Raw genomic sequence first — 57,671 nt, 5'->3', positions numbered from 1 at the left:
AGGAACCGAGATTTGATCCCAATCCATCGAGAATCCGTTCTTGTTTATTTTGTAAACCAGAGTTTCCTGTTTTGCAGGCAGTGTTTTTGTTTTTACCTCTATATTTAAAGCATTTACCTGTTCGTATTTGAGACGCCCCATTGTTTTGGCTCTTTGTTGAAGATGGCAGTCCATGTTCCGCTTTCTTTAGGAATTAAGAAAAAGCTGTATTTTCCGGCAGGAAGTTGTTTACCCTGAACGGTAATTTCTTTATCCAGCGTATTTTTCACAAAATACAGGAAAATATAATGAAAGGCTGAAGATTTCTTCCTACTTTTATTAAGCTAATCTTCCCTTATATCGGCTTTCCTTCTGCCATCCTGCTTCGCTATAAGTGTCTACAAAGCATATTTTAACTTGTGCCATTCCTACAGAAACGAAAGAAATAACACAAGTAGCATCCTGTTTGTTACGCGTAATATACCAAAGTGCATCACCATGAGCCAAACCCCACGAGGAAACCCTATTAACCAATAAATCTGCATCTCCCCTGCTTACAATCGCAACTCTTATATGTGCTTCTCCCATAGATGCGACCTGATATATTCTTGCCATTTTTAAATGATTTTTTATGCTTTTATTAAACAGATAAAATTATGATTGAAAATAAATCACAAATATACTATGTGAGTAAACAAAATGAAAAAATAATTTCAGAAAATTTTTTATCGGTTACAGCTAAAAAGACCAATTTAAGCTCATCTAACATAAATCTCACAGTCTTTCACCCATTAAATTTTAAATAAATTTCGTATATTTATATGGCCACTAAAACTAAAAACTATGACTTCTTTTCAACTGAAAAAAGGTTTGTTCTTATGTATTGTATTTTTTACAGTCAATATAAAAGCCCAAACTTCTGACTCTGCAGACTCAAAAAAAAATCAGGACGATGTAAAATATCCTGTATTACAGGTTAAAGGTCTGTTTCAGGCTAGATATCTTGTGGGTACAACTAAAAATGTCGATGTTAACGGTCTTCATCATGAGGATGGAAGCGGAACAGACAACTCTTTTATAGTAAAATACATGAGGGTACAGATGCGCGCTCAGATCAGTAAAAGAACAGAGGTTGTTGCACTTGCCAACCTTGCCGATTTCAAAAATGATCCAAAATCCAGAGTGTTGGAAAATGCATACTTAAAATATACTTTCAATCCAAAATTAGCATTTACCGTCGGGCAATTTCGTCCTTTGTTCGGGATCGAGGAAACCTACCCTATCGACATTATAAAATCTCTATCCCAGACATTCCACGAAAAGCAGATACCGCTTATCAAAAGCAGATAAAACGCAAAAAATTTAGAACAAGAGCAGCAATAGAGCCTGTAAGCGGACATCTAAAAACCGATTTTAGGCTGGCTCAGAATTACTTCTTGGGAGAATCGGGACTACAAATCAATGCATTACTATCTGCAACCGCTTGGAATATGAAGAAAATGATGGAAATATTGAAACAGAAAATTGTTTTCTATTTTTATCAAATACACATCATCCTGTTTTTTAATCCTTTTTTAAAAAATAAATTAGAAAGAAGGTGTTGCTAAGGAGCAACTAATTAATGAAATTATTTTAAAAAAAGACATACTACTGAAAAATAGTTGGTATAATTCCATCAACTATTTTTCAGTAGTATGCCTTAAAGTTTATCTTCATCAAACAGCATTGGCTACGCCGAACCACTTCGTTAGGTTTCTATTCGGTTTTTAGAAAACAAGCAACAGGTACGAATTGTTTAAAACGATATTCAAATATCTTCAAGTTCTCTGTATGATTCCTGTTGCTTTTCCCATGTATTTTCTACAAAATTATTTTAACTTTTAGTATTTTGAAATTATAGTAAGTAAACTTATCACAAGTTCTTGGACTTGAAAATATTTTAGAATAGTAAATTCGCATGTAAGTTTTAAGTTAATTCTTATAAATGTAACATTTTGAGTTGCTTCATATTTAAAACACTTTTTTTTGGTAAAACAACAGACCATGCATGCCCGTCCGATATCCATGATATGGATTGATATTGAGGAAAATTGTGAAAATTACAAATAATAGCTCCTTCATTATGTTCGATATTTTCAATTTCATACAAATGAAAAGGAGTCATAAGTCCTGTTTTCAGGACTTTGGATAATGCCTCTTTGATCGTCCATAAAATTGTAAGACACTTATTCTCATCAGTATCAATCAATGAAAGTTTATTTTTCTCTCTATAGGTAATAATTCCTTTAATCGTTTCAGCCTGTTCTGCACTGATCACTTCTACATCTACTCCCATTGGATGTTCTTCCGAAAATACCACAGCAATCGCCCTTTCAGTCGTATGAGAGATACTTAGCTGAATATTTCCTGCTTCCTTGAGGTAAAGAATAGGCTGCTGAAATACTCCTGATCCTATTCTTGTTTCTGTTAAAATCACATCCTCCTTAAATACATTCAATGCCATTTTGGCGGCATATCTTCCCAACAAATAACTAGATTGTATTTTAGAGAATTTTAGTGTATCAAAAAAAGCCAATTCTGCTATATGAAGAAATGAATATCTTATTTCTTTTAGAAATTCAAATGAATCATCAACAATAGAAATTACAATGGGAAGCGTATCATCTGATCTTTGTATACATAATTTTTCAACCAGCATTATTTTATTTCTTTAGACATTAGATTGTGTAGAAAATATTTAATCTAAATAATCATTGGATAATAACCTGATATAAAATCCATACCAACTACCATTTCAAATATATTTTAATTAATTATTCTACGAAAAGCTAAAATTTGAATTAATTTTATTATTACAATACGAGAGGTACTAATATCAATCCACTATAAATTTTCTTAAATAAATTCATACTGTTCTTTTGTTCGCCATATTGTGGGGAATTCCAAGTCACATATTCACCTGTTATTTCTTTTATTACAACAAAACGGCCTCCATTTATGTGCAAAAATGTAATTGCAGGCAAAGGACAATTGATTAAGTCGTCAAAATTGATTTTTCCAACTTCATTTTCTATTTCAAAAGTTGATGATAAAATAGAGTGCAGCGTTATGAAATCTAAATTTTCACAATCAATTTCTACTATAGTCTTCTTCGGCTCATGATATTGAAAGAATATCTTAAAAATTTCGTATGCTCTCTTCTTATTGTAATCTGTAGGTAACATTATATTATATTCTATTTATTTAGTAAGTACATTGTTCCTTTTTCTGTGAATTTGAGATCTTCTATCTCAATTTTATAAGCTTTTTCATCATCTTTTAAATAGTGAAACTTAGCAAAATATTGGATGTTATCGATCTTATTCCAACAGAAGTAATGATTTTCCTTTATTTGATAAAGAAAAATTTCATTGTATAAATAATTGTTTATATTACCAGTTGAAGTAAGCATTACAACACTTCTATCTGATTTTTTGTAGAAGAAAACTTCTTGATTAGCAGACTTATAGGGGGAGTCTTCAACAAAGGGAAAAGAATAAGATTTTCCGAATGTAATAGCTTTGACCTTTGTTATTATAGTTCTAATTTTCCGTTGATAAGGATTAATAAATAATTGAAAATTAAATTGTTGTTTTAAACTCTTTCCTATAAAATTAGGCGAGATATAAAACACTTCTTTTTTATTATGTCCTGCTTTAGTATATTTTTCTATATGAAAACTTGGCAAACCCTTAATATTAATAAAATGAATTAACAGATAGGGTTTTTCTGTAATAAAATCGTATATGTTTCCATCTCTCCATATATGGGTATTTCTGCTGTGCAAAAATTCCTGAGCCATGTCCATATGGAAATATCTGATCTTATTAGTGATTTCCAGTTTTCTTAATATCAGAGCCATACTTTCAACTTCAGAATCAATATATTGTATATCCTGTGACTGAACAGTAGTAAACTCAAAATTACATTCATCAAAACAGAAATGCCTATCGCTTTGTACAATCTTCCTGAAATCCTTACTTAAACGAAATATTTTATTAATAAAAGGTATATTTCTATATAAGGTAAAGAAACCGGCAGGATATTTATCAACAGGAGAAATAACATCATACTTATCTAACATTTCATTGGTAATAAACTCACGAATATTCCCAAACATTAAATCAACATCACAATATCCCCAAAAGTCATACTTAGAAATATATTCTTGTAGGATGACCCCATACAAAGGCTTGAAATCACATAGTTTATAGGCATCCTTTACACTGACCGAAACTTTTAGTTTTTCGGTTGCCATTTCATTAAATTTTTGTAAATCAAACTTAATGAAATGAACATTTTTTATTTTATACTTAGGAGCAATATTAGTAAAAATATAAAAATCTATGGTTGGATTATATTCACAGCCTTTCAGGAAATAATCAAAATAGTCAGGCCAGGTTTTCCCGAAAAAACAATTTATAAATGCTATTTTTTTCATAATAATTAGTGGCTAAAAATGATATTAACTAAAGAACCCCCAGTAATAGAAATAGGAAAGGATTAATACAAATGAAAACAGTACTGAAATGACAATGATCTTATATGTAAGTTGTCTGTAGTTTACCAAAAATAGTATGAATGATAAACCGGATAGGATCATATGTACTTTTAACAAATAAAATAAATTGATAAACTTTTCGGGAATACCAAAAGCACATATAAAAAAATTCGTATTATTAGAATAAACGATCGCATAGATAAGCCCCGCCATAAGTACTGTTCCTATTATACAATTAATGATTAGTATCGCGTAGAAAGTTTTCATGATCAACTTGTCTACATATCGTTTTCTCCATATACTTACAGAAAAGAAAATAATAGCAACTAATAAAATTCCATAAGCCAGAATCAATGGAGCGACTTTCAAAATATCAAAACCATCAAACAATAGCATTGCCAGTTTTGCAACTCCTGAATTGATATGAATGTCTGTCATAAAATTCAGTTCCGGCGATGTAATAATCTGTGTACTGCTTAGGTTTCCAGATTTTTTGTCATTGATGAAGTTATTAATAAGATCACTTCCTTCTTTGCCAAATAAGAGGGCATGACCTTCATTTTTAAATATAATCAATTTGGCATTCAATAATCCGGCTAATGATTGGGCATTTGAAACAGGAGTAATAGGATCAAATTCTCCTCCTATGATCATCGTTGGAATTTTAGACATTTTTATATAATCTAATGTATTTTGCGCGACCGGTTTATTATTCCACTGATTGTTGACGAGAAAATCAGCTCTGTAAAATGACAATCCTCCCTTTAAACCAGGATAATTTGCCGCATCCTCATCATAATATTTTAATGAATTATAAGGTAGCGCATCGTTAAGTACCATACTATAATAAGTTCCAAAATCCAATGCTTTAAAAACGCCGGAAAATACTCCTACAATTGAGCTTAGCGTTTTTGCATCTCTTTCATGAAATAAAGTAATGATAACGGGCAATACTTCTATTAATCCCTTAGCATATAAAGCCTGATGCACTACAATCTTAAAATCTTCGCTATTAAAAGTAAAACTGCCTTTTTCCAAAAAATCTTTGGGAACACTTACGGTTAGCGGATTTTTAGTCAGATCTTCTATTACTTTATAATAAGTCTTTTCAAGATTCGGAAATTTTTTATTTACAGCTGGGTTCTGCTTACATTTCGCAAAAAATAGATTTAGTTCTTTCACATAATGATCATTGATTTTGTTGTAATATTCAGAAATATTGTCAACTGTCGAATCTAGAATCATTTTATTAAAATCTTCAGGAAATGAGTTCGCATACACCTGTGATATATAGGTGCCATATGAAACTCCAAGTACATTCCATGTATCATAGTGCAATGCCGTTTTAAGGGCATGAAGGTCATTGGCTATATTTATGCTGCTATAATTTGCAGGGTCAATGCCTTTTCTTATTAGCTCATTTTTACAGCTCATTGTAGCAAATAGCCTGTTTTTCTCATCTGCAGCAGCAGATTCATTGGATGCCAAAATTTTAAATATTTCTGTTCCAAGTTCGGGGCATAAGCGGGGTAAGGAATTTCCAACTCCTCTTGCATCTACCAATATAATATCTGAATAGTCTCTTAAGGGATGATCCCGAAAATATTTAAATGCTCCTATTCCCGACTGTCCTGGTCCGCCTTCTATATATAATAACGGTTTTTGGGTTGATTGTTTTTTCTTCTTTAATACAACAAATGCAATTTTTATTTTGCTTGACGGAGCGATCCAGTTTTCAGGAACTGAAAGATATCCCCATTCCAATGATTGGTCATCTTTTAGACTTTCAAAATCAAAAAAAGGTTTTGTTTTTGTAATAGTGTATTCTCCCTTCTGAGCAAACAGAAATGAGGATACCATAATGAGCAGTAAAAAAATTACTTTTGAGGTCTTCATATAGAATAATTAATTTTATTTTTTTTTATTTATAATTTACAGAATCTCTTTATAGATCGATTTTTCGTAATGGCCGTGAAATTTTAAAAGTCAAAATCAATATCCACAGGATTGTTACTATAGAAAAAGTCTTTGTATCTCAATTCTACATCAGATTTCAATGTTGAAAGATATTTAAGAAAATCTGCATAAGATTGCGAAAAATCTGTAATGATGTGATGGTTGTATAAGCTTTTGTTATAGCTTATTTCAAGATGCATTCCTTGCAATTCATGAATGACATTTATGATAAGGGGGAATTTATTATACGTTGTTTCCTGTGAAATATTTTCCAAAGAAAAATCAGTAAAATCACTTATTACATCATAATTGAATTCAGGGCTTTGTGATACAAAAAGAATATCAATATTATTTTTCACGAAAGAATAATCTGAAACTTCTTCATACTTTGTTACTTCTAAAAATTCCCCGGTTACTTTACGAAGCATCTCACTAAGTTTTTCTTCTCCAAATTCTACCCGTAACAGTATACTCTTAATAAAAACGCCTAAAAGTGATTGCACCTGAGGAACAGATCTTCCTGAATCCACTGTTGCAATACAAATATCTGTCTTACCGGATATATTGCGCAAAAACACCAATAGAGAGGTTAGCATAAGCAGATATGGAGTTGTTTTCATTTCTTTTGCTAAATCAGATAATCCTTCAGTTAGTTTCTGATCCAGAGGAATTTTAAATATATTTCCTTCAAAAGAATCCACAGTTAGCGTTTCTTTTTTCAGGAAAGATTCATATTGATATCCTTTCGTGTAATTTTTCCAGAAAATATCATTCTTTTCGAGATCCATATTCTGATAATACCAGTACGAGTAATCCTTGAACTGAATTTCCGGCATTAATTGTAATGTCTGAATTGAATCGTTATTATAAAGGGCTACTACCTGCTTTATAAATAATCCTGTTGATATTCCGTCAAAGATAATATGATGAGTAAGGAAAAGGATTTTGTATTTCTCTCCTACTTTCAGAATCATCATTTTAAGCAACAATTCTTTTCCAAGATCAAAGTAATAGCCTTTATAACCATCTACTACTTTTCTGTATTCGAATTCGTTTGCAATCTCATTAATTTCTAATGCAAAATGAATATCTTCAGAAGAATGGATTTTCTGAATTACTGCCTCATCTTTCAGTATAAAATTTGTTCTTAATATTTCAGTAACAGATATTATTTGTTTGACTGCTTTCTCCAGTATTACAACATTCATCGTTCCATCAATATCGAACTCCATCAACATATTATACGACGGAGAAACACCTTTTCTCTGGCAGGCCAACCAGATATTTCTTTGTGTAGGTGTTACGACAGATAAATTCTGATCTGGTGCTTTTAGTATCAACCTATTTGTGTTATTTTCCTTTAAAATAGTCTGACATAAAGCAGATAAATTAGGATTTTCAAACACATCCTTCATAGTCAAATGGACGGAAAATTTCTTGTTTACGACATTGACTAATTTGGAAATCAATATAGAATGGCCACCAAGTTCAAAAAAATTGTCATTATCGTAAATATCTTTTTTACAATTTAGAATTCCCTGCAATATATTTTTTAATTCCTGCATCAATTGTACATTTTCAATGACTTGAGTTGTGACAGGCTCATCAGAAGGGAGATCTTTCAATGAAAGAAACTTCCTGTCTATTTTCTGATTGGGGGTAAGAGGAAATTCCTTTACCTGAAAAATAAATTGAGGGACCATATAATAAGGAAGCTTTACCTGCAATTTGTCATAGACGGAGGAAATCTCAATTTGCATGTTAGTTTTCAGATAAGCTACCAAATGATTTTCCCCTTCCAATTCTTTAACCACCACTACAGAATCTTCAACATTTTCTATCGTATTAATATGATTTTCAATATCTCCTAATTCTATTCTATATCCTTTTATCTTAACCTGATGATCACTTCTTCCAAAGAAAATGATTTCTCCCTTTTCATTCCATTGCCCTACATCACCCGTTTTGTACATTAATTCTCCTTCTATAAAAGGATTTTCTACAAACCTTTCCGAGGACAACTGTTCATTATGATAATACCCTTTAGCTAATCCTTTACCACCAATATAAATATCTCCAGGAGTATTTAGAGGTAAGAGATTTAAATTTCCATCTAAAATAAAAAAAGATGTTTCTTTAATCGGTTGTCCAATATTCTGAGGCGAAGTTCCTTGTTCAATTTTTTTGGTTGAGGACCATATTGTGGTTTCTGTGGGACCATACATATTCCAAAGTTCCATACAAGATGCTAAAAGGTCTTTTATTAGATCATTATTAATCAAATCTCCACCGCAAAGTATTTTTAATTGGGAATCGGGTTTCCAACCTAAGTTAAGCAGTCTTTTGAAAAAGCTAGGGGTTGCCTGAATAACTGAAGGTTTTACTTTCTGAATTTCCTGTATTGTGATCAGAGGATCTCTTAATGTCTTTTCACCAGAAATGTACAATTGAGCACCGATAATCAAAGGGGTAAAAAACTCCAGAATAGAAATATCAAAAGAATAAGTTGTTACTGAATACAGTACATCCTCAACATTTATTCCAGGTTTCTCACTGATACTTTGTAACAAGTTTAGTAATGAAGCATGTCCTATTTCAACTCCTTTAGGATTCCCTGTAGATCCTGAGGTATAAATGATATAGGCAGTCTCCTCTGGTCTAACCTTTATTTCTTTACTTTCCTGAGTTTCCCTTAAAATACCTGTCAGAAAAATTCTTTGAATATCAGTAAGATTAAGAGAAATATTTTCTTCAGATATTAAAAGCTGCGCTTTACTATCCTGTAAAATATACTGCAATCTGCTTACAGGAAATTCGGGATCAAGAGGTATATAAGCTTTCCCTGCTTTCATTATTCCCATTAGGGTACAAATCATATAAGCCGATCGGTTGAGCAAAACTGCTACCACCTTTTTATCGTTATGATGGTGTAAAAGATAATCAGCTATCCGGGAAGAAATCATGTTAGCCTCGGCATAGGATAAAGAAAACTTTTCATCAGCAATTGCTACTTTATCGGGAAATTCTAAAGCTTTTTCAGTGAATAGGTCAATAAATGTTTTATTGAAGTCTTTATCTTCTGTTTTAAAAGAAAACTTTTCATTAAAAGAGAAAAGATTTTCTTTTTCTTCTTCAGATAAAAATGAGATTTTATTCAGAGGTTCAGCCGCAAATGTTTCGATGTTAACGATCAGATAATTGATATGTCGTACACACTGTTCGATAGATAAGTCATCAAAATAATCGATATTGTAATCAAAATCTATTTTAATATCATCATTATCATCAAATTCCCTTACATATATAGCTAATGCTGACCTTTCAGATTTATTAGTGAGAGGAATTACTGTTGTTTCAGTTCCTTCAAAGTGGTCTGCATAATTATGTTTTTCGTAAGATAATGTAATATTAAAAAGCTTACTTTTTTCATTAAATAATTTCAGGTCACTTATAATTTTTCCGAGAGGATATCTTTGATGTCTGTAATCTGACATCAACTGTTTTTTGGTATTATTTATGAGTTCCAGTAGAGTATCCTGATCATTCAACTTCATCCTTAAGGGTGAAACTCCCATGAACAATCCAACTGTTTTCTTGAAGGCTTTGGTGTTTCTATTCAGAACAGGTATTCCAATAGCCAAATCATTACTCTGATTAATTCTTCCTAAATAAAAGAAAAACAATCCTAAAAAACCATGAAAAGTAGAAAAATTATGTTTCTTTCCCAGTTCTATAAATTTGTTGTAATCTTCTCTTTGAACTATTAATTCTTTTCTTTCGCTTTGATGAAAAGAGTGGTTTTTATTGTCTTTTCTATTAAAAATTACCTGTGGTAAGCTGGAATATCTTTCAGCCCAGTATTGTTTATCTTTATGCCACTCATCAGATTCCTCATAAGTGTGATCATTAATTACAAACGTACTATATTCATAAGGATACTGATTCTGTACAGCATCAAATTTCAGAATGTCGTTGTAATTTCTAATTAATCTTTGAAACATAAGAGATGTTCCCCACCCATCAGTGATAATGTGGTGATATACTGAAAACAGGTAATAGTGGTCCACATTGCATTGAATAAGGACGAAACGGTACAGATGATCATCTTCCAATACATTAAAAGGCACCAAAAATTCGCTCTGCATGTATTTTTCAGCAATGCCAACAGCATCAGTCTCTTTTGAAAAATCAACAAATTCTAAAAGTCTTGGGTCACCTTCTTTTATATATTTTTTTACTTCATCTTCATTTTGTCTGAAAAAGCTTCGATAGGCATCATGTTGATTGATCATTTCATGATAAGCCATCTTAAAACTTTCAATCTGAATTTCACCTTTAATTTCTATTTTTGCCCCTATATTATAGATTGGAGTTCCTGGATATAGCAATTGTTCAAAAAAAACATCCAGTTGGGGAAGTGTCAATTTCATAAGCTTATCGTATTAAAAGTAAGCATTTTGAAAATTTGCCGGAATATCTTCTTTGACTATTTTACCATAATCAAATTTTAAAAGCTTATCACAGTAATGAAAATATCTGTCGTCGTGAGTCACAGCAATGATTGTTTTGCCTTCTGCTTTCAATTTTGGAATCAATTCTTCATAAAAATATTTTCTGAAATACGGATCCTGATCTGCAGCCCATTCATCAAGCAAAACAATCGGTTTATCTTCCAATAATGCAAATATCAATGCCATTCTTTTGCTTTGCCCTTTTGAGAAACTTCTTCTTGCAGATTCTTCGGAATCGTCTTTTACTATATTTTCAAGTTTGAAAGTTTCAAGTAACATTTTATATTTCGGGTTATTTTCCAATATATAATCATCATAATTTTGCGAAAAGAGATGATTGCTGGTAAACACAGCCGAAATAAGATTCTGGATATCCTTCTCAGAATTTATCCTTTCCCCATCCAAAAGAACATCCCCTTGATCGGGAACATACAAACCTGAAAGAATATTGATAAAGGTACTTTTACCACTTCCGTTTCCGCCTACAATAAATATAACTTCTCCTTTGTCAATTTCAAGGTTGATAGTCCCCAATTCAAAATTGGCATCTGCATTATCATTTTTATAGTTAAAATGGATATCCCTGAAGCTTAATTTTGAAAAATCAACAGCTAGTTTTTTATCATGCTTAGCTACAATTCTTTCATTTTTAAAGTCCTCGTAAAATGCTTTAAGACGTTTGTTGGCTACAAATAGTCTGGTTACCATATCCTGAAGATTGATCAGTACATTAATGGGACCTGCAATAAATAATAAGACAAGTACATATGGAATTACAAATTCTTTTTTCAACCATCCTAATTCGGGTAAAATAAAAAGAATTAGACCTATGATAATATACATCCCGTACTGACTGATAAGTCCTACCGATAAAAAAGAAAAACTAATTTTAAAATCCAGCGCATACGATGCGGTCCTGTTTTCATATACATAATTTTCAAGTAGCTTCTTTTTTCTTTTATCACTGATCATTAATTCTTTAAAACCACTGATAACATCCTGCACATAGCCAAAATAATGTTCGTTATATTTCTTTACTTTTTCTATCGATTTTGACAAGGAATTTATTACTAAATAATAAATTCCAGCAATTACCAAAATTGCGACAAGAATAATTATGGCTGAGAGCGGAGATAATTTGATAAGATAAAAAAGACATAATATAACCATCAATAAGGAGGAAAATGCTGCCGTTACCACACCTGGTAGCGAATAGAACGTTCTTGTATCCTCGACTGCTGTGTAAAACCTTTGAGTACCTAATTTTTCAATTTTAATTAATGGAGTATCCAGTATTTTCTGGAATAATTTTTTTTCCAATTGGGAAAGTAATTCAAAGGTTATTTTATTGAGTTCTCTCTGAAAAAATATACTCAATAAATAGGCATAAACAACAAAGGCAAAAAATGTTATATAAATGTAACTATTGATTGATAGTTGATTAGATAGTGTATTGTTAATTATATAAATAATAGCAAAACTCAATAAACTGCTTATGAGGGCATATACAGCTATTAAGATAATGTGCTTAGTTTTTATTTTTAACATAATTTGATTCTTTTATTTTAAAACAATAATTGATGATTTTTCCTATTTCATTACTATGATGATGAATAAAAAAGTGATTCCCCGGTAATATTAAATGATAGAATTGGGAATCTGTAAATCTTCTCCAATTTTCAATTTTTGTATTGAGTGACTCTGCACTTCCCATCATTGCATATATAGGGGCTTTAATCACAATATCATTTTCAATACCCTGTTCTTTTTCAATACATTCAAAATCGGCTCTCATAATTTTAGCAAAAAATGCAAATGCATCTTGATTTTCAAGAATTTCAACTGGAATACCACCCATCTCTGATATCTTTTCTTTAAAACTATTGTCGTCTAAATTATATCTTATAGGAATTTTATGATCTTCCATAGGCCCGGGATTCCCGGAGACAATCAAAAACTCAGGAATATCATTACCTTCTTCAAGTAATCGAGTGACAGAAAGGCCAAGTAAAGCTCCCATGCTATGCCCTAATATGATAAAAGGAGAACCATTTCTCTTGCTTTTTATTTGTAGAAAAAGATCATTAATTGCTTCTTTTTTATCAGTTATTAAACTTTCATTAAATCTTTCTCCTCTCCCTGGTAATTCGATGGGGATAAATTCGATGTCTGATGCTATTGTTTTTTGTAAGAAATTGTAAGAATATTTATTTCCACCCGCAAAGTGTAGCAAAAAAAGCTGTTTATTCATTATTTCGTCGTTAGTGTTTGGGAATTAAATTTTGTCCATGCATCACTTTCCGATGCCTTTTCAAAACTGGATTTCATTTTAAATAAGTTATTCTTTATTTCGGTATTATTCTGAAGCCTATTAATAATAGAAGTAATTTCGATATCATTTAAGGCATAAGCATCTATTTTTACTCCCAACTGATGAGCTGCTATCCGATCTGCATTTTCAAACTGGTCAAGACCTAATGGAATAACAATCATAGGAATTTCATTCATGATGCATTCTTTGACACCACCCATTCCCCCATGTATAATAGCCATGTCTGAGTGTTTGAGCATTGCCATTTGAGGAAGCCATTGATGAATTCTTATGGTATCCGAAGCATGAGACTGATAATCTTCAAATAAATTTCCAACAGATATATTAAGTATATAATCTTTCATAGATTCCTGTCGAAAACTATTGATAAGAGTTTGCGTAATTTGTTGCGCTTTTTCTTTATCGATTTGATCGGCCCAGGAACCTAAGGAACAATAAATTATCATTTTTCCTGATTTCTTCTGTTCAGAAAGTTCGGAATCAAGCTTGTCCATATCATAATGTAAGTGAAATATATTATACTCAGGTATACAAGATCCAACATACATATCATTTTCACTTATGATCGCATTTTCAGTTAAAAAGTCTTTTGAAGCGGGTATTATATTATTGAAGTTTTCAAAAATAGCCATAATATCATTCAAAGAATTTATTGCGTACCCTTGATCGATAAGGAAATTAATCAGAATATTAGTAGATTCCAGATTGGCGTCGTCCATCAACATATTAATACTCCATTCTTTAATTTTTTCTGTAAATGATATTTTACTGAAATCATTATCTATCGGAAAGTGACAATATAGAAGGAATGTCTTTAGCTTATATTTCAAATAGAAAGCAGCCGCTTCTATCGGATTATAGGCTGTAAAAATAATAGCTGTTGGATTGAGCTCATAGATCAATTCATCAAGCCCCCCATTGATAATAGAACGAATAATATTCGCATTAATTTTGCCTGCGATATATTGGCTGCCTTTCGGATAATAATCTCCAAAAATAGTGGTAGATGGAAATGATGTATCTGATATTATTTCTGTTACATCAGGTATGCCCATATAGTGAACATGAACACCCATCTGATGAAGTTTTTCACTGATTCCGAGAGTCGGAATTATATTTCCTCTAAATGCATCAGTATAAATTAATATCTTTTTCATAAGGTTTTATTGATTGTTATCATGATTATCTGCTTCTTTCTCTTTCACTTTCGTTTCCAACCGCTCTTTCTTCTTTGGAAATCTTATCATTTCCAAAACTATAATTGATTGAAAATCTAAAAAATCGGTTATTCGGGTAAGCTTTGTAAGTTTGTAGTATCCCATTAATTTCTGATAACATTGTTCGTGGACTAGAATTAAAAATATCATACCCGGCAATACTTAAGTTCAATCCTTTATAGGGAGTTTTGTAAGAAAGAGCTATATCCAATGAATTGGCATTAGAATAATGAAATAAATTTTGATTGAAAGCCGATCCATACCAGTAATTGATATCCAGGGTCAATGTTTTTGATTGATTAAGAATTAGTGAATTATTAAGAGATCCAAAAAATTCAAACCCATCCCTTAAAACTAAATTGAAATCCTGAGTTTTCTTTGACTGCGAATAGTTCAAAAATAGGGTTACATAGCTTTTCCACCATGATAGAGCATTAAATTCATACGTTTCCGATAAAGAATAACCATAGCTTTTAAAATAATTATCAAAAGTTACAATCTGCTCTTTAGTCTCATCATTCATTTTAAAGAATACATTATATGCATTCGAGTTTATATTAAAAGAAAGTTTTGATGTTAGATTCTTGTAAGTGTGTGAAAGTTCTACATTATCTACATAAGAAGGTTTAAGATACGGGTTCCCCATAGAGGAGATTTGGCTGTTTATATAATATCTCGCTGGATTTAGTTGTCCATACGAAGGTCTTTGTATCCTTCTCGAATAGTTAAGTAATAAGCTATTATTTTCATTAATCCTATTTTTGATAAATAACGATGGGAATAATTTAAGATACTTATTATAGTCTACCTGATCTAAAATAACAGAGTATCCCTTTGTTTGTGTATATTCTGTTCTTAATCCTATTTGCCCCTCCCATTTATCAGAAAATTTCTTTGTCCCGTTAACGTAAAGAGCCTGAATTGCCTCATTATACTTAAAATGATCTGACTGAGTTAAAGTATTACCAGAAGAAAGATCATAATTATTGAGTACATAATCTGTCCCTGTAAATCCTAATTTCCCTCCGTAACTAAGATTGATCCATTTTCCCGGATGCTCAATATCAAATTTTAAACTGTAATTATTGATGTCCTGATTGGAAATTCCTTTATTAAAAAAGTTTATTCCTTCAAAATTATTATCAACATCATATTGGTTAGAAAGGATGGTATTATTCTTATCCGTAACATAGCTTAAATAATCAAGGTCTATATTTAATTTTTTCCCTAAGGTATCTAATTTCTGTTCCAGATGGAGATTCAATGAATGATTATTATTTTTATCATGAATGTTTCCATTTCCTCTGAGAAAATAAAGAGGATTATTTGTACTATTAACTACGGATGTATTTATATTATCATCAATATAGTTGTTGTATACCCCTCCTAAATACTGAAGTCCTATTTTTGTTTTTGGAGTTATTTCATAATCTATTAAAAATCTCCCTGAGAACTGATTATAATTCCATTTTTGTTCTGTTGTTAAAAAATAAGGTTCTGAAAAGAAAATATTTGACATCTGTTTTGTAAAGGTATCCCCATAGGTATATCCTGTATTGAGTAAAAAACTAAGTTTATTTTTTTGATACGTAAAACTGTTGTTTACCGTTTGCAAGATATATTTCGCTTTTGCCACATCATTGGTAAAGCTGGTATTATTATTCCACGAATTCTTTTTGCTCTTTTTAAGAACAAGATTAATAATTCCACTGTTTCCTTCTGCTTCATACCTGGCAGACGGATTACTGATGACTTCCACAGATTTAATGTTCTCGCTGGGTATAGATTTTAAAAAGTTTTTTAAATCATCCCCACTCAAGTTAATCATTCTTCCATCAACCATTACTTTAACAGCATCTCTTCCAAGCATTGATATCTGATCATTTTTTAGAACGAGTCCTGGCACAACTTTTAATGTCTCGAAAATATTACCTCTATTCGCCAGTGCATTGTTTTCGACATTGAACACCGTTCTATCCAGTTTATGAACAATCATCTTAGGTGAAGAGGTCAATTTGACTTCTTCTATTAATTTAGATACCGCTGTCAACTCCATATCAGCCAATTTAGTATCCGCGTTTATTATGATTTCCTTTTCAAAAGGAACATATTCAGAATTCTTAATTGTCAGTATATAATTCCCTTTTGTAAGTTCCAGACTAAAGTTTCCATTATCATTAGTAATAACTTTTTTATTATTGTTCGAAGACGTATTTTTAAAGAGAAGTTCTGCATTTTTTACCGCTTCTTTTTCCTTATTTAATACCCTTCCTTCTATTTTATATTGAGAATAAAACAGAACAGGGAATATTAAAATTAAAAAATGTAGTAACTTAAAGTTTTTCATATAAATAGTTTAATTATTGCGTTTTTACAAAATTCATAAGTTCTTTAATGTATTCTGAAAGGTTTATTTTAGAAGTAGATACTGGTTGTGATAATTGAATTAAAACTCCATTAGAATATTCAAATGCTTTCAGATTAATACCATTAAATTCGGTTATTTCTTCTATAGATTCATTGAAAGAAGCATGCTCTTTCTCCGTGTTTTGGCTTAAATGACTATAGAATCCAAAAATATTTTTTTCGATATCTCTACCGGTTATTTCTTCAATATCTTTTCTAATCATTTCATATGGAATTTTTTGCTCTGTCCTGCATTGTATCATATTCCCATAATTCTTCATTATTTCCTGAACTGAATAATCTTTAAAATCAGGATATGTAACCATAATCAAATTAGTTAATACTCCAATCATATCTTCATATTCTGAATTTTCCCTGTTACTACTCAACATACCAAATAAACCTTTGTTTGGATTATTATAATCAGTAATAATTCTTAAGAAAATTGATAAACAGAATGCATTTAAAGGAAGTGAAACTTTCTGAGATACTTTCTGTAGAATTAAGAAGTCTTCATTTTTTACAAAAACTTCCTGCACTATAAACTTTTGAAAGTATACAAGCTCCTTATCTGAGTTTTTATCATATAATGGGAGCTCAAGTAAGCTTTTAATTTGTTTTTCCTTTATCCTTATTCCTTCATCAGATTTTAAAAATTTTTCTTGGGAATCAATAAAATTAAAATAGTGAGGTTTAACTGTAATCTTTTCATTTGAATTAAAATAAGTTTCCAGTTCATTTTTCAGAATATTAGCTGAATAGTCATCCAATAAAGAGTGATGAATTCCAAAAAACACGTTAGCCTGTGAAATGCCCGAAGTTTTCGTTTTAACTACAAATACTCTTATCAATTCTCCATTGAACAAGTCATAAGGTTGGAATATAAATTCTTTCCCGATAGTCTTGATCTCATCTTCTGATCTGAATTGCAGGTTTTCGGTCTGTATTTTTATTACAATTTCTTCTGGGGATAGATAACACTGTATAACCTGGGAATCCTTTTTCTCAAACTTTGTCATCAAAGAAGGAAATTTAGAAATACATTTTCTAAGTTTCTCTTCAAAACTATTTCCATCAAATTCTTGTAAAGCAATATTAAAATTTACTGATGAGTATTTGTTTCTAATGTGATGATACTGATTAGGAGATATTGCCATCGTATTTCCGTAATTCCATTCATTTTCATCTTCGTTTTCATTTAAAGTCTTAATCAAATTTTTCTGATACAATTGAGATAATTTTTCAATAGTAGATTCATGAAATACATTCTTTGAATAACGGATAATAACATGAAGTTCTCCAGAAACTATGATACCAGAAATATTTAATAAAACTGCTGTTTTCAAATTTTCTTCGGCAATCGATGATCCTATATCCTCAGAAGAGAATTCAAACATTGCCTTTTTATTATCAGCTCCACCTACATCATCGAAACTTCCCATATAACTATACACTACCAGGGGTTCTGAAGAAGAATTTATTTTTTCTCGTAAATAGTGAAGAATACCATACCCTATCCCTTTTTGAGGAATATTTCTTAATGCTTCTTTTACAGTTACTATGGCAGGACAGCTGTCATCACTTATGTCTAATGAAAACGGATATAGACTTGTAAACCAACCTACTGTTCGGCTTACATCCATGTCAGATGAAATGTCTTCTCTACCATGTCCTTCCATTAACACCTTACTTTTATTTATCCCAAAATGTTCCTGCAGTGAAATAGCTATAGCCGTTAATAAAAGATCATTAGCCTCAGCATTATACTTTTTACCCGCATAAGTTTGTAATAAATGAGTAGAATCCTTATCAAGAGAGAATCCCATACTGCTATCAGTAGCATATCTTTCAACTACAGGATAATCTGTAGGAATCATCGGATATTCTTCCAATTCTATATTCTCCCAATATGAACGTTCCTTATTCAGAGAGATATTAGTACTGTAATTTTCCAGAGCCTTACTCCAGCTTTGGAATGAATTTGTTTTTGCCGGAAGCATATATGCATTGCCTAATACAGCTGAATCATATAAATTATTCAGATCTTCCAACAGGATACGCCACGAAACCCCATCTACTACAAGGTGGTGAAGAATTAACAATATCCTATCACCATCACTCATAGATACATGACCTATATGGAATAAAATCCCCGAAGTAATATCAATTGAGCTTTGAAGCAACGTGCCAATATTTTGTAATTGTTCTAGTTCCTCCTCTTCACTTAAGCCTAGCATAACATCAAAATATTCATACTTGTAATGTTTTTCAGATATATCAGCATTGAATTGTGTCCACTCATCCCCATTATTACTATAAATCATACGCAAAGCATCATGATGAATGATCAATTGCTCAATACAATCTTCCAGAATAGAAGCAGAAATTCTTTCAGTACTTTTTAGTACAACTGATTGATTATTATAGTTTTTATTAATAAATTCCTCATTCTCAAAAAAGTAGCGCTGGATAGGTGTGAGATTTATATTTCCGCTCACGACGGACTGCTCTATAGTGGAAACTTCACTAATGATATGATTACTCATCTCATCAAGAATCGGATATTGTAGAATATGTTCTACCTTAAGAGTATAACCCTGTTGTCTTAATTTTGATACGATCTGAATGGATTTGATAGAATCTCCTCCAAGGTTATAATAGTTATCCTTGATACTTATAGGACTATGTTTTAGAATTTGCTCACAAACTTCTACCAAAATACGTTGCATTGGAGTAACAGGAGCAACATACTCGTTCTTTATCATATCCCCAGTAGAAACCTCTGGCAGCAATTTACGGTTGATTTTTCCGTTACTAGTTAAAGGAATACCTTCTAACTCTACATAAAAACTAGGCAACATATGCTGGGGTAACTTATTTTCTAAGTACTTTGTTAAATCATCTTTATCAATACCTCCTTCTGCTACATAATACACCACAAGGTTCTTGTCCCCTTCATGTTCTTTAACTTCTGTAACTACATTCTTAATTCGATCACTATAGTTAATCACATGACTGTCGATCTCACCTAGTTCTATCCTGTGCCCCCTAATTTTAACCTGTTGATCAATTCTGCCTAAATACTCGATATTACCATCAGGTAACCAACGTCCAAGATCTCCGGTTCGATAGACCTTGCTACCTTTAACAAATGGATTATCTATAAACTTCTCCTCTGTCAGGTCGGGTCTGTTTAAATACCCTCTGCTTAATCCAGACCCAGATATATATAATTCTCCTACTACCCCTGCCGGAACTAAATATTTTTGATCATCCAGAATATAGCAATTAAGTGTTGGAATAGGTTTTCCGATATTTGATAGTACAGAGTTTGTATCCTTTGTAGTAAGTTCTTTATAAGTAACATGCACGGTGGTTTCAGTAATTCCGTACATATTAATCATTTTTACATCGGGATACTTATTCTGCCAGTCCTTAAGCATAAAAGGATTCAATGCTTCTCCTCCAAATATTATGTAACGTAATGCTAATTCTCTGTGATTAAATAATTTATCATATTCTGCCAAGTTGTAAAATGCTGCAGGAGTCTGATTCAATATTGTGATCTTATTAGTAATCAGATAATCTAAAAAAGCTCCGACATCCTGTGCAACTCTCTTAGAAATTACATGTAGGGTACCACCAAAAAGAAGTGCTCCATAGGATTCCCATACCGAAAAGTCAAAGTTATAGGAATGAAATAATGTCCATGAATCGCTACTATTAAAATCATAAAGAACATTATCGTTGAAAAATAATCTCACCACATTTTTATGTTCAATCATTACACCTTTAGGGTTACCTGTAGTTCCTGAGGTATAGATTATGTAAGCCAGATTTGTAGGCTGAATGTGAGTATCCGGATTCTCCCCTGAATAATGATCCTTTAAAAGGTCAAACTCTAACCAAAATTTTTCATCTATAATTATTTTTGACTTTGTATCCTCTTTTATATAATCAATCCTATCCTGAGGATAATCATTATCTATAGGCACGTAAGCGCCTCCGGATTTCAAAATCCCAAGAATTGATTTTATCATCTTCTCGCTGCGTGGCAATTGAATACAGATCAGATCATCTCCCTTTATATTATATTCCTCGCGAAGATAATGAGCCAATTGATTGGATTGTTTATTTAACTCCCTATAACTAAGGTTTGTATCTTCAAAAATAACAGCTATATTATCAGGATTAGTTGCTACCTGAGATTCAAATAGGCTTACAATAGTTTCTTCTGAAGGATAATCTACTTCTTTATTATTAAATTCTTCTAAGTGTTTTTTCTCTGTAAGACTTAAATAGTCCATTTCGAATATTTTCTTATCGGCATCAACGAAAATATTTTTCAGCAAATTGGAAAAATGCAATTCAATATTATCCATTAACGATGTATCAAATGCTGAAGCATCATATTTAATATCAAGTACAACTGCATCCTCTGATGGGAATACTGTTATTAAGAAATAGTAATTGGTTTCATCTACTACTTCAACATTCTTTATTTCCTCAATGGACGAGTTATCTCCATTTTCAATATAGCTCTCCACAATAGAATCCTGAACAGGATAGTTCTCAAAAACAATAATATTGTTAATCATATTACTTCCTAATCCGGAAATCGTTTGAATATCTGAAAGATTAGAATAATGATGCGGATTGCTTTGAATAGACTGCGTATGCAGTTCATGAAAAAACTCTTTAACCGTATTCTCTTTGTTATATTTTACTCTGACCGGAACTGTATTGATAAATAGTCCTACCATATTTTCCACATCTTCCAGCTCTGGAGGACGACCTGATACAACCGCTCCAAAAACGGCATCATCTGTTCCGTTATATCTGGAAAGTAAATACCCCCAAACTCCCTGAATATATGTATTGATCGTAATTCCTATATTTTTGCACTGACTTTCGATTCTTTTGAATGAATCTCCTTCAATTTTAATCTTATTATTGACAAGCACTTTAGCGCCAGTGGATGAAGCATGCTCTTTTTTAAACGGAATTATGGTTGGTGATTCTACTCCTTCAAGATAGTTTTTCCAATATGAAAGTGTTGCTTCCTTATTAACTTCCCCTAACCATTTGATATAAGAAGAATACTTCTTGGGTTCCGGTAAATTGACTTCCTTCTCATGTTCCAGTGAATTTAAGATTGTAGAGAAATCATTGATCAAAATACTTAGACACCAACCGTCCATAATAATATGATGATGACTCCAAATAAACTCATAATAACCATTAGGTAACTCTACAATAAGCAAACGCATCTGAGTAGGGTTCCCCAAATTAAAGCCACGATTAATGTCACCCTGCCTGATGTTATCCAATTCAAGTTCTGATTCTAAAATCAAATGTTTGAAATCTACTCTAGCTTTCTTATGTACAATCTGTAAAGGAGTCCCTCCGTAACGGTTTTCAAAAGAAGTCCGAAGAATAGTATGGCGGTTCAATAATATTCCAAAAGCCTTTTCTACAAGAGATAATTCAAGTTCTGAAGACTTAACAAGATAAGAAGTCTGCATAAAATAAACTGAGCCATGCGGATCTACCAGCCAATGATAATATAGGCCCTGCTGCATTGGGGAAAGCTCATAAATATCTTCTATCTCATATCCTTTGCTAATCTGTTCAATAGTATTGAATGATAAGCCTTTATAGGATAAATCAGATGGAGTTAGAATTACAGATGAATCTTCGCTTTCTGTAACCATAGTTTCCAAGTGAGTCTGATAAGATGATAAAAGCTTCTTTATAGTACTTTCGTTAAATACTTTAGTTGAATAACGAATACTAATATTCATCACTCCGTTTACCGTCATACCCGACACATCCAATAAAAGATCTGTAAACAAATTGACAGAAGCTACTGAAGAACCTATATTTTCGGAACTGTAATCAAATAATGAGCGCTTACCTTCCATTTTTGAATCCCCAATTTCGTTAAAATCTCCTAGGTAGTTAAATTGAACAGAAGCCAAACCTGATGATTCAAATGGCTGATCCAGATAATTCAAAATACCATAACCAATACCTTTGTTAGGAATGTTTCGTAAGCCTTCTTTTACACTTACAACTGCTGGTTGTTTTGTGTTGCTAATATCTAATGAAAAAGGATACACACTGGTAAACCAACCTACTGTACGGCTAATATCCAACCCTGTCTTCATGACTTCTCTACCATGCCCCTCCATTAAAACTTTAGTCTTGCTTACACCAAACTGTTCTTGTAGAGATAATGCTAAGCCTGTTAATAAGACATCATTGATCTCTGTACTGTATTTCTTACCTGCACGAGTTTGTAATAATTTCGTACACTCTGCACTCAAGCTAAAACCAAGGGTAGTTTCTAAAATGTTTTTACCTTCTACAGCATAATCCGTAACAAGAGTTTCATAATCTTCAGACTCTACCCCTTCCCAATACAAACGCTCTTTGGATAGCTCAGAACTTCTGCTGTATTCATCCAAAGCTTTACCCCAATTCTGGAAGGAATCAGTTTTGGAAGGAAGTGTTGAAGATAACCCCTGAACACCGGACTCATATAGCTTCCCTAAATCTTCAAGTAATATTCTCCATGAAACACCATCAACGACCAAGTGGTGAACCACTAAAATAATACGGTCTCCATCATTCATTGATACATGGGCGATATGGAATAAAATACCTGATCCAAGATCTATATTATTTTGAAGATCCTCGCCTATTTGCTGTAATTGGGATAACTCTTCAGATTCATTGGCGGTATTTCTGATATCAAAATATTCAAAATGATAATGAACACCATCAATTCCTGCATTATACTGACTCCATGCCTCGTCCTTTTGGCTATATACCATTCTCAGAGCATCATGATGTGACACTAAAGTCTTTATAGAGGATTCCAGTATCTTTCCGGAAAGCCTTTCCTCACTTTTTAAGATAACAGACTGGTTATAGTGATTTTTTTTAGTAATCCCTTTATTCTCAAAAAAATATCTTTGGATTGGCGTAAGAATACTTTCTCCCGAAACCGCTGACTGATCGATTTTGGCAACATCTGTTGTCATATAATGAGCCAACTCCTCTAATACAGGATACTGTAAGATATGTTCCACCTTTAAGCTGTAACCCTGCTGACGAAGCCTTGAAACAATCTGAATGGATTTAATAGAGTCACCTCCCAGGTTATAATAATTATCCCGGATACTGATCGGGCTATGTTTTAAAACCTGCTCACAGACAGAGACCAATACCTGTTCTTCTTCACTCGTTGCAGCTACATATTCATTCTTGATTAAGTCTGAGCTACTCACTTCTGGCAAACTCTTTCTATCGACCTTTCCGTTACTTGTTAAAGGAATTTGATTAAGTTCCACGTAAAAACTTGGAAGCATATATTGTGGAAGCTTACTCTCAAGGTATCTTGATAAATCCTGCTTGTCGATTAATGTATCACTTACATAGTATACTACTAAGCTCTTGTTACCTTCATGCTCTTTTACCTCAGCAACTACTGCTTGAATAGATGGATTGAAAGAAAGCACCTGGCTATCAATCTCACCAAGTTCAATACGATGTCCACGGATCTTAACCTGATGATCGATTCTTCCCATATACTCAATGGATCCATCTGGTAGCCATTTCCCTAAATCTCCGGTACGGTACATTTTAGTGCCAGAAATAAAAGGATTAGCAATAAACTTTTCCTCCGTTAAATCTTCACGGTTCAGATAACCTCGAGCCAAACCTGCTCCAGAAATATACATCTCTCCGCTTACCCCCACAGGAACTAAATGTCCATGAGAATCAAGAATATAAATCTGAGTATTGGCAATTGGCTTACCAATTGATATGGTAGCCGAATCTAAGTCACTTCCTTTTTCCAGTTTATATACAGTAGCACAGATACTGGTCTCAGTTGGGCCATAGGCATTGTAAAAGGTCCCATAATTAAGATATTCTTTAGTTTTTCCTATAATTGCTGATTCACCCGCTGTTATTAATCCTTTTAAATTTTGAAGCTTATTAACATTTAATAACCCGAAAAATGCAGGTGGTAAAGTTACCAGATCAATAAAATGGTTATTTACATACTCTTCAAAAGCGTACGCGTCTTTTCTTACCAAATCACTGAGAATATGCAGAGATTTACCACATAGTAAAGTCATAAAAATCTCGGAGATTGATGCATCAAATGAAAAAGAAGCAAACTGAGCTACATTTTCATAGGCTGAAACCTCAAAGAATTCTTTCTGGAAAAGCATTGTATTCAAAATACCTCCATGAGTATTTAATACTCCTTTGGGTTCTCCCGTAGAGCCTGATGTATAAATAATATAAGCAATATCATCTTTTTTTAAAATTTCTGACTTAAAATCTGAAATACTGTCCCCGGCCATCTCTAAATCAATAGCAATAGATTCACCAGAATAAAAATCCATATCAAAGAAATAGTATGACTCAGTAATTAATAAAGATAAATCTGAAGTCATTACCGTTTTTCTGGATTCAGGAAGATTAGCATCTATAGGAACATATACTGCTCCTAGTTTTAATATTCCAAGGATAGAAATAATCTGATTCTCTCCACGGTTAAGCATTACACCTACCTGATCTCCTTTTTTTATGCCATAATCTTTCTGGAGACGATGCGCTACAGCATTCGCCTGATCATTAAGCTCCTTGTAGCTCAATTTCAAATCTTCGTAAACAACCGCAGTATTATCAGGGGTAAGATTTGCTTGATCTTCAAATAAACTAATAATCGTTGCATCGGTAGGGTAAGTAACTTCACTGGTATTAAAATCGTTTACTAACAATTTCTGATCAGCAGAGCTAAGATAATCTAATTCAGCAAGAGGAATATTTGGAGAATCAACAAATTTTACTAATAATTCTTTGTAGTGTTTCATAAAACTCTGAATCGTATCAGAATGATATAAATCCTTATTATAATTTACCTGTATGTACAGCTGGTTATTCATCATTCCAAAATGAAACTCGATATCATTTTTACAAGTACCATTTTTAATTTCTTTAATGGTATTAGGACCTATCTCATGTACAGAATAGGGATCTTGTTTGGCATCATGAAATGTAAGTGAAATATCAAAAATTGAGTTGTTTGCCTGGTTCTTTTTAAAATCAATATCATTCAGAATCTCACTCAGCGGATATATAGAATGTTCATAAGCTAAGATCAGATTTTCTTTGACTTTATCAAATAAAGTATTAAAACTGTCCATAGAACTTACTTTATTTCTTAATACTAGTGTTCTTAAAAAATAACCAATCTGTTGAGAAAACTCCTCTCTTTCTCTTGCTGCCATCGGAGATCCGATGACGATATCTTCATGTTGAGTGTATTTGTATAAAAGTGATTTTAATACAACAAGAACCCCCATAAAAAGACTGCCATGACGTTTCTGAACCAGGCTGTTTAAAGATTGGGTGTTCTCTTCTGATAAAAACATTTGAAAGGCAAAACTATCATATGTTTTAAAAGACGGTTTTATTTTATTCGTAGGAAACTGAATAGGCTCCGGTAATGGCAAGAGAGTATCTTTCCAATACTTTTTATGGTCTTCAGAAGATAATAATCGTTCATAAGACCAATCTACATAATCTCTATATTGATATTTTACCTCTTTCTCGGGTTCTGTTCCAGTTAAATATTTTTTATATACTAAAAACAGTTCATTTTCAAATATTTTAACAGACCATTCATCTGCAATAATATGATGTATATTATAATAAAAAATACTATTTTCTTCAGGAAGATAAATTAAATAACATCTTAAAAGCGGATCGTTTTCTAAATCAAAATTTACAAGATTATTTTTATTAATAAATTCTACTCCATCCCCGTCATTACTATGGGTAAAATCTACTTCAGCTATATCTGCTACTACATTATTATGGATTACTTGTTCTAAATCACCAGAAGCATTTAGTTTAAAATTAGTCCGTAAAATTTCATATTTATTAATAACAAAATTCAATGCTTTTTTTAACAATTCAATGTGTAAAGTTTCTTGAATATAAAAATGTGCAGGTAAATGATAAGCTATAGACGCCGCAGGATCCTGGCAGGTTACCCATATTTCTCGTTGAACATGAGATGTTCTGTAATGGATATTGCCTTTTTCATCTACAGAAGTATTTGAGAGTAGATTATTTTTAAAAAATTGAACTAAAGAATCTTTATTTATCTTTATTTCCTTCAAAAGCTCATTTGGAATATTTTCTTTTGTAGAAATGATTTCTAAATTATCATTCTTTAATGCAATTTCTATATTATTTTCTTTTAATTTTTCAATGAAATTTTTCATAAATTTTGGTATAATTGATACTTCTATTAAGAATTATCCTTAGTTAATGTAGCTTATAATCCTTGATTACATTTTAATATATAAAAACAATATCAATCTGTTAAGGGTACATAATCCTGAGTTTATATTGAGACTCAAGCAAATCATTTAAAATCTATTTTTAAATTACGATTCAGTAATTCCGTTACACATATTCTATTGTCTTTTCTCCAAATAATCTTTCTGCTCCAATTCCTCTTGATATACATTCTTCCAGTAGTTTATTGGATTCTACAATAGCTTTGGATTCATCTGTATATTTAATAGAACTGATAAAGACAAGCCAAGGCTCCATCCCCATCGCATATACAAATACATCTTTAGGATTAAAAATATCAATAAAAGCCATTCCCTGATTGTAATCAGATCCAGCCAGACGTCGTGAAAGATCTTTGTCTCTTTCTAACTTTTTATACATTAATGGTCCATACAACCAAGATAAAGGAGCTCCTTCACATTCCATTCCCAGGAATAATACATCTACTTCTCCAACGATTCCTTTTACTTTTTCATAAATCTTAGGCTCAATGTTACAGGAGTCTGCTGCAAATAAAAGTCTAATCCCATTATGTAATGAAAAATGATAGCATAACTTACTTCTTACATCAAGATCGGCATGTTCTCCTAAAAATGGAAGTCCTGTAATTACACAATTCTCCATTTCAATACTTTCAAGTTCATTTAATTCAATAACCTGCTTAAAACCTATTTTTTTAAACATAAGCTTCAGATCCGGATCCTGTAAATTTCCTTTACTGCTGCTTGGCACAATAATCGTTTTTATTCTGTGTCGCAATTGCAATAAGGTTTCCAAAAGAATATGATCCTGATGATTGTGGGTGATTAAAACATAATCAATTTCTTCGGGAAGATCATTGATGGTATATCTGTTAACATCGGTTTCATATCCATCATAACTTATAACAGGATCTACCACAATTGATACTTCTTTTGTTTCAACCAAAACACAGGCATGCCCAAAATATCTGGTTCTAACTCCAGGCCCATCATATTTGCGGAATTCTGCAGGTTTTTCCTTCGTGAAAAAGGTTTTAAAAAGTTCTTCTTTTTCAGATGGAATATTTAATAATTCTTTAATTTTATCAAAATCTCCCGGAACCTTTTTCATTCTAAACAGTTCATCTATCACTTCAGATTTGAAGGGGATATCAAGATGAATAACATTTTCATCTGGTAATCTAGGGGTGCTTAGTACAAAAGATCTTGAGTCATCGGAATCAATTAATTGTAAGCTTATAGACTGGGCTGATTCATCATAATATTTACTTGCATATAACAAAGGCTCTATTAATCTATAGTTGACATTATTATTTAAATCGTAATACAGCTCAACATATCCTTTTAGAATTTCAGGAATTTTTTCATACATACTATTCAGAGAAAACCCCTGAACTTCTGTTTGTAAAATATCATTTAACGTTTTTAAGGCATTATCTAATTCTAATAAATGTGCTCTCTTTTCAATAGTCTCGTCATGTAATTTTGTAACTTCATTTACTCTTTCTGTCTGATAATCTATGAAAGGGCCACCCAACATTTTAGGATTTTTAACCGCTAAACTATGTGTCTTTGCATTTTTAATGTAAGAAGACATAATTCTAAGGTGTCTATGCTTTATATTCATCGCCGCAGTGACAGGAGATATAAGGTGTGACCATGCATACCATAGATCCATCAGTGGCTCGATTACAACATTAAGCTTTAAATAATACATATCATTTTTCAAATTTTCCATATTCTTTATAATAAATTTTATAGTGTTTACCGATTAAATAATTGTTCTAAATGTATTTTCTTCCTTATTTTCAACTTCTTTCATTACTTCTGCTAACTCCTTAATGGTTGGCTTTTCAAGGAAAACATTAATTGTCACTGACTTTTTCATTCTCTTTTGTATTTCTCCAATGATTCTGATTGCATTCATACTGTTTCCACCCAACTCAAAGAAGTTATCCATAACTCCTATGTTTTCAATTCTTAATATTTCCTGCCAAATTTCTTTAAGCTGTTCTTCCGATTCATTAGCAGGCGCTACATATTCATTCTTTATCAAATCTGAAGTGCTCACTTCAGGTAAATTCTTTCTGTCGATCTTTCCATTGCTGGTTAAAGGGATATTATCCAGTTCAACATAAAAACTAGGAAGCATATACTGTGGTAATTTTCTCTCAAGATATCTGGACAGATCCTGCTTGTCGATCGGAGTATTACTTACATAATATACCACCAAACTCTTATCTTCCTCATGTTCTTTTACCTCGGTAACTACTCCTTTAATAGAATCACTGAAAGAAAGTACCTGACTGTCGATCTCCCCTAGCTCAATTCGATGCCCACGGATCTTTACCTGATGGTCAATTCTTCCTAAATACTCAATGTTACCATCCATTAGCCATCTTCCTAAATCTCCCGTACGGTACATTTTAGTCCCTGGTAAAAATGGATTATCTACAAACTTCTCTTCCGTTAAATCTTCACGGTTTAAATAACCTTCAGCTAAACCAGCCCCGGAGATATACATCTCGCCACTTACTCCTACTGGAACCAAATGTCCATATTCATCTAAAATATAAATCTGGGTATTAGCGATAGGCTGACCGATAGGGATCGTTGTAAATTCTAAAGCACTCCCTTTTTCAAGTTTATATACCGTTGCACAGATACTACTCTCAGTGGGACCGTAAGCATTATAAAAAGTTCCATACTTCAAATATTCTTTCGTCTTACCCATTACTGCGGATTCTCCTGCCGTAATTAATCCTTTTAAATTTTGAAGCTTATCGATATTTAATAAACTGAAAAAAGCAGGGGGTAAAGTCACCAGATCAATGGAATGACTATTGACATATTCTTCAAAAGCATAAGCATCTTTTCTAGTAGAATCACTCAAAATATGAAGACTCTTACCACTAAGCAAAGTCATAAATATCTCAGAAATAGAAGCATCAAAAGAAAAAGAAGCAAACTGAGCTACATTTTCATACAATGAAACTTCAAAGAATTCCTTCTGGTATAACATCGTATTCAAAATACCTCCATGGGTATTCAAAACACCTTTGGGCTCTCCTGTAGAACCGGAAGTATAAATGATATAGGCAATATCATCTTTTTCTAAAACTACGGACTGAAAGCCAGAAGCATCTTCTTCTGTGAATTCTAAATCGATCGAAAAAGATTCACCGGAGTAGAAATCAAGATCAAAGAAATAATAAGATTCCGTGATCAGTAAAGATAGACCGGAGGTCATCACCGCTTTCCTGGATTCAGGAAGGTTAGCATCTACAGGTACATAAACCGCTCCTAATTTTAATATCCCTAAAATGGAAATAATCTGATTTTCTCCTCGGTTTAGCATGACACCTACCTGATCTCCTTTCTTGATTCCATAAGCACTCTGTAACTGAACAGCTAGGCTTGATGCTTTTTCATTCAATTCGGCATAGCTTAACCCCAAATCCTCATAAACAACAGCAATATCCTCCGGAGTAAGACCCACCTGATCTTCAAACAAGCTGACAACACTTTGATTATCCGGATATTGAACAAAAGTATTATTAAAATCTTTTAACAATAATTCCTCTTCAGCAGAACTTAAATAATTAAATTCTGAAAGAGGCTCATCCGGAGAATCAATAAGATGCTCTATCATGTTTTTTAAATGAGCAACAAACTTCTCAACAGCCTCTCTATCATATAAATCAGTATTATAAGTTGCAATTCCTAATAATTCATGATCACCTTCAGAGAAGTTAAATTCAATATCATTCTTAGAAATATCATAGGCAAGCGGATGGCTTTCAATGACCAGATCATCCATTTCTTTTGGCCCATCAAATAAAACCATATTATTATGATTGTTCAATACTACAGATACATCATAAAGAGCTGACTTGCTGATATCTTTTTGATAGTTTATATCATTGAGCATTTGATCAAAAGGATAGTTTCCATTAGAAAATGCATCTATAATATTCTTTTTTTCCTTTGCTAAGAATGTACTGAAGGAGTCATTATTATCAATGTTTGACCTTAAAGGAATTGTATTAAGGAAAAGCCCAAGCTGATTTTCTAAGTCCGAATGATCTCTGCCAGAGAATGTTGTTCCGATGATCACATCATTTTGATGGGTATATTTATTTAGCAATACTTTGGTACAAGCTACCAAATAGGTAAATAAAGAGATGTTATTTCCTTGTAAAAAGCGTTTCACTTTTTTTACATTTTCATCATGAATTACAAACTTACATTTATCTCCATTGAAAGTCTGATACTTCTTTCTTTTTCCTGAAAAAGGCAGTTCAACCCTTTTTATATCATCGGAAAGAGCATTGATCCAAAAATCTCTGTTCTCCTCAACATTTTTCTTGTTCACCCAATTTGCGTAATCTTTATACTGGATTTTAAGATCTGGTAAATTGGGAGATTCATTTCGTACTAGGTAATTATACGTTTTTATAATTTCTGAAGCAAAAAGATTACTTGACCATCCATCACAAATAATATGATGAGTGTTAAACCACAGAATATATTCATCGTTATCAACTTTAATCAGATATATTTTGAATAAAGGAAACTCATCTAATTTAAAGTTGATTTTTTTGGTATTCAGAAGCTCCGTTAGCTCCTGATCCTTATTTGGTGAGGAAGATAAATCAATACTCTCAATTTTAAAATCAATCTTGTCAAAAGGTAAAACCTGTTGAAAAACGGTTCCATTTATATTAATGAAAATGGTTCTTAAGATTTCATACCGATCAACAAGAAATTTAAATGAGTCTTCAAGCTTTGAAGCTTCCAAAGCTCCCTTTAATTTATAGGCTTCACTAACATTATAGGTAGCCGAAGCTTCATGATTTTGCTGGATCACCCAAAATCTGTATTGAGCTGCAGTGATTGGGTAATATTTAGCTTCTTCAACTTTCTCAATAGGTTCAAAGTTTTCAAAATTGGCATCTCCTAATATTTTTTGGACTACCAAATCAATTCTTGGGTTTTCCATAAAATCTTTTATGGAAATGGTTTTATTAAAAGTAGTTTTAATCTTGTTGATAATTCTTATAAGAATCAGACTGTGTCCCCCCAATTCAAAGAAATTATCTGTAACTCCTATATTTTCTACTCCCAATATCTCTTCCCAGATCTCTTTTAATTGTCTTTCAGCTTCATTTCTCGGAGCTATATATTCGTTCCTGATTAGATCTTTTGAACTTACCTCTGGTAAATTCTTTCTATCAATCTTTCCGTTGCTTGTTAATGGAATATTTTCTAACACTACGTAAAAGCTTGGTAGCATATATTGAGGTAACTTGGTCTCTAAATAATGAGATAAATCCTGCTTGTCAATGACAGAATCGCATACATAGTATACTATCAAACTCTTATCTCCTTCATGTTCTTTCACTTCAGTAACAACAGCTTTGATTGATTCACTGTACGAAAGTACCTGGTTATCAATCTCGCTTAGCTCGATACGATGACCACGAATCTTTACCTGATGGTCGGTTCTTCCTAAATATTCTATATTACCATCTGGTAACCATCTGCCCAAATCTCCAGTGCGGTACATCTTAGTACCTTCCACAAAAGGATTGTCTATAAACCTTTCCTTGGTTAAGTCTTCACGTTTTAGGTAACCGCGAGCCAAACCGTCTCCCGAGATATACAATTCTCCGGTTATTCCTATTGGTACTATTTGATGTGAGCCATCTAAAACATACATCTGTGTATTTGATATAGGCTTACCGATTGGTATAACAGCATTTTTTATATTTTTTATACAATCATAATACGTCACATCTATACATGCTTCTGTAGGACCGTATAGATTGACCAACGAAACGTTCTCTGGAAATAATCTGTAAAATAGCTCCTTATGGTAAACAGATAAAGCCTCACCACTGGTAAAAACTGTTTTCAGGCTCATCAGTTTTTGTTTTTCTTCATGTGTGGTATCTATATGATTCAAGAAAGCAGTAAACATCGATGGAACAAAATGAATAACACTCACATTGTCCTTTTCTATTGCATCGGAGATCAGGGATGGATCTTTTTCATCTCCCTGTTTAGGAAAAGATAATGCTGCTCCATATATACAACCCCAAAGAAGTTCCCAAACAGATACATCAAAGGTATAAGATGTCTTTTGAATAAGCACATCTCCATCTGTTATAGGATAGCGGGATTGCATCCAGATCAATCGGTTAATAAGAGAGCTATGCTCGATCATGACTCCTTTTGGATTTCCTGTTGTTCCTGACGTATAGATAATATAAGCAAGGTGATCTGGTCTTATATTGCTATTTACATTCTCCGTTGAATATGTTTCTTTTAAGGATTCAAACTCCAAAAGAAAAGATTCGTCAATATTGGCTTTGGCTTGAGTATCATTTAAAATGAAATCTATTCTTTCTTGTGGGTAATCAATAGCTATAGGAACATAAGCCCCTCCCGATTTCAAAATTCCTAAAATTGCAACCAGCATACTCTCACTGCGAGGCACTTGAATACTGATCAGATCATCTCCCTGAATAGAATATTTTTCACGTAAATAATGTGCCAACTGATTCGATCTTGCATTCAGTTCTGAATAACTCAAGGAAATATCTTCATAAATAACAGCTGTCTGATCGGGTGTTCTTAATACCTGCTTTTCAAATAAACTTATAATGGTTTCACCTGAAGGATAAGTAACTTCTGTACAATTGAATGAATCCAAAATTGCCATTTCATGAGCATCTATATAATCCAGAGATTTTAAAGGGGTATCGGAAGTGCTTACAAACTGATGGAGAACTTGTTTGAAATGATTTATAAATGAAATAATTGTTTCTTTATCATAAATGTCTACATTAAGTGTAGTAACCATTTCTAAAAATGAACCTTTATTTATAAACTCAAAATTGATATCAAAAGCTCTTTGAGTAAATCCTATTTCTTCTATTTCATCACTTTGTGCTATATTCGACTCATTATCCACAAAATCCTGAAAAACGACAGTGATATCAAATAAAGGATTTCTGGAAGTATCTTGGGGTAATTGTAAATTTTCAATCAACAAATCAAAAGGATAATCCTGATGCGTAAATGCTTTTGTAAAAGATTCTTTTACCTTTCTGAAAATATCTACTAGTGTATCTTTCTCAGAATCTAACACACTATTTAATACAATTGTATTTACAAAAAGTCCGGGCATTTCATTAAGGCTTGGATGATTTCTACCAGAGGTAAAAGTTCCTAATGTAATGTCGTTTTCTGAAGTATATTTATTCAATAAAACATTAATGGCACTCAGTAGAATCACGTTCAAAGTTCCCATATTCTGTTTTGCAAAAGCATCTAATTTTTGGGTAAGATCTGATGAAATAACAGTTTTTAATGAGTAGCTGTTGAATGTTTTAATAGAGGGTCTTTTGGTATATGAAGGCAAATCGATTGCAGGAATTTTCTTTGACAAAAGATCAACCCAGTAACGTTGCGAAGCAATATAATTTCCGTTTTTAATCCCTGCAATTTTCCAATAGGTATAATCCAGATATTGCAATTTCGGACTGTTTATGTCTTCCGAATGAGATAATGCTTGATAATAGTTTAAAATATTTTGCTTTACAAGGTTTAGAGATACTCCATCAATAATAATATGGTGGAAGATAAAATATACCACTGTCTTATCTTTGAGCTCATAAATTTTAGCTCTAAGCAAAGGTCCTTTACTCAGATCAAACGCTAATGAATTCAAGTTTTGAACAGTCATTTCTATTACTTTTATACCGTCTGATTCACCTTTAAGATCAATAATTTCAACATCAAATCCGATGTTATTTTCTTCTAAAACGATCTGTCTTATTTCCCCTTGATCATTGAGATTAAATACTGTTCTGAAAATCTCAAAATTTTTGATCAGTTGTAAAACAGCAAGCCTGATTACTTCAGGATTATATGTTAAAGGAAATTCAATAGGATGATTAATATGATAAGCCTTCGATCCTTCTTCTGTAAGACTTTGCAGCCATAATCTTTTTTGGGCATCTGATACCGGGTGATCTTCTTTGGTAGAAGTATGTTTGGTAATACTATTAGAATTATATTTTAGAATATAAGAAATAATCTCTTCTTTGTGAATTCTAATTCTTTTAATAAGACTCTCTTCAATATCCTCTGTGGTATCAATAACAAGGTTATTATCCTTTACAGATAGTTGGATATTTTTAACTTTTAATTCTTCTAATAAATTTAACATATCGTTGTAAAAAGTATAATTTATATTATAATAGTTTTTTGATTGGCAGCATTGCCTATTTCCGTTTTTGATACATATGATATCATTTCTATATGCAAGGCAAGTCCTTTTATTGTGGGAGAAGTATAAAGATCCTGTGGTGTTAATTCAAGGTTGAATTCCTTATTTATACTTTTCAAAATAGTCATTGCTTTTAATGAATCTCCACCCAATTCGAAGAAATTGTCTGTTATTCCCACTTTTTTAGGGGAAAAAAAGTCATTAAATACTTTACAAAGCTTCATTTCCGTAATGGAAACAGGTTCTACATAATCACTGCTATAGATATTGCTTGCAGAAGTATTTTCTGTTTGGTTATTATCTAATTTATAATCATATGTCAGGTAATCATTAGGATTTTTCACTGAAGCAATTATCTGATGATTTTGGGCATGAGAAAGTACAGTAGCTTTAAAGATTTCAATTAATTTAATTTCATTGATGGCGTTCTCACTAAATCCATCCAGATTAATATTTATCCAGTTATTAGGTTTAGACTTCCCAATAAAATAATCCATATAAGAATTCGCTACAGAATAAGCTCCAAAAGTCTGTCCCCCAAGGATTGTTGATAAACTTGAACTTATCCATACAAAATCAGGGTTCCTATCGTAAAAAATATTATATAAATTAATAATTCCCTGTATTTTGGAAGAGAATTGATCCTGAATTACCTCTATATTAATATGTTCTACAAGTTTTAGAGAATCAGCCGAAGTGTTTCCCGCTAAGTTCAACACCCCATCTATTTTTCTATATTTTTGTTCTATAAGAGCTATTGTAGATTTTAACGATTGAAAGTTTGAAATATCAGCATTGTAATAGGCTATTTCAATTCCTATTCTGTTTCTAAACCCTTCATCAAGATCATCAATTGGCTTTCTACCAATTACAACAATTTTAGCATTGTTTTTTAACAGATAATTGATCAACACCTTTCCTATTTTACCCGAACCTCCTATGACAACAATAACTTTGGAATCTATCACAGTATCTTTACTTTTTTCCGTACTCCATCTTTCATAAAATGGAATATATCTTTGATCCTCTTTATAGGTAACAACTGGATCGGAAAAGTTGTATTCTATTTCATCAATAATTTTATCATAAGCAATATTATTTCCTGACGGAATATCTAAAAGGAAACTGAAAATATTTTTATTTTCCTGGGCACAAACATACAGCTGGCTAAATGAAGATAGCAATGTGATATTACTATTTTCATTAAGTTCCATATTATTTAAATCTCCTAATAATGTGATCTTAGAGTTTGATATGGAATCATTATAAATTAAAAATTTTCCAATGATATTAAACAACCTAAAAACAGAGATCATAGAATTTGATTGGTCATCTTGTATGTTCCAGTTAAAAATAATCTGATATCTTGTGATACCTGTCTCCTTGATTTTATCTAAATAATCTTTAACAGCATCAAGGTCTATTTTCTGATTTTCTTTCAAAAATTCATTCTTTCTGACCTCTACAAAGTCAATTCTCCTACGCTCCAATTCCTGAATGATATTTTGTGATAAAATATGGTTTTCAGAAAAAATAATGTAAGTTGTTTTTTCCTCTTGTACGCCTTTACGTAACTCACTTTTTTTCCATCTTTTCTGATAAAAAAGATCTGAGGACGAAGGATTATTATCCATTGTAAACCTTTTAAAAGTGTTTACGTGGAAATCCAATTTATTTTTTTCAAATGCATAGGTTGGCAATGAGGTCTTTTTTGTATTTTTATTGTGATAATATTTTTTCCAATCTATTTCAACGCCTAACTGCCACAATTCTCCTAAAGCCCTGTTAAGAAGTTGCTGTTCTTCATTTTCACCAGACTTTCGCAATACCTGAATAATGGTATTGTCTTTATAGAATTGATTTTGCCTAATCGCATTGGCTAATGTAGAAGGTCCTAACTCGATGAATATATAATCATTTGGATCCTTCAGAATGTTTTGAATACCTTTTTCAAAAAGAACCGTATTCAACATTTGCTCTTTCCAATATTGAGGCGATTTTGTTTCATCCCTTAAAATAATACCTGCGGTAAGATTTGATATATACGGAATCTCAGGTGTCGACAAGGTAATGTCAGTAAATAAGTTTTCAAAGTCCGCAGAAATCTCATCCATCATACGGGAATGAAATGCATGCGAGGTTTTTAAAACAGTCGTAGTTATATTTTTTTCATTGAATATAGTGCTGAACTCCAAAATATCTTCTTCTGTTCCTGATAAGACTGTCGTCTGCTCTGAATTGATCGCTGCTACTGACACTTTATCCGAAATTTCATTTTTTATTTGATTAAAAGGGGCATTTACTGCTATCATTTTTCCGGCTGGTACTTTGCTCATCAATAAAGCTCTTTCCGCAACCAGTACCAGACCATCTTCAAAAGAAAGTACTCCAGAAATACTCGCTGCAACATATTCTCCTAAACTATGACCTATCATTAATGAAGGTTTTATTCCCAGTTCAATAAGAAATTTCGCTAATGCATATTCAATAAGGAATAATAAGGGCTGGGTGTATTGTGTTTCATTAATTTTCGCTGGATCAAAAGTGCCTGTACGATCATATCCCAGAATCTGAGAATAATCTGTATTGAATTTATTATTCAATATCAAAAGCCCTTGATCTATATATTGTTTAAAACCTTCTTCCTGATGATACAGCTGCTCCCCCATTTTAAAATACTGTGCACCTTGTCCTGGAAAAACAAAAACAATCTGATGTGAAGTTTTTACTTTTTGGTAAATATTTTTCTTAGTTTCTAATTCATTTAATAGATCTTCTCTGTTCCTAAAAACAATTGTATTTCTATAGTCAAACTGAGCTCTCCCCGTGTTTAATGAGTAAGAAAGATCGGACAAATTAATTTCTTGATTTTCTGTAATGAATTTTTTTAGTTTTGTAAAATATTGTTTTAAAGCTTCTGATTTTTTGGCAGAATATGCTATGATATTGCTTTCTGCTCTATTTTCATTGTTGGTATTAGCAGGTATAAAATTTTCCAATATGGTATGAGCGTTAGTTCCCCCAATCCCAAAACTGCTTACCCCTGCAATCAATGGACGGTTATCTTTTTCTTCCCATGGTTTCACTTCCGTATTAACATAAAAAGGACCTTTGCCAAAACTTATTTCTGCGTTAGCGTTTACATAATGTAATGATGGCGGTATTATTTTATTCTTTAAGGATAGTGCTGTTTTAATGATTCCCGCAACTCCTGCTGCATTACCAGTATGTCCTAAGTTTGACTTCACAGCTCCTATGGCACATTTCAAAGATTGGTCATAGTTAAATGACTTATTAAGCGCTTCTATTTCAATAGGGTCTCCCAATTTTGTTCCGGTACCATGAGTCTCTATATAAGAAATCTCATCAATGGAAATCTTAGCAAAATTATGAGCCAGCTTTATACAATCAGATTGTCCTGAAACGCTGGGTGCTGTATAACCTACTTTTCTTTTTCCATCGTTATTAACAGCTGTCGCTCTTATGATGGCATAGATTTGATCATTATCATTAATGGCATCTTCTAATCTCTTCAATACAACAATACCACCGCCTTCTGTACCTACAGTTCCTGTTGAATTTTCATCAAATGCCCTGCAATGTCCATCTTTAGAGGAGATCATTCCCTCTTCATACATATATCCCTTTTCATCTTTGGTATTTAAAGCGATTCCTCCTGCGATCGCCATAGAACACTCTCTTAATAACAAAGCCCTACATGCCGTATGAATAGCAACCATAGAGCTTGAGCATGCAGTATCCATGAAAATACTAGGTCCCTTTAAATTCAGATTATATGAAATTAAAGAACTACAATAATTTTTATTATTGATTTGTGATAAATAAAAAGGATCTACTGTATCTTTTTTATTTATAGTTGTATGGGCAATCCAATTGAAATTGTCAGGAGCAGTAAGATATAATCCTACTTTATCCTGAACTTTTAATGGATCATAGCAAGAATCTTCAAATGCCTCCCAAACCAGTTGGTGTAAAATTCTGGTTTGCGGATCCATACTATTAGCCTCGTCTTTCGTATAGCCAAAAAATGAATAATCAAAAGCATCAGAATTTTCAATGAATGTTTTCACTTTCACATAATCAGGATTTTGTATTGTCTTCGCTTCTATTCCACTTTCTAACAATTCCTGATCTGTATAAAACTGAATCAGTTCATTTCCATTGACAAGCTTCTCCCAAAATGTATGGGGATTGTCACAGTCAGAAAACATACACGAAATGCCTATTATTGCGATGTCTCTTTTTAAGGATTCTCTTTTCATAGTAATATTAGTTAAAGTCGTCAATAAAGCTATCTATATGGTCCGATAGGTCTTTATCTTCAGCAGTATTCGTCTCAGCAGTAGGAATGTTCATATTTTGTATGAATTTTGATAACTCCGATATTGTTGGATAAGAAAAGAATTTGGCTATCTCTATTTCCAAACCAGCATTTTTACGAAGTAACTGGGAAAACCTTACTAAAGATAGAGAATTCAGCCCCATATCAAAGAAGTTGTCATGAATACTCACTTTTTTAACATCATTGTTTAATAACTGAGATAAGCTATCCATTAATAAATGGTCCATTTCCGTCTTTGCTGCTACATACTCGTTCCTGATCATATCTTCTGAACTGACCTCAGGCAGGCTCTTTCTATCAATCTTTCCATTACTGGTCAATGGAATGCTATCCAACTCCACATAAAAGCTCGGAAGCATATACTGAGGTAATTTATTTTTTAAATATCCTGATAAGCTTTGCTTATCTATGATCTCATCTGTTGTATAGTATACTACCAGAATCTTGTCTCCATTATATTCTTTTACATCAGCTACCGTATTCCTGATAGTCTTATGATAAGATAAAACCTGGCTATCAATTTCACCAAGCTCTATCCTGTGTCCATGGATCTTGACCTGATCATCAATTCTTCCCAGATATTCGATAGTACCATCCGGTAACCATCTGCCTAAATCTCCTGTGCGGTACATTTTGGCATCTTTCACAAAAGGATTGTCCACAAACTTTTCAGCTGTAAGATCTTTGTTGTTTAGATATCCCTGAGCCAAACCTGATCCGGTGATATACAGTTCGCCGCTTACTCCTACCGGCACCACATTCCCGTATTCCTCCAAAATATAAATCCCAGTATTAGAAATAGGTCTTCCGATAGATGCAGCAAATAGATCCACTTTTTGGGCAATACATCCTACTGTTGCCTCTGTTGGACCATATTCATCATAAATCTGAATATTTTTATTAATGGAGTGAATGATTTGAATATGCTCATGATAAAGCTTTTCCCCTCCTAAAATTATCTTGCGAATACCTGTATGATGAATTTCTACATTCTTTAATAATGAGATGTGGGAAGGTGTTAGTTTTAAGATATCTATATCCCTATTTTTAAAAGCTTTAATAAGAGTCGTTAAAATATCTTCTTCACCTTCACCCAGCCATAATGAACCGCCTCTGGTTAAAGAACAGAATAATGCTGTAACAGAAAGGTCGAAAGAAATCGAGGTAAACAGCCCCCAATTGCCACGATCTTCATTATTAAAATAGTACTGATTACTCCAGCAAACATAATTCATCAGGTTAGAATGACTGATACATACTCCCTTAGGATTCCCTGTAGTACCGGAAGTATAAATTACATATGCCAGGTTTGAAGGATCCAGCTTCACTATAGGATCTTCTGTCGAATAATTATCCCTGTGAACGCTAAATTCTTTCCAGAATTTTTCATCTATAAAGACTTTAGATTGAGTATCCTCTAAGATATACTCGGTTCTTTCCTGAGGATGATTCATATCAATCGGAACATAAGCTCCTCTTGATTTTAATACTCCAAGAATGGATATTATCATCTTCTCATTACGCGGAAGCTGAATGGCAATCAAATCATTCGCCGTAATCGCATATTTTTCCTGCAAATAATGAACCAGCTGGTTAGATTCTGAATTTAGTTCATTATATGTTAGCTTTACATAATCAGATATTAACGCAGTATGGTTCGGAATATGATTTACCTGTTTGGCGAATAAGCTCAGTATGGTTTCTGAAGGATAAAATGCCTCCGTTGTATTAAAACCTTTCAGGACTAAATTTCTCTCTTCTGCTCCTAAATAAGCTATTTCTGAGACCTGCAGATCAAGAGAATCCCTAAAGCTGTTCATTATATTTTGGAAATGCAGTAATATGGAGGTTACAGCAGAAGTATCATAGACTGATGAATTATACCTGAACTCAATATGTAAAGAGTCTGTATTGGGAATTACAACAATATTCAGGTTATAGTTTGTATGTTCAAAAGCTTCTGTATTTTCATAAACGATACCTGTAAGCATTTCCTGATCTTCCTTTCTTACATAATTCTCAAAAATTATGATATTATTAATCAGATCTTTGCCTAATGAAGATAAAGATTGTATCTCTGCTAGACTGCTAAAGTGATTTCCTGTACTTTGGATAGAATCCTGATGAAGCTTATTCAACAGACTTCTTGGAGTTTCATCTTTATCAAAACTTATCCGTACAGGAATCGTATTGATAAACAAGCCTATCATATTTTCAACACCTTCCAGATCAGCAGGTCGTCCCGATACCACAGATCCGAATACTACATCTTTCGATCTGTTATATGAACTTAATAAATAAGACCATACTCCCTGTACATATGTATTAAGCGTAATCCCTAAATACTGACAGAATCTATCAACTTCCTGAAAATCGTTGTTTTCAATCACAAGAGTTTCTGCAAGATAATGAGATACTTCTCCCTGATCCTGCTTCTCAAAAGGTATTAATGTCGGACTACTGATTCCTTTTAAGTAATTCTCCCAATACACCATCGCCTGTTCTTTATCGACCTCTTCTAACCATTTGATATAAGAAGAGTATTTTTCAGGCTCAGACAAACTCAAGGATAAACCTTGCTGAAGGGAATTTAAAATAGCAGAAAAATCATTGATCAGAATACTTAAACACCAGCCATCCATGATAATATGATGATGGCTCCAGATAAATTCATATGAGTTATCCGGTAATTCTACAACAAGTAATCTCATCTGCGTAGGCTCATTCAAATCGAATCCACGAGCAATGTCTCCCTTTTTGATATTATCTAATTCTAAATCTGATTCTAGTATGAGATGTTTAAAATCTACTTTGGCTTGCTTATTTACGATTTGAAGAGGAACATCACCATAATGGTTGTCAAAGGAAGTTCGGAGAATCGTATAACGGTTTAGCAGCTTTCCAAAGGCTTTCTCTACTTTTGACAGATCAAGGTTTTCGGATTTTAACCTATAGGAAGTCTGCATAAAATAAGCAGAGCCTTTAGGGTCTACCAACCAGTGATAATACAAGCCTTGTTGCATCGGGGAAAGCTCATAAATATCTTCTACTTCGTTATCCTTACTGATCTCCTGAATGCTACGGAACGGTAACCTTTTGTAAGTAAGATCGGAGGGAGTTAGAATCACTTTTTGTTCTTCATCTTCAATAATCATTTGTTCTAAATGAATCTGATAGCTGTCCACCAGTTTCTGAACCGTAGATTGATGAAATACTTTATCCGAATATCGAATATTGATACTCATCTCTCCATTTACCGTCATCCCGGAAACATCTAATAAAATATCGCTCTTCTGGTTGTCTTTCGATACTGGATATCCTATATCTTCAGTGGTGTAATGGAACAAAGAGCCCGTAGTATCATCAAAATCTCCAAGATAATTGAACTGAACAGAAGGATGCTCTGCTGAGGAAAGTCCTTGACCCAGATACTTCAAAATACCATAACCAATTCCTTTATGTGGAATACCCCTTAAACCTTCTTTTATACTGACCAGGGAAGGCTGATTCTCAGAACTGATGTCTAATGAAAAAGGATATACATTGGTAAACCATCCCAAAGTTCGGCTGATATCCAAACCTTTATGCAGGACTTCTCTTCCGTGTCCTTCCATCAAAACTTTGGTCTTATTTATCCCAAAGTTTTCATGTAAGGACAGCGCTAAACCAGTTAGTAATATATCATTGATCTCAGCACTGTATTTCCTTCCGGCACGGGTCTGTAATAATTTAGTTGACTCAGCACTCAAACTAAAGCCTATACTTTTATCTAAAATATGTTTACCTTCTGTAGGATAATCTGTAGCTATAGCAACATAGTTTGCAGACTCTATACCCTCCCAATACAAATGCTCTTTGGACAATTTTGCACTTCTGCTGTATTCTTCCAGAGCTTTGCCCCAACTCTGGAAAGAATCCGTTTTGGATGGAAGATCTGAGGATAAGCCCTGAACTCCTGATTCATACAGTTTTCCTAAGTCTTCCAGCAAAATTCTCCAGGAAACACCATCCATTACCAAATGATGAACCACTAAAATAATGCGGTCGCCATCACTCATCGAGACATGACCTACATGGAATAAAATACCAGACGCTATATCGATGCTGCTTTGAAGACTCTCGCCTATTTCTTGTAAGCAAGATAATTCTTCTGATTCACTGATACTCTTTCTGATATCAAAATATTCCAAACGATAATGAACACCATCAACTCCTGCATTATATTGATTCCACTCTCCATCTTTCTGGCTATAAACCATTCTCAGAGCATCATGATGCGACACTAAAGCCTTTATAGACGATTCAAGTATCGTTCCCGAAAGCCTTTCTGAGCTTCTTAAAACAACAGACTGGTTATAATGATTCTTATTAACAATATCGTCGCTTTCGAAGAAATATCTTTGGATAGGTGTAAGAATACTCGCTCCCGTAACTGCCGACTGGTCAATATTCACAACATCTGTTGTTATATAGCGTGCCAGCTCTTCTAATATAGGATACTGTAGGATATGCTCTACCTTTAGACTGTAACCTTGCTGACGCAATCTCGAAACAATCTGAATCGATTTTATGGAATCTCCACCTAAGTTATAATAGTTATCAAGGATACTGATAGGACTGTGCTTCAATACCTGCTCGCAAACAGATATCAATGCCCTTCCTTCTTCATTAGCAGGCGCTACATATTCATTCTTTATCAAATCTGAAGTGCTCACTTCAGGTAAATTCTTTCTGTCGATCTTTCCATTGCTGGTTAAAGGGATATTATCCAGTTCAACATAAAAACTAGGAAGCATATACTGTGGTAATTTTCTCTCAAGATATCTGGACAGATCCTGCTTGTCGATCGGAGTATTACTTACATAATATACCACCAAACTCTTATCTTCCTCATGTTCTTTTACCTCGGTAACTACTCCTTTAATAGAATCACTGAAAGAAAGTACCTGACTGTCGATCTCCCCTAGCTCAATTCGATGCCCACGGATCTTTACCTGATGGTCAATTCTTCCTAAATACTCAATGTTACCATCCATTAGCCATCTTCCTAAATCTCCCGTACGGTACATTTTAGTCCCTGGTAAAAATGGATTATCTACAAACTTCTCTTCCGTTAAATCTTCACGGTTTAAATAACCTTCAGCTAAACCAGCCCCGGAGATATACATCTCGCCACTTACTCCTACTGGAACCAAATGTCCATATTCATCTAAAATATAAATCTGGGTATTAGCGATAGGCTGACCGATAGGGATCGTTGTAAATTCTAAAGCACTCCCTTTTTCAAGTTTATATACCGTTGCACAGATACTACTCTCAGTGGGACCGTAAGCATTATAAAAAGTTCCATACTTCAAATATTCTTTCGTCTTACCCATTACTGCGGATTCTCCTGCCGTAATTAATCCTTTTAAATTTTGAAGCTTATCGATATTTAATAAACTGAAAAAAGCAGGGGGTAAAGTCACCAGATCAATGGAATGACTATTGACATATTCTTCAAAAGCATAAGCATCTTTTCTAGTAGAATCACTCAAAATATGAAGACTCTTACCACTAAGCAAAGTCATAAATATCTCAGAAATAGAAGCATCAAAAGAAAAAGAAGCAAACTGAGCTACATTTTCATACAATGAAACTTCAAAGAATTCCTTCTGGTATAACATCGTATTCAAAATACCTCCATGGGTATTCAAAACACCTTTGGGCTCTCCTGTAGAACCGGAAGTATAAATGATATAGGCAATATCATCTTTTTCTAAAACTACGGACTGAAAGCCAGAAGCATCTTCTTCTGTGAATTCTAAATCGATCGAAAAAGATTCACCGGAGTAGAAATCAAGATCAAAGAAATAATAAGATTCCGTGATCAGTAAAGATAGACCGGAGGTCATCACCGCTTTCCTGGATTCAGGAAGGTTAGCATCTACAGGTACATAAACCGCTCCTAATTTTAATATCCCTAAAATGGAAATAATCTGATTTTCTCCTCGGTTTAGCATGACACCTACCTGATCTCCTTTCTTGATTCCATAAGCACTCTGTAACTGAACAGCTAGGCTTGATGCTTTTTCATTCAATTCGGCATAGCTTAACCCCAAATCCTCATAAACAACAGCAATATCCTCCGGAGTAAGACCCACCTGATCTTCAAACAAGCTGACAACACTTTGATTATCCGGATATTGAACAAAAGTATTATTAAAATCTTTTAACAATAATTCCTCTTCAGCAGAACTTAAATAATTAAATTCTGAAAGAGGCTCATCAATAAAAGTTTTAAAATGACTAAGTGTATTTTTTAAATGAGAAGCCAAAGTTATAATAGTAGAACAATATACCGATGTATTATATTCAAAGTCTATATTCAGGCAATTTTCATTTGGTTCTATTGCCAATGTAAAGTCATAATTAGACTGGTCAAAAACCTTTACATTTTCAAAGTTTTCTTTTTCGCTCTTTACATAATTTTCAAAGATGACAATATTGCTAATCAAATCTTTACCTAAAGGAGATAAAGACTGGATTTCTGCCAGACTATTGAAATGATATCCTGTATTTTGTATAGAATCCTGATGCAGCTTTTTCAAAAGACTACGCGGAGTCTCATCTTTATTGACCTTAATTCTTACAGGAATGGTATTGATAAAAAGACCTACCATACTTTCAATTCCTTCTATATCAGGTGGTCTTCCTGATACCACAGATCCGAATACAATCTCTTCAGAGGCATTATATGAACTCAAAAGATAACACCATGCCGCCTGTACATAAGTATTCAGGGTAATACCTAACTGCTGGCATAGTTGACCAATCTCTTTAAGCTCTTCTTCTCCGATGCTGAACTTTTCTGTAGCAAAATGAGGTTTCTCTCCTTTTATATTTTTTTCGAAAGGTATTAATGTAGGAGCACTGATGCCTTTTAGATAATTCTCCCAATATTGCAATGAAGAATCTTGATCAACATTCCTTAGCCATTTAAGATAAGAAGAATATTTCTGTGGTTCCTGTAAACTTAATTCTACCTCGTGTTGAAGGGAGTCTAAAATCAAAGAAAAATCATTGATGAGAATACTTAAACACCAACCATCCATGACAATATGATGATAGCTCCAGATAAATTCATACTCTTCATCTGGTAATCCTACCAGTATCAGACGCAGCTGTGTAGGATCATTCAAGGCAAAACCACAGATGATATCATTATTTCTCATCATCTCCAGATCACTTTCCAGAGAGTCTTTAGATTCTATCACCTGATATTTAAAATCTACTTTAGCTTGCTTATGTACGATTTGAAGAGGAGCATCACCATAACGGTTGTCAAAGGAGGTTCGCAGAATTGTATAACGGTTTAGCAGCTTTCCAAAGGCTTTCTCTACTTTGGAGAGATCAAGACTTTCGGATTTTATCCTGTAGGAGGTCTGCATAAAATAAGTGGAGCCTTTAGGATCTACCAACCAGTGGTAATACAAACCCTGCTGCATCGGGGTAAGCTCATAAATATCTTCAAGATCACAATCCTTACTGATCGCCTGAATGGTATGGAACGCCAATCTGTTGTAAGTAAGATCCGAGGGAGTTAGAATCACTTTTTGTTCTTCATCTTCAATAATCATTTGTTCTAAATGAATCTGATAGCTGTCCACCAATTTCTGAACCGTAGATTCATTAAATATATTCCCTGAATAACGGAAATTGATGCTCATCTCTCCATTTACTGTCATCCCCGAAACATCCAGTAAAATATCAGTCCCTTGGTTCTCTTCTGATACTGGATACCCAATATCCTCTGTGGTATAGTGGAACAAGGAGTCTGTGGTATCATCAAAATCACCAAGATAATTGAACTGAACAGAAGGACGCTCTGTTGAGGATAATCCCAGATTCAAATACTTCAAAATACCATAGCCGATCCCTTTATGAGGAATCCCTCGTAAGCCTTCTTTTACACTTACCAAAACTGGCTGACTACGATCACTGATGTCCAACGAAAAAGGATATACACTTGTAAACCATCCCACAGTTCGGCTGATATCCAAACCTGTATGCAAGACTTCTCTTCCATGACCTTCCATCAACACTTTAGTCTTGTTAATGCCAAACTGATCCTGTAAGGACAAAGCTAATCCGGTTAATAAGACATCATTGATCTCTGCACTGTACTTTTTCCCGGCACGGGTCTGCAATAAACGTGTAGCCTCACCATTCAGTGTAAAGCCTATATTTTTATCTAAAGTATGTTTTCTAACGACCGGATGATCTGTAGGGATACTAGAATAAACTTCTGATTCTACACTCTCCCAATACAATCGTTCTTTGGAAAGTGCAGAATCGTTACTGTACTCTTCCAAAGTTGTTCCCCAACTTTGGAAAGAATCTGTTTTGAATGGAAGTTCATAAGATGCTCCTTTGATCCCTGATTCGTATAAGTTACCTAAATCTTCCAACAAGATTCTCCAGGAAACTCCATCTACTACCAAATGGTGAATAATCAGTAACAACCGGTCACCATCACTCATCGAGACATGACCAACATGGAATAAAATACCAGACGTTATATTGATGCTGCTTTGAAGACTCTCGCCTATTTCTTTTAATCGCGATAATTCTTTTAATTCTCCTCCACTGCCCCTTACATCAAAATATTCAAAATTGTAATATTTCCCTTCTGTGCCTTGATTATATTGATTCCATAATCCATAGTTTTGGTGATATTCCATCCTCAAAGCATCATGATGAGATACTAAGGCCTGAAGGCTGGATTCAAGAACAGGACCGGAAAGTCTTTCTCTGCTTTTTAAAATAACGCACTGGTTATAGTAGTTTTTATTAACAATATCTTCGCTTTCAAAAAAGTATCTCTGGATAGGAGTAAGAATACTCGAGCCGATAATCACGGACTGATCTATCAATACAACATCTGAAGTTATATAACGAGACAATTCTTCGAAGATAGGATATTGTAAAATATGTTCTACTTTTAGGTTATAACCTCGCTGACGTAATCTCGATACAATCTGGATTGACTTAATAGAGTCGCCTCCCAAGTTATAATAGTTGTCACGGATACTGATAGGGTGATGCTTTAAAACGCCTTCACAAACCTCTATCAATGCTTTTTCTTCTTCTGTTTCTGCAGATATATATTCGGTCTTTATCAAATCTGAAGTATTTACTTCAGGTAAACTCTTTCTATCAATCTTTCCGTTGTTCGTTAAAGGAATATGATCTAGCTCTACATAAAAGCTCGGAAGCATAAAATGTGGAAGCTTATTTTCTAAATGGTAAGCTAATGACTGCTTGTCAACGGATGCATTACTTACATAATACACAACAAGGCTTTTGTCACCATCATGTTCTTTGACTTCTGTGACAACGGATTTGATCGCTTCACTATAAGAAAGTACCTGACTGTCAATCTCACCCAGTTCTATCCGGTGACCACGGATCTTTACCTGATGGTCTATTCTTCCTAAGTATTCAATATTACCATCCGGTAACCATCTTCCTAAATCTCCTGTTCGGTACATCTTGGTACCTTCAACAAATGGATTGGATACAAACTTTTCAGCCGTTAGATCTTCTCTGTTTAAATAACCTCGCGCTAAACCGGAACCGGAAATATACAGTTCTCCTGCTACTCCGATGGGAACTAAGTTACACGATGAATCTAATATATAGATCTGAGTATCAGAAATAGGCTTACCGATCGGGAGTGTGGCAGGTTCTAAAAGATTGTCATTCCCTATCTTAAATTTGCTCGCAAAAACCGTAGTTTCTGTAGGACCATATCCATTCATCATTTTTATAGAAGGATATTTTCTTTGCCAGTCTCTAAGCATTATGGGGTTTAGTACTTCTCCTCCAAATATGATATATCTCAAAGATAGCTCCTTTTTATTAAACAGTTTATCATATTCTGCTAGATTGTAGAATGCCGCAGGCGTTTGATTCAGTACTGTAATCTTATTATCGATGATATAATTTAAAAAAGCTCCCGGATCCTGAGCAACCTGTCTGGAGATAACATGAAGTTTACCTCCAAAAAGAAGAGCTCCATAACACTCCCATACCGAAAAATCAAAATTATATGAATGAAATAATGTCCAGGAATCGTGGCTATTAAAATTGTAAAGAGCATCATCACTAAACAATAAACGGACTACATTTTTATGCTCTATCATTGCTCCTTTGGGGTTTCCTGTGGTTCCTGAAGTGTAAATGATATATGCCAGATTTTCAGACCTTACTGTAAAAGTAGGATTCTCTATAGAATAATTTCTTTTTAAAGTTTCAAACTCTAATAGAAACGACTCGTCTATAACCACCTTGGATTTTGTATCTTTTAGGATATATTCTTTCCTTTCTTCCGGATAATCGGTATCAACAGGAACATATGCTCCGCCTGATTTTAAAATACCCAACATACCTATCAACATTTTCTCACTACGAGGTAACTGAATACAGATAAGGTCATCTGCTTCTATATTGTATTGCTCCCTAAGGTAATGAGCCAATTTGTTTGATTCTTCATTCAACTCTCTGTAAGTAAGTTTAATCTCTTTATAAACCAATGCTGTAAGGTCTGGAGTTCTATTAACCTGCTCCTCAAATAAATCTACAATGGTCTTATCTACAGGATAGCAGGTTCCTGTATTACCGAAAGAGGCTAAAACTGCTTTTTCTTCAACTCCTACATAATCTAATTCCCTTAAAGGTATATCAGATACACTAACAAACTGATGAAGTATTTGTTCAAAATGAGATACCAGAGACAAAATAGAAGATGGATCAAAGACTGATGAATCATAACGAAACTCTATATGCAAAGAGCTTTTATCCGGAATTGCTACAATCGTAAAATCATAATTTGTCTGTTCAAAGACATTTACATTCACACCAGACAATCCCATTATTAATGAATTCTGCTCATTATCCCCTTGTTTTGCGTAATTTTCAAAAACAACAATATTATTAATCAGCTCTTTACCTAATAAAGATAAAGACTGTACTTCTACTAAGCTCGTAAAATGGTATTTGATCCCATTAATGGAATCCTGATGAATCTTGTTCAACAGACTTCTTGGAGTCTCATCTTTACTAAAACTTACTCGTACAGGAATGGTATTGATAAAAAGACCTACCATACTTTCAACACCAGCCAGCTCGGCAGATCTTCCTGAGACGACGGATCCGAATATTACATCTTCCGATCTGTTATATGAACTTAATAAATAAGACCATACTCCCTGAATAAAGGTATTTAATGTAATGCCTAACTGTTGACACAGATGATTAATCTCTTTAAGCTCATCTTGTCCGATACTGAGCTTTTCTGTAGCAAAATAAGGCTTTTCTTCTTTTATATTCTTTTCGAAAGGTATTAATGTCGGACTATTGATTCCTTTTAAATAATTCTTCCAATACGTTATCGCCTCTTCTTTATTTACTCCTTCTAACCATTTGATATAAGAAGAATAACTTTGAGTTTCTGGTAAGCTAGCCTCTATCCCTTGCTGAAATGAATTTAAAATAGTGGAAAACTCATTGATCAGAATACTTAAACACCAACCATCCATGATAATATGATGATGGCTCCAGATAAATTTATATGAGTTATCCGGCAATTCTACAACAAGTAATCTCATCTGCGTAGGCTCCCGCAAATCGAATCCACAAGCAATGTCACCCTGTTTGATATTATCTAATTCTAAATCTGATTCTAATATGAGATGTTTAAAATCTACTTTGGCTTGCTTATATACAATTTGAAGGGGAATATCACCATAACGGTTGTCAAAGGAAGTACGGAGAATAGTATAACGATTTAGCAACTTTACAAAGGCTTTCTCGACTTTGGAGAGATCAAGGTTTTCGGATTTTATCCTATAGGAGGTCTGCATAAAATAGGCAGCGCCTTTAGGGTCTACCAACCAATGATAATACAATCCTTGCTGCATGGGAGACAACTCATAAATATCTTCAAGATCAACATTCCTGCTGATCTCCTGAATCGTATTGAACGACAATCCTTTATAGGTAAGATCCGATGGAGTTAGAATCACTTTTGATTCTTCACCCTCACCGATCATTTTCTCTAAATAAGATTGATAGCTGTCCGTCAGTTTCTGAATCGTAGCTTCATTAAAGAGCTCCCCTGAATACCGGATGCTGATAGTCATGGCACCACTCATCGTAATTCCTGAAACATCTAATAGAATATCCGTTCCAAGGTTTTCTTCAGATACCGGACTTCCAATAGACTCTGAGCTGTAATAAAATCCAGATCCTATTGTATCATCAAAATCTCCAAGATAATTGAACTGAACCGATGGATGATTTACCGGAGAAAATGCATCACCCAGATAATTCAAAATACCATAACCGATTCCTTTATGAGGAATACTTCTTAAAGCTTCTTTCACACTGACCAAAGCAGGTTGCTTCTTATTGCTGATATCTAATGAGAAAGGATAAACACTGGTAAACCATCCTACTGTTCTGCTTATATCCAAGCCAGTACTCATTAACTCTCTACCATGACCTTCCATCAAAACTTTAGCCTTGCTGATACCAAACTGATCCTGTAAGGATAAAGCCAGACCGGTTAATAAAACATCATTGATCTCTGCACTGTATTTCCTCCCAGCACGAGTCTGTAATAATTTCGTAGAATCAATACTTAAACTAAAGCGTAAGCTTTTATCTAAAACCTGCTTACCTTTTGCAGCATGATCGGTTGGAATAGCTGGATATACCTCTGATTCTATACCTTCCCAATACAAACGCTCTTTGGAGAGCGCAGAACTGTTACTGTAGCTTTCCAACGTTTTTCCCCAACTCTGGAAAGAATCCGTTTTGGAAGGAAGCTCATAAGATGCTCCTTTAAAACCTGCTTCATATAAATTTCCTAAATCTTCTAACAAGATCCTCCAGGAAACTCCGTCAACGACCAAGTGGTGAATAACCAATACAAGTCGGTCTCCATCACTCATCGAAACATGACCGATATGGAATAAGATTCCTGATTCGATATCGATAGTACTTTGGAGACGAGCTCCTATTTTCTGTAAAGAACTCTGCTCGTTTTCCAGAGAGCCTTCTTCTCTGATGTCAAAATATTCAAAAAGATAATGATTACCTTCTATTCCTGCATTAGATTGATTCCATCCACCTTCTTTATGGCTATATACCATTCTTAAAGCATCATGGTGATTGATCAAAGATTGGATCGAAGATTCCAAGACAGAACCTGAAAGTCTTTCTTTGCTCTTTAAAATAACAGACTGGTTGTAATGATTTTTGTTGATGAGCTCCTCGCTTTCAAAGAAATACCTTTGGATAGGAGTTAGAATACCCTCACCTTTTACAACAGATTGGTCGATCACCGCAACATCCGTTGTCATATAACGAGCCAGCTCCTCTAAAACAGGATATTGTAAAATATGCTCTACTTTTAAGCTATAGCCACGCTGGCGTAATCTTGATACGATCTGGATCGACTTAATCGAATCTCCTCCAAGGTTATAATAATTATCACTGATACTGATAGGATTATACTTTAAAACCAGCTCACAGACTTCTACCAAAGCTTTTTCTTCCCATGTCATTGGGGCCACGTATTCAGTCTTGATCAAATCTGAAGAACTTACTTCTGGTAAACTTTTTCTATCGATCTTTCCGTTACTGGTCAATGGAATATGCTCCAACTCAACATAAAAGCTGGGAAGCATATATTGGGGAAGCTTGTTCTCTAAATAGTAAGCAAGATCCTGCTTGTCGATCGCAGAATTGCTCACATAATACACCACCAGACTTTTATCGCCTTCATGTTCTTTAACTTCCGTAACTACAAATTTGATACAATTATCATAAGAAAGTACCTGGCTATCAATCTCGCCAAGTTCTATTCTATGTCCGCGGATCTTTACCTGATGGTCTATCCTTCCAAGGTATTCAATGGTACCGTCTGGCAGCCATCTTCCCAAATCTCCTGTTCGATACATTTTAGTACCCTCTACAAATGGATTAGCCACAAACTTCTCTTCCGTTAAATCTTCACGGTTTAAATAACCTCTTGCTAAACCTGCTCCCGCGATATACAATTCTCCATGGACTCCAACTGGTAACAAATGTCCATGTTCATCTAAAATATAAATCTGGGTATTGGCAATAGACTTTCCGATATTTACATTTGGGTCATTGACGATGGAAACAGATGACCAGACTGCACATTCTGTAGGACCATATTCGTTATACAGAATAGCATCGCTGTATTTCTGATGATGTAATACTAAGTTTTTACTTAACTCCTCTCCTGCTACGATGACATGTTTCAGTGTATTTTCTCCTGAGGTGTTTTCATTGAGATAAGGGAGCAAACTGGAGTAATAATTGGGAACGCATAATATACCTTCAATTTTATTTTTTATAATCCGATGCGAAATATATTCCACATCTTTAATATTCATATTGCTTTCAATAAACAATCTTCCGCCACTACACAGTGTTCCAAAGATTACTGCTACCGAAGAGTCAAAAGAGAAAGAAGGGACAAGTAACATACTTTCAATATCATAGAAAGCAATTCTGTTGATCGTAGAATGAAATACATTCTGATGCTCGATCATTACTCCTTTAGGATTTCCCGTAGTTCCTGATGTGTAAATAACATATGCCAGATGATCTCCTTTTATTGCAGAATCATGGCTTTCCGCTGAGTATGCATGTTTTACTTCATTAAACTTTGCCAGGAATACATCATCTATATTCACTTTAGCTTTGGTATCAGTTAGAATGTAGTCAATCCGATCTTTTGGATAATCCATATCAATCGGAACATATGCTCCTCCAGATTTTAATATCCCCAATATGGATATGATCATCTTTTCATTCCGGGGAAGTTGAATACAGATCAGGTCATCAGCCTTTATATCATATTGATTTTTAAGATAATAAGCTAATTGATTGGATTCCATATCAAGATCTGCATAACTCAATGCTACGTCTCCATAGATTACTGCAAGTCCGTCGGAATTTTTCCTTACCTGAGAATCAAATAAATCAATAATTGTTTGATCAGAAGGGTAATCAGCTATCAAGTTAAACCGACCAAGTATTTCTGCTACCTCCTTTTCGGATACAAGGGGATAATCGATGAGACCAGTATTTAGTAATTGATCATAATTGGAAAGAATATACACTAAACTCTTCAATAAATTATCAATCAAATATCCTTTATAAATATCTTTATAACAAATATTTAAAATAACCTTTTCTTCAGATTCGTCATAAAAAAGAGAAAGATTATCCTTTATGGATTCAGGTCTCTTACCATACTGAATCGAAAAATTAGAGTACTTCGTTAAATCAAGATCATTGTTATTGTAATCAGAATGATAAACAGCTTCTTTAATATTGCTGGCAAAACTCTTCAAAAGGTCTTTAAATGTAATCTCTTTCTTTTTCTCAACATCCAGTAATATTTTATTTTTTAATGGAATTTGATCAGATGCATACACCTTAATAACACCTTGAAAATCTTCACAATATTTGTCAAGCAAAAAAGAAAAAACAGATACAATAATGGTTAATTTAGATAAAGAAGTGTTTTTTGAAACTTTCAGAAAACTATCCAGATCACACTTCGAAATCTCTATTTCCAAAGATTCTGTACTATCTTCAGATAAGACTACAGTTTCCTTATTTTTTGTCTTGTTTAACCAAAAAATATTTGATAATGATGATGTATTTAGCATTATATTAAATGATAAGGGTGGATTTCAGCGATCAGACTTTGTTGTAAAGAATCTATTTTTACACAAATCTTTTGCTTGTTATTGATTTTTAAAATTTCACATGGATAAGACTCAAAAGGCCCCGAGGTTATTATTTTCCTTTCTCCAATATTTAGGTCGTGAATACCTTTTAACTCTACTTCAGAATATTGACTAAGAAAAATTTTAATGCAATTTATTTCTTCATCTAAAACCCGGACTAATCTGCCTCCAAATTTGATAAACAATACAACTCCATCTACAGTAAGAGCTTTAAAATAATCTTTTATTGTTTCTAGGTAAACGAAAACATATGAACTAAAAAGAGGCTTTTCTACCTTCTTTTTACGATCACTCCATTTTGAGATTACTACATCAACTGGTAAATATATTTTGAAATCCTGCTCAGCTAATTTTTGAGCTATTTTTTTTTCGAAACGGGATTTGGTATATATGACATACCAACCTTTAATAAAATTCATATTAATTTGTAATCATAGTTATTATAGCTTCGCCCCTTAAGTCACAATTTACTGCGACAAAAGAGATCAAAAAAAAGAACTAAAAAAAAAGAGAGATTAATAAAAGAATTGGGTGATAATAATTTTTAACCTTTAACTTTCCTTGATTCTTGGTGTTTTTATTTTTTCTGAATGCGAATGTAAAAAAAAAAAAACAATTATATCACATAATTTTGAGTTTAACAAAAATTTAATTCCCCATAATTAGATAACATTTATAGTCAATTCATTTTCAACATTTAGCAAGGTTTCACAGAAGATGATTAACACACAGTATATCAACGAACAATGAAATAAATCTGCTAAAATAACGAGTTAATTAAAAAAAATATATAACCCATTTTTTTTACTCAATTTTATTTAATAAAAAATTAAGCATTATGGTATTGTTAAATTAAAATATCTAATTTGTTGTTAGTTTTAAAAATAATAGTTTTAATGAATTCTCTAAAATATATTGTTTTCTAGAATAACACTTTGTTTTTCCTTTAAATCTTGCCAGATAATGTCTGATTCTGGAATTGCAACCTTCAACAGTGAAGGTTTCTGTTTTTGACTCGCAATGCTTTTCCTAAGGAATTAATTCTGAGTAGCTTTTCCAATAATCACTATAAAAGCCATTAATATCTTTCAAACTGTCCCAGAGCCTTTTAAATCTTGCTGTGATTCTTTTTTCACAAAAAACATCGACGAACCATTTTCCAAATCTATCAACAGCAATCCACTTCCAACTGTAGTTTTTTTATTCTGTATATAACTATGTATTTCATCCTGCTCAACAATTTCTATAAGATACTCAGATTTAGGTATGGAAGCAGATTCTCTCCACTCTTTAACCCATTGATAAACCGTTACCTAGCTAATTTTAATACTCTTCCAATTGCTCTAAAACCCATTCCTTCTAAATAAATTTCCAAAGCTAACCTCCTTTGTTCCATACTTTTTACATCTGAGTTACTTTCAACACTAAAATAGCAACAACAATCTTTGCATTTATATCTTTATAAGCCTATTGTAAATCCAGCTTTAGCTTTATTCTCTAATTTACATTTATAACATTTCATAAAATCAATTTATGAAATATACCTTAATTTAAAAATGCTAACATTATTTATTCATTTAACATGAGTTTGATGTAAAAAGTGAAAAATGCCATCGGGAAAAGCATAAAAATTAGTGTATTTAATATATTGAAATCCAAATATTTAACTAAATATTCCACTATGATTTTTGATGATAAAATTACACCTATTTATTATATCGTTGATCAGTTTTTAAAGAATTTAGCCACGTTGTGAAAGAATATTCTTTACAAGACCAAAAAATTAAGAAGAGAAACCGAAGATCAGTCATGTCTGAAAGTGAAGTAATGACCATTATGATTCTGTTTCATTACGG

Annotated in this window: 19 protein-coding genes and 2 pseudogenes (1 of these 21 running past the window's edge); 2 read left to right on the top strand and 19 right to left on the bottom strand. The window is 33.2% G+C overall.

What is annotated here, in order from left to right; translation table 11 throughout:
- The 3 genes in view from BW951_RS23180 to BW951_RS14675 are tightly spaced (at most 49 nt apart) and all read right to left on the bottom strand, a layout consistent with a single transcriptional unit that may run on beyond the window.
- Positions 1-141, bottom strand: the 5' portion of a protein-coding gene (locus BW951_RS23180; protein WP_338076390.1) for a hypothetical protein. 15 nt of this gene lie to the left of the window's left edge; only the first 141 of its 156 coding nucleotides appear in the window; the start codon lies at positions 139-141; its stop codon lies beyond the left edge, outside the window.
- The gene (locus tag BW951_RS23175; protein ID WP_338076389.1) at positions 114-269 is read right to left on the bottom strand and encodes a DUF2911 domain-containing protein; all 156 of its coding nucleotides are present in this window, start codon (positions 267-269) and stop codon (positions 114-116) included. The genes BW951_RS23180 and BW951_RS23175 overlap by 28 nt, the downstream gene beginning before the upstream one ends.
- Before the next feature lie 49 nt (positions 270-318).
- Positions 319-594: a 7(1) septoil knot domain-containing protein gene (locus BW951_RS14675; RefSeq protein ID WP_076394169.1), complete on the bottom strand. Its 276-nt coding sequence runs from the start codon at positions 592-594 to the stop codon at positions 319-321.
- 228 nt (positions 595-822) lie between these two features.
- On the opposite strand from BW951_RS14675, the gene BW951_RS14670 reads away from it, so the two are divergent.
- A complete protein-coding gene (locus tag BW951_RS14670) occupies positions 823-1,329 on the top strand; it encodes a porin (protein ID WP_420866234.1) in 507 nt (168 codons plus the stop codon).
- A gap of 628 nt (positions 1,330-1,957) precedes the next feature.
- On the opposite strand, the gene BW951_RS14665 is transcribed toward BW951_RS14670, so the two are convergent.
- The 16 genes and pseudogenes from BW951_RS14665 to BW951_RS23255 form a co-directional block, all read right to left on the bottom strand.
- Positions 1,958-2,677, bottom strand: coding sequence for a 4'-phosphopantetheinyl transferase family protein (locus BW951_RS14665; RefSeq protein WP_084196449.1), 720 nt, complete (start codon positions 2,675-2,677; stop codon positions 1,958-1,960).
- A gap of 154 nt (positions 2,678-2,831) precedes the next feature.
- Positions 2,832-3,203 carry a cysteine peptidase family C39 domain-containing protein gene (locus BW951_RS14660; RefSeq protein WP_076394167.1) on the bottom strand — a complete coding sequence of 124 codons (372 nt, stop codon included), beginning with the start codon at positions 3,201-3,203 and terminating at the stop codon, positions 2,832-2,834.
- Positions 3,204-3,214: 11 nt separating this feature from the next.
- A complete protein-coding gene (locus BW951_RS14655) occupies positions 3,215-4,459 on the bottom strand; it encodes a DUF6625 family protein (protein WP_076394165.1) in 1,245 nt (414 codons plus the stop codon).
- 24 nt (positions 4,460-4,483) lie between these two features.
- On the bottom strand, positions 4,484-6,415 hold the full coding sequence (locus BW951_RS14650; protein WP_076394163.1) for an alpha/beta fold hydrolase: 1,932 nt from the start codon (positions 6,413-6,415) through the stop codon (positions 4,484-4,486).
- 83 nt (positions 6,416-6,498) lie between these two features.
- Positions 6,499-10,905, bottom strand: coding sequence for a non-ribosomal peptide synthetase (locus BW951_RS14645; protein ID WP_076394161.1), 4,407 nt, complete (start codon positions 10,903-10,905; stop codon positions 6,499-6,501).
- Between the two features lie 12 nt (positions 10,906-10,917).
- Positions 10,918-12,534 carry a cyclic peptide export ABC transporter gene (locus tag BW951_RS14640; RefSeq protein WP_076394159.1) on the bottom strand — a complete coding sequence of 539 codons (1,617 nt, stop codon included), beginning with the start codon at positions 12,532-12,534 and terminating at the stop codon, positions 10,918-10,920.
- Complete coding sequence (locus BW951_RS14635; RefSeq protein WP_076394157.1) at positions 12,515-13,237, bottom strand: thioesterase II family protein; 723 nt, start codon at positions 13,235-13,237, stop codon at positions 12,515-12,517. Before BW951_RS14635 ends, BW951_RS14640 begins: the two co-directional genes overlap by 20 nt.
- Positions 13,237-14,475 carry a glycosyltransferase gene (locus tag BW951_RS14630; RefSeq protein ID WP_076394155.1) on the bottom strand — a complete coding sequence of 413 codons (1,239 nt, stop codon included), beginning with the start codon at positions 14,473-14,475 and terminating at the stop codon, positions 13,237-13,239. Before BW951_RS14630 ends, BW951_RS14635 begins: the two co-directional genes overlap by 1 nt.
- Before the next feature lie 25 nt (positions 14,476-14,500).
- Positions 14,501-16,882, bottom strand: a complete 2,382-nt coding sequence (locus BW951_RS14625) for a TonB-dependent receptor (protein WP_076394153.1) — start codon at positions 16,880-16,882, stop codon at positions 14,501-14,503.
- A 13-nt stretch (positions 16,883-16,895) separates the two neighbouring features.
- Positions 16,896-27,254 (bottom strand): non-ribosomal peptide synthetase, encoded by a 10,359-nt coding sequence (locus tag BW951_RS14620; RefSeq protein ID WP_076394151.1) that lies wholly within the window; start codon positions 27,252-27,254, stop codon positions 16,896-16,898.
- Between the two features lie 184 nt (positions 27,255-27,438).
- Complete coding sequence (locus BW951_RS14615; protein WP_076394149.1) at positions 27,439-29,049, bottom strand: MBL fold metallo-hydrolase; 1,611 nt, start codon at positions 29,047-29,049, stop codon at positions 27,439-27,441.
- 33 nt (positions 29,050-29,082) lie between these two features.
- The gene (locus tag BW951_RS14610; RefSeq protein WP_076394147.1) at positions 29,083-35,550 is read right to left on the bottom strand and encodes a non-ribosomal peptide synthetase; all 6,468 of its coding nucleotides are present in this window, start codon (positions 35,548-35,550) and stop codon (positions 29,083-29,085) included.
- A gap of 20 nt (positions 35,551-35,570) precedes the next feature.
- Positions 35,571-39,893 carry a type I polyketide synthase gene (locus BW951_RS14605; RefSeq protein ID WP_084196448.1) on the bottom strand — a complete coding sequence of 1,441 codons (4,323 nt, stop codon included), beginning with the start codon at positions 39,891-39,893 and terminating at the stop codon, positions 35,571-35,573.
- A 7-nt stretch (positions 39,894-39,900) separates the two neighbouring features.
- Positions 39,901-55,734: a non-ribosomal peptide synthetase gene (locus BW951_RS14600; RefSeq protein ID WP_076394143.1), complete on the bottom strand. Its 15,834-nt coding sequence runs from the start codon at positions 55,732-55,734 to the stop codon at positions 39,901-39,903.
- Entirely contained in the window at positions 55,734-56,234 is a 501-nt protein-coding gene (nusG, locus tag BW951_RS14595; RefSeq protein WP_076394141.1) for a transcription termination/antitermination protein NusG, read from the bottom strand. Before nusG ends, BW951_RS14600 begins: the two co-directional genes overlap by 1 nt.
- A 428-nt stretch (positions 56,235-56,662) precedes the next feature.
- A pseudogene (locus tag BW951_RS23255) lies at positions 56,663-57,337 on the bottom strand (IS1 family transposase).
- Between the two features lie 159 nt (positions 57,338-57,496).
- On the opposite strand from BW951_RS23255, the pseudogene BW951_RS23250 reads away from it, so the two are divergent.
- Positions 57,497-57,671, top strand: a pseudogene (locus BW951_RS23250) (IS982 family transposase); the annotation flags it as partial.

It is taken from the genome of Chryseobacterium gambrini (assembly GCF_900156825.1).
GTDB lineage: Bacteria > Bacteroidota > Bacteroidia > Flavobacteriales > Weeksellaceae > Chryseobacterium > Chryseobacterium gambrini.
This window is presented reverse-complemented; position numbering and strand designations above follow the sequence as displayed.

Excerpts from the sequence above, each read along its gene's own strand:
- BW951_RS14675 (WP_076394169.1), bottom strand. The coding sequence starts at position 594 with ATGGCAAGAATATATCAGGTCGCATCTATGGGAGAAGCACATATAAGA.
- BW951_RS14670 (WP_420866234.1), top strand. The coding sequence starts at position 823 with ATGACTTCTTTTCAACTGAAAAAAGGTTTGTTCTTATGTATTGTATTT.
- BW951_RS14665 (WP_084196449.1), bottom strand. The coding sequence starts at position 2,677 with ATGCTGGTTGAAAAATTATGTATACAAAGATCAGATGATACGCTTCCC.
- BW951_RS14660 (WP_076394167.1), bottom strand. The coding sequence starts at position 3,203 with ATGTTACCTACAGATTACAATAAGAAGAGAGCATACGAAATTTTTAAG.
- BW951_RS14655 (WP_076394165.1), bottom strand. The coding sequence starts at position 4,459 with ATGAAAAAAATAGCATTTATAAATTGTTTTTTCGGGAAAACCTGGCCT.
- BW951_RS14650 (WP_076394163.1), bottom strand. The coding sequence starts at position 6,415 with ATGAAGACCTCAAAAGTAATTTTTTTACTGCTCATTATGGTATCCTCA.
- BW951_RS14645 (WP_076394161.1), bottom strand. The coding sequence starts at position 10,905 with ATGAAATTGACACTTCCCCAACTGGATGTTTTTTTTGAACAATTGCTA.
- BW951_RS14640 (WP_076394159.1), bottom strand. The coding sequence starts at position 12,534 with ATGTTAAAAATAAAAACTAAGCACATTATCTTAATAGCTGTATATGCC.
- BW951_RS14635 (WP_076394157.1), bottom strand. The coding sequence starts at position 13,237 with ATGAATAAACAGCTTTTTTTGCTACACTTTGCGGGTGGAAATAAATAT.
- BW951_RS14630 (WP_076394155.1), bottom strand. The coding sequence starts at position 14,475 with ATGAAAAAGATATTAATTTATACTGATGCATTTAGAGGAAATATAATT.
- BW951_RS14625 (WP_076394153.1), bottom strand. The coding sequence starts at position 16,882 with ATGAAAAACTTTAAGTTACTACATTTTTTAATTTTAATATTCCCTGTT.
- BW951_RS14620 (WP_076394151.1), bottom strand. The coding sequence starts at position 27,254 with ATGAAAAATTTCATTGAAAAATTAAAAGAAAATAATATAGAAATTGCA.
- BW951_RS14615 (WP_076394149.1), bottom strand. The coding sequence starts at position 29,049 with ATGGAAAATTTGAAAAATGATATGTATTATTTAAAGCTTAATGTTGTA.
- BW951_RS14610 (WP_076394147.1), bottom strand. The coding sequence starts at position 35,550 with ATGTTAAATTTATTAGAAGAATTAAAAGTTAAAAATATCCAACTATCT.
- BW951_RS14605 (WP_084196448.1), bottom strand. The coding sequence starts at position 39,893 with ATGAAAAGAGAATCCTTAAAAAGAGACATCGCAATAATAGGCATTTCG.
- BW951_RS14600 (WP_076394143.1), bottom strand. The coding sequence starts at position 55,734 with ATGCTAAATACATCATCATTATCAAATATTTTTTGGTTAAACAAGACA.
- nusG (WP_076394141.1), bottom strand. The coding sequence starts at position 56,234 with ATGAATTTTATTAAAGGTTGGTATGTCATATATACCAAATCCCGTTTC.